The sequence below is a fragment of the Dactylosporangium sp. NPDC049525 genome (assembly GCF_040676755.1).
In the GTDB taxonomy this organism is placed as follows: Bacteria; Actinomycetota; Actinomycetes; order Mycobacteriales; family Micromonosporaceae; genus Dactylosporangium.
In genome coordinates, this window is the sequence record NZ_JBFAPO010000020.1 from 1 (window position 1) to 57,671 (window position 57,671).

41 protein-coding genes (1 of these 41 running past the window's edge) are annotated in these 57,671 nt (G+C 71.1%); 14 read left to right on the forward strand and 27 right to left on the reverse strand.

The features are described from left to right. From AB0K00_RS26865 to AB0K00_RS26910, 10 genes are all read right to left on the reverse strand, one after another. Positions 1–665 (reverse strand): hypothetical protein (locus tag AB0K00_RS26865; protein ID WP_363525074.1); only part of this gene is annotated, 665 nt, incomplete at its 3' end. Further along, a complete protein-coding gene (locus tag AB0K00_RS26870; protein WP_363525076.1) occupies positions 662–1,828 on the reverse strand; it encodes a DUF58 domain-containing protein in 1,167 nt (388 codons plus the stop codon). The genes AB0K00_RS26865 and AB0K00_RS26870, both read right to left, overlap by 4 nt. After that, the gene (locus tag AB0K00_RS26875) at positions 1,825–2,793 is read right to left on the reverse strand and encodes a MoxR family ATPase (protein WP_363525079.1); all 969 of its coding nucleotides are present in this window, start codon (positions 2,791–2,793) and stop codon (positions 1,825–1,827) included. The genes AB0K00_RS26870 and AB0K00_RS26875 overlap by 4 nt, the downstream gene beginning before the upstream one ends. A gap of 19 nt (positions 2,794–2,812) precedes the next feature. Beyond that, a complete protein-coding gene (locus AB0K00_RS26880; RefSeq protein WP_363525081.1) occupies positions 2,813–9,001 on the reverse strand; it encodes an Ig-like domain-containing protein in 6,189 nt (2,062 codons plus the stop codon). Continuing rightward, positions 8,998–10,509, reverse strand: a complete 1,512-nt coding sequence (locus tag AB0K00_RS26885) for a serine/threonine-protein kinase (RefSeq protein WP_363525084.1) — start codon at positions 10,507–10,509, stop codon at positions 8,998–9,000. The genes AB0K00_RS26880 and AB0K00_RS26885 overlap by 4 nt, the downstream gene beginning before the upstream one ends. Then, on the reverse strand, positions 10,506–12,155 hold the full coding sequence (locus AB0K00_RS26890; protein WP_363525087.1) for an FHA domain-containing protein: 1,650 nt from the start codon (positions 12,153–12,155) through the stop codon (positions 10,506–10,508). The genes AB0K00_RS26885 and AB0K00_RS26890 overlap by 4 nt, the downstream gene beginning before the upstream one ends. Then, positions 12,152–12,883 carry a protein phosphatase 2C domain-containing protein gene (locus AB0K00_RS26895; RefSeq protein WP_363525090.1) on the reverse strand — a complete coding sequence of 244 codons (732 nt, stop codon included), beginning with the start codon at positions 12,881–12,883 and terminating at the stop codon, positions 12,152–12,154. Before AB0K00_RS26895 ends, AB0K00_RS26890 begins: the two co-directional genes overlap by 4 nt. Beyond that, positions 12,883–13,527 (reverse strand): hypothetical protein, encoded by a 645-nt coding sequence (locus AB0K00_RS26900; RefSeq protein ID WP_363525093.1) that lies wholly within the window; start codon positions 13,525–13,527, stop codon positions 12,883–12,885. Before AB0K00_RS26900 ends, AB0K00_RS26895 begins: the two co-directional genes overlap by 1 nt. Before the next feature lie 9 nt (positions 13,528–13,536). Beyond that, entirely contained in the window at positions 13,537–14,379 is an 843-nt protein-coding gene (locus tag AB0K00_RS26905) for a hypothetical protein (protein WP_363525096.1), read from the reverse strand. A gap of 434 nt (positions 14,380–14,813) precedes the next feature. Further along, positions 14,814–15,731, reverse strand: a complete 918-nt coding sequence (locus AB0K00_RS26910) for a maleylpyruvate isomerase N-terminal domain-containing protein (protein ID WP_363525099.1) — start codon at positions 15,729–15,731, stop codon at positions 14,814–14,816. A gap of 161 nt (positions 15,732–15,892) precedes the next feature. Here AB0K00_RS26910 and AB0K00_RS26915 point away from each other — a divergent pair, with 161 nt between their 5' ends. Continuing rightward, a complete protein-coding gene (locus tag AB0K00_RS26915) occupies positions 15,893–16,780 on the forward strand; it encodes an aldo/keto reductase (RefSeq protein ID WP_363525102.1) in 888 nt (295 codons plus the stop codon). A gap of 55 nt (positions 16,781–16,835) precedes the next feature. Next, on the forward strand, positions 16,836–17,819 hold the full coding sequence (locus AB0K00_RS26920; protein ID WP_363525105.1) for an aldo/keto reductase: 984 nt from the start codon (positions 16,836–16,838) through the stop codon (positions 17,817–17,819). Between the two features lie 164 nt (positions 17,820–17,983). Here the strand turns inward: AB0K00_RS26920 and AB0K00_RS26925 are convergent, their stop codons facing one another. After that, entirely contained in the window at positions 17,984–22,675 is a 4,692-nt protein-coding gene (locus AB0K00_RS26925) for a hypothetical protein (RefSeq protein WP_363525108.1), read from the reverse strand. A 23-nt stretch (positions 22,676–22,698) separates the two neighbouring features. Then, positions 22,699–23,031, reverse strand: coding sequence for a trypco2 family protein (locus AB0K00_RS26930; RefSeq protein ID WP_363525111.1), 333 nt, complete (start codon positions 23,029–23,031; stop codon positions 22,699–22,701). A gap of 259 nt (positions 23,032–23,290) precedes the next feature. Between AB0K00_RS26930 and AB0K00_RS26935 the strand changes: the two genes are divergently transcribed. Both AB0K00_RS26935 and AB0K00_RS26940 read left to right on the forward strand, forming a co-directional pair. After that, complete coding sequence (locus AB0K00_RS26935) at positions 23,291–23,821, forward strand: GNAT family N-acetyltransferase (RefSeq protein WP_363525114.1); 531 nt, start codon at positions 23,291–23,293, stop codon at positions 23,819–23,821. 95 nt (positions 23,822–23,916) lie between these two features. Further along, positions 23,917–26,769 (forward strand): BTAD domain-containing putative transcriptional regulator, encoded by a 2,853-nt coding sequence (locus tag AB0K00_RS26940; RefSeq protein WP_363525117.1) that lies wholly within the window; start codon positions 23,917–23,919, stop codon positions 26,767–26,769. A 140-nt stretch (positions 26,770–26,909) separates the two neighbouring features. Here AB0K00_RS26940 and AB0K00_RS26945 read toward each other — a convergent pair whose 3' ends face one another. Beyond that, positions 26,910–27,575, reverse strand: a complete 666-nt coding sequence (locus AB0K00_RS26945; RefSeq protein ID WP_363525120.1) for a DUF4097 family beta strand repeat-containing protein — start codon at positions 27,573–27,575, stop codon at positions 26,910–26,912. Positions 27,576–27,711: 136 nt separating this feature from the next. Beyond that, positions 27,712–28,299, reverse strand: a complete 588-nt coding sequence (locus AB0K00_RS26950; protein ID WP_363525123.1) for an HD domain-containing protein — start codon at positions 28,297–28,299, stop codon at positions 27,712–27,714. A gap of 219 nt (positions 28,300–28,518) precedes the next feature. Between AB0K00_RS26950 and AB0K00_RS26955 the strand changes: the two genes are divergently transcribed. Next, entirely contained in the window at positions 28,519–29,892 is a 1,374-nt protein-coding gene (locus AB0K00_RS26955; RefSeq protein WP_363525126.1) for a cellulose binding domain-containing protein, read from the forward strand. 81 nt (positions 29,893–29,973) lie between these two features. Here AB0K00_RS26955 and AB0K00_RS26960 read toward each other — a convergent pair whose 3' ends face one another. Together AB0K00_RS26960 and AB0K00_RS26965 are read right to left on the reverse strand one after the other, a co-directional pair. Then, positions 29,974–32,733, reverse strand: a complete 2,760-nt coding sequence (locus tag AB0K00_RS26960) for a toll/interleukin-1 receptor domain-containing protein (protein WP_363525129.1) — start codon at positions 32,731–32,733, stop codon at positions 29,974–29,976. Further along, positions 32,730–35,165, reverse strand: coding sequence for a hypothetical protein (locus AB0K00_RS26965; protein WP_363525132.1), 2,436 nt, complete (start codon positions 35,163–35,165; stop codon positions 32,730–32,732). The genes AB0K00_RS26960 and AB0K00_RS26965 overlap by 4 nt, the downstream gene beginning before the upstream one ends. A 20-nt stretch (positions 35,166–35,185) precedes the next feature. On the opposite strand from AB0K00_RS26965, the gene AB0K00_RS26970 reads away from it, so the two are divergent. The 3 genes from AB0K00_RS26970 to AB0K00_RS26980 all read left to right on the forward strand — a co-directional run bounded on the left by AB0K00_RS26970 (position 35,186) and on the right by AB0K00_RS26980 (position 38,389). After that, complete coding sequence (locus AB0K00_RS26970; protein WP_363525135.1) at positions 35,186–35,770, forward strand: hypothetical protein; 585 nt, start codon at positions 35,186–35,188, stop codon at positions 35,768–35,770. A 170-nt stretch (positions 35,771–35,940) separates the two neighbouring features. Further along, on the forward strand, positions 35,941–36,348 hold the full coding sequence (locus tag AB0K00_RS26975) for a PPOX class F420-dependent oxidoreductase (RefSeq protein WP_363525138.1): 408 nt from the start codon (positions 35,941–35,943) through the stop codon (positions 36,346–36,348). Between the two features lie 106 nt (positions 36,349–36,454). Beyond that, complete coding sequence (locus tag AB0K00_RS26980; protein ID WP_363525141.1) at positions 36,455–38,389, forward strand: acyltransferase family protein; 1,935 nt, start codon at positions 36,455–36,457, stop codon at positions 38,387–38,389. A gap of 50 nt (positions 38,390–38,439) precedes the next feature. On the opposite strand, the gene AB0K00_RS26985 is transcribed toward AB0K00_RS26980, so the two are convergent. Next, positions 38,440–41,298 (reverse strand): hypothetical protein, encoded by a 2,859-nt coding sequence (locus tag AB0K00_RS26985; protein ID WP_363525143.1) that lies wholly within the window; start codon positions 41,296–41,298, stop codon positions 38,440–38,442. 324 nt (positions 41,299–41,622) lie between these two features. Here AB0K00_RS26985 and AB0K00_RS26990 point away from each other — a divergent pair, with 324 nt between their 5' ends. Next, positions 41,623–42,711 (forward strand): glycoside hydrolase family 19 protein, encoded by a 1,089-nt coding sequence (locus AB0K00_RS26990; protein WP_363525146.1) that lies wholly within the window; start codon positions 41,623–41,625, stop codon positions 42,709–42,711. An 89-nt stretch (positions 42,712–42,800) separates the two neighbouring features. Here AB0K00_RS26990 and AB0K00_RS26995 read toward each other — a convergent pair whose 3' ends face one another. The 6 genes from AB0K00_RS26995 to AB0K00_RS27020 all read right to left on the reverse strand — a co-directional run bounded on the left by AB0K00_RS26995 (position 42,801) and on the right by AB0K00_RS27020 (position 50,659). Continuing rightward, on the reverse strand, positions 42,801–43,025 hold the full coding sequence (locus tag AB0K00_RS26995) for a hypothetical protein (protein ID WP_363525149.1): 225 nt from the start codon (positions 43,023–43,025) through the stop codon (positions 42,801–42,803). Between the two features lie 30 nt (positions 43,026–43,055). Beyond that, positions 43,056–43,709: a class I SAM-dependent methyltransferase gene (locus AB0K00_RS27000; RefSeq protein WP_363525152.1), complete on the reverse strand. Its 654-nt coding sequence runs from the start codon at positions 43,707–43,709 to the stop codon at positions 43,056–43,058. A gap of 97 nt (positions 43,710–43,806) precedes the next feature. Further along, positions 43,807–44,694, reverse strand: coding sequence for a haloalkane dehalogenase (locus AB0K00_RS27005; RefSeq protein ID WP_363525155.1), 888 nt, complete (start codon positions 44,692–44,694; stop codon positions 43,807–43,809). A 172-nt stretch (positions 44,695–44,866) separates the two neighbouring features. Continuing rightward, positions 44,867–46,396 carry a S8 family serine peptidase gene (locus AB0K00_RS27010; RefSeq protein ID WP_363525157.1) on the reverse strand — a complete coding sequence of 510 codons (1,530 nt, stop codon included), beginning with the start codon at positions 46,394–46,396 and terminating at the stop codon, positions 44,867–44,869. A gap of 265 nt (positions 46,397–46,661) precedes the next feature. After that, positions 46,662–49,715, reverse strand: coding sequence for an RICIN domain-containing protein (locus AB0K00_RS27015; RefSeq protein WP_363525160.1), 3,054 nt, complete (start codon positions 49,713–49,715; stop codon positions 46,662–46,664). Positions 49,716–50,068: 353 nt separating this feature from the next. Further along, complete coding sequence (locus AB0K00_RS27020) at positions 50,069–50,659, reverse strand: HD domain-containing protein (RefSeq protein ID WP_363525163.1); 591 nt, start codon at positions 50,657–50,659, stop codon at positions 50,069–50,071. Positions 50,660–50,729: 70 nt separating this feature from the next. Here AB0K00_RS27020 and AB0K00_RS27025 point away from each other — a divergent pair, with 70 nt between their 5' ends. The 3 genes from AB0K00_RS27025 (at position 50,730) to AB0K00_RS27035 (ending at position 55,070) form a co-directional block, all read left to right on the forward strand. Next, positions 50,730–51,695 carry a helix-turn-helix domain-containing protein gene (locus AB0K00_RS27025; protein WP_363525166.1) on the forward strand — a complete coding sequence of 322 codons (966 nt, stop codon included), beginning with the start codon at positions 50,730–50,732 and terminating at the stop codon, positions 51,693–51,695. A gap of 179 nt (positions 51,696–51,874) precedes the next feature. Then, a complete protein-coding gene (locus tag AB0K00_RS27030) occupies positions 51,875–54,622 on the forward strand; it encodes a carbohydrate-binding protein (protein ID WP_363525169.1) in 2,748 nt (915 codons plus the stop codon). Positions 54,623–54,749: 127 nt separating this feature from the next. Continuing rightward, positions 54,750–55,070 carry a hypothetical protein gene (locus AB0K00_RS27035; RefSeq protein ID WP_363525172.1) on the forward strand — a complete coding sequence of 107 codons (321 nt, stop codon included), beginning with the start codon at positions 54,750–54,752 and terminating at the stop codon, positions 55,068–55,070. A gap of 25 nt (positions 55,071–55,095) precedes the next feature. Here AB0K00_RS27035 and AB0K00_RS27040 read toward each other — a convergent pair whose 3' ends face one another. Next, positions 55,096–55,686: a helix-turn-helix domain-containing protein gene (locus tag AB0K00_RS27040; protein WP_363525175.1), complete on the reverse strand. Its 591-nt coding sequence runs from the start codon at positions 55,684–55,686 to the stop codon at positions 55,096–55,098. Between the two features lie 46 nt (positions 55,687–55,732). Continuing rightward, the gene (locus AB0K00_RS27045) at positions 55,733–56,026 is read right to left on the reverse strand and encodes an antibiotic biosynthesis monooxygenase family protein (protein ID WP_363525178.1); all 294 of its coding nucleotides are present in this window, start codon (positions 56,024–56,026) and stop codon (positions 55,733–55,735) included. 105 nt (positions 56,027–56,131) lie between these two features. Between AB0K00_RS27045 and AB0K00_RS27050 the strand changes: the two genes are divergently transcribed. Further along, a complete protein-coding gene (locus AB0K00_RS27050; RefSeq protein ID WP_363525181.1) occupies positions 56,132–56,743 on the forward strand; it encodes an NAD(P)H-binding protein in 612 nt (203 codons plus the stop codon). Next, complete coding sequence (locus tag AB0K00_RS27055; RefSeq protein WP_363525184.1) at positions 56,740–57,264, forward strand: hypothetical protein; 525 nt, start codon at positions 56,740–56,742, stop codon at positions 57,262–57,264. Before AB0K00_RS27050 ends, AB0K00_RS27055 begins: the two co-directional genes overlap by 4 nt. Before the next feature lie 27 nt (positions 57,265–57,291). Here AB0K00_RS27055 and AB0K00_RS27060 read toward each other — a convergent pair whose 3' ends face one another. Together AB0K00_RS27060 and AB0K00_RS27065 are read right to left on the reverse strand one after the other, a co-directional pair. Continuing rightward, complete coding sequence (locus AB0K00_RS27060; protein WP_363525187.1) at positions 57,292–57,633, reverse strand: transcriptional regulator; 342 nt, start codon at positions 57,631–57,633, stop codon at positions 57,292–57,294. Next, positions 57,630–57,671, reverse strand: the 3' end of a protein-coding gene (locus AB0K00_RS27065) for a hypothetical protein (RefSeq protein WP_363525190.1). 471 nt of this gene lie beyond the right edge of the window; only the last 42 of its 513 coding nucleotides appear in the window; its start codon lies beyond the right edge, outside the window — the gene reads right to left on this strand; its stop codon occupies positions 57,630–57,632. The genes AB0K00_RS27060 and AB0K00_RS27065 overlap by 4 nt, the downstream gene beginning before the upstream one ends.

The window sequence follows — 57,671 nt, forward strand, 5'->3', positions numbered from 1 at the left end:
GCCCCGGCGAGCAGGCGACCGGCCCGGCCGCCACGGCGGGCGGCGCTGCCGCTGTTGCCAGCAGCGGCGCGGCCGGTGGTGCGGCCGAGCCGGACGGCGGTCCAGAGCAGGGCGAGGACGGCGAAGCCGACGCCGTCGGCGACCTGCGCGGCGGGTTCGTGGGTGCCGAGCAGGATGACCAGGGCGAGGGTGCCGGTGGGCACGGCGACCGGGGCGGCGGCCCGCAGCGCGGCGGTCCGGCCCGGCGCCGCCGTCACCCGCAGCGCCACCGCGGACGCGGCCGCCCCGCAGGCCAGGCCCAGGATCCACGGGACGACGACCAGCCGCGGTTCGGTGACCGGTGGCAGGGTGGTGAGCAGCTGCTTCCAGCCGTACACCGCCGACTCCGCCAGGGTCCGGACGGTCCCGGCCGACAACGGTGCCCCCGGCAGGACCAGTGGCACGCCACCGGCGAAGAACACCGCGACGACCGCGGCGGCGAGCACCAGCACCGGTTTGCGGACGGCGCTGACGGCATGGCTGAGCACCAGCCCGGCGCCGACGCCGGCCGCGCCGACGCCGAGGTAGGTCCAGCCGGCGAACGTGGTCGCGAACCCGAGCAGCGCCAGGGTGCTCAGGACCGCGACGAACGCGGCGTCGGTGAGATCGGTGCGGGTCGTTCTCATCGCATGAGCCCCGGCAGGTCGGCGAGCTCGGACAGGGTGACGACGGTGAGGGCGGCGTGCGCGGCGAGCCGCGGCCGGGCGCCCGGCTCGACCCGCACCGCCACGGCCGGCATCCCGGCGGGCAGTTGCGCGCAGGCGCGGCGCAGGTCGGCGAACGTGGGCCGGGACCCGGTGACGACGACGGCGTAGGTGGCCTCCGGCACCGCCCGGACCCCGCGGGCCACCAGCTGCGGCAGGCCGCCGGCCGGGCTCAGGACGGCGCGGGCGCAGGTGTCCAGGACCTTCTGCCGGTTGCGGCGGGAGGCGAGGTCGCTGCCGGTCCAGTGCGCCCCGGCCAGCAGGGTGACGTCCACGGCGTCGTCGACGGACCGGACCGCGACGGATGCGGCCGCGGACACCGCCGTCTCGAACTCGTCGGGGTCGCCGTACGCGGCCTCGCTGTCGTCGACGGCGACGAGCAGGCAGGTGCGGCGGGTGTCCTGGAACTGCCGGACCAGGAACGTGTTCGCCTTCGCCGAGGACCGCCAGTGGATGTACCGGCGGTCGTCGCCGGGCACGTACTCCCGCAACGTGTGGAAGGCGAGGTCGCTCATCGACACGTCGTTGGTGGTGCGGCCCTCCAGGTCGCGCAGCAGCCCCCGGCCGACGGGTTCGAGGCGGACCGTCGCCGGGTGCACGAACACCTCCTGCAGCCCGGCCCACTCGACCCGGCGCTGCAGCAGCCGCAGCGGGTCGCCGCGGACGCTGGTCGCGGGGCCGACCGGGATGACGCCGCGGCGCCGGGCGTGGAGCTCGAAGGCGTTGGCGTGGGTCGCGCCGGCGGCGAGCCCGGGCACGGCGAACGCCTCCACCGCGGTGCCGGTGCCGACCTCGAGGGTGAACGGCAGCAGCCGGCGCGGCGCGACGTTGGTGACGGTCACGGTCACCGGGGCGTGTTCGCCGGCGACGATGCGGCGGCGCTGCGGGGCGACGTCCACGGTGATCGCGGTCCGCCCGATCGTGAACAGCGCCGCGATCCCGAGCGCGAACAGGCCGGTGAGGCCGGCCGTGACGGCCTCGGCCCAGCCGGCGTACACCCCGGCGGCCAGCACCAGCACCGACCCAGCCAGCACCAGCCGGCCGAGCGGCGTCACGACCTGCACGACCCCGGTGGGCAGCTTCATGCGGCCCGCTCCAGCGGCGGCGCCACCTCGTAGAAGATCTCCCGCAGGACCTGGTCGACGGTGACCCCGTCGAACTGGGCCTCGGCGTTGACGAGGACCCGGTGCGACAGCAGCGGCTGGGCCAGCATCCGGATGTCGTCCGGGGTGACGTAGGTGCGGCCGTGCGCGATCGCCCACGTCTTCGCGCACCGCACGTAGGCGAGGCAGCCGCGGGCGGAGACGCCGAGCTTCACGTGCTTGTGCTGCCGGGACGCCTCGGCGATGCGGCTGACGTAGGCGAGGATCTCGTCGCGGACGTAGACGTGGTCGGCGAGGCGGCTCAACGGTTCCAGGACCCCGGCGGCGATGATGGGGCGCACGTCGGCGGCCCGGTCACGCACGGCCGCGTCGCGCAGCAGCGCCACCATCGCGTCGTGGTCGGGGTAGTCGAGGCCGGCCTTCATCAGGAACCGGTCGAGCTGCGCCTCCGGCAGCGGGTAGGTGCCGGCCTGCTCGACCGGGTTCTGGGTGGCGATGACCATGAACGGCTTGCCGACCGGGTAGCGGGTGCCGTCGACCGTCACGTGGCTCTCGTCCATGACCTCGAGCAGCGCCGACTGGGTCTTCGGCGAGGCCCGGTTGATCTCGTCGGCGAGGACGATCGAGTGGAAGATCGGGCCGGGCATGAACTCGAACCGGCGGGTGCTCTGGTCGTACACCTGGACCCCGGTGACGTCGGAGGGCAGCAGGTCCGGGGTGAACTGGATGCGGGAGCTGGTGCCCTTGACGGTGTTGGCGAGCGCCCGGGCCAGGGACGTCTTGCCGGTGCCCGGGTAGTCCTCCAGCAGCAGGTGCCCCTCGGACAGCAGGCAGGTGAACGCGAGCCGCACGACGTGGTCCTTGCCGAGGATCGCGGCGTTGACGTTCGCGACCAGCCGGTCGAAGGTCTCGCGGAACTTCGCGGCCTGCTCAGGGGTGACGTTCATGAGGGGGGTCCTTCCGTGATTACGCAGGCCATGTGAAGGTCCCGCTGACCCCGCCGCAGGTGACGGTGACCCATTCGCCGGGGTAGCCGTACCAGTTGCCGGAGTCCTTGGTCTGGTTCGCGGTCCAGGTGCCGCTGAAGAAGCCGCCGGGGCCGTGCTGGCTGTTGAAGGTGCAGGTGACGTTGCCGGGGAAGTTCGCGGTGGTGACCCGGATGTAGCCGCACGAGGTGCTGGAGCAGGTCCCGCCGGCGCAGGCCGCGCCGCCACCGCCGCCGCACCGCGCGCCCCGGGAGACGGTGACCGTCGCCGGGGCCGGGCCGGTCGTCTGCGTGTGCGACTGGGTCAGGGTCGTGCGACCGGCGTCGGTCACGGTGACGTTGATCGTGTCGGAGGCGTTGTAGCCGACGACGTCGCTGCCGGAGTAGCTCCAGTAGCCGGGGCCGGTGGTGTACGTGTCGGTCCGCACGCTCGTTCGGACCGTGACGGTCGCGGGCCGGCCGTTGGGGTCGACACTGACCACCCAGTTGGCGTTCGGCCCGCTCGCGAACGTGTTGATGGTCAGGTCCTTCATCGGCCCGTAGGTGGTGACGTTCGCCGCCACGGCGGTGTTGCACGGGCTGCCGGAGCCGGCCCCGCCGCTGCTGCCGTTGCAGGACTGCAGGTTCAGCGCGACGCTCTGCCCGTTCGGCAGGCCGTTGACGGTCTGCGTGGCGCCGCCCTGCCCGCCGGTCGGGTACGTCCACGTGCCGCAGCTGCCGCCGCTCCACGTGCACGTGACGGTGTTGGTGGCGCCGTGCGAGGCGGGCGCGTCGAACCGCAGCGTCGCCTGCCCGTCCGCGCCCGTCGGGGTCGCCGACGCGTTGGTGATGGCGTCGGGAGTCGACGCGGCCTCCATCTGGGTGCCGGGGCCGGCCGGCGACGCGTGCCCGACCGAGTTCTCCGCGGTCAGCGTGTACGTGTAGACGGTGCCGTCGTTGGCGAGCCCGTCGTCGGCGCAGGACCGGGCCGTCACCGCCGCGCAGACCACCTTGCCGCCGCCACCGGAGCGGTTGACGGTGTACGTGGTCGGACCGGGACCGTTGGGGCCGACCGCCGACCAGGACACGGTGACCGCCCGCGACGACTTGTCCGCGGAGTCCACCGAGGTGACCGCCGGCGCGGGCGGCGTGGCCGGGGCGCCCGCCGACTGACCGTCCACTGTGGCCGCCTCGCCGGGGCCCTTCGCGTTCACCGCGACGACGGTGAACGTGTAGACGGTGTCGTTGTCCAGCCCGGTGGCGGTGAGGGCGGTGCCGGGCGAGGACTGCCGGCCGCCGCCGGTCCAGGTGACGTCGTAGCGCTGCACCGGCGTGCCCTCGTTGGGCGGCGCGGTCCAGCTCAGCCGCAGCGTGTGGTCCTGCGGGTCGGCGGTGGCCAGGGCGGTGACCGCGCCCGGGACGGTGTTGGGCTGCGCGACCGCCGACGCGGCGCTGGGCTTGCTCCAGCCGACGAGGTTGCGGGCCCGCACCGTGAACGTGTAGTTCTGCCCGTTGGTGAGGCCGGTGATCAGGCACGGCGACGCCGCGCACGCCTGGGTGCCGCCGGACCAGGCGACCTCGTACTGCTCGATCGGCGCGCCGTTGTTCGCCGGAGCGCCCCACGACAGCGCCACCGACTTGCTCAGCACGGTCCGGTCGATGGCGGGGGTGCCGGGTGCGTCGGGCACGCCGAGGACGTGCAGCGTGATCTGCCCGGTGACGTGCCGGTCGGTGCGGGCCTTGTCGGCGACGTCGGTGACGGTCACCGCGAACGTCATGGTGCCGTGCGCGTCGCCGGCGGGGGTGAGCTGGACGGTCGCGCCGGTGCTGGCGACGGTGGCGTTCATCCCGCCGGTCTTGCTGACCGACACGACGCTGATCTGCGGGTCGCGCAGCTGCGAGCGCACGTAGCGGGTGAGGTCGACGGTGGTGGCCTCGCCGGCCTTGATGCCGTCGACGGTGACCGCGCTGATCGACGGCGGCGCCGCGGCGAGGACCTTCACGGACAGTTCGGCGGTGACGCCGTCGTGCCCGTTCACGCCGACGGTGACGACGCCGGTCGAGCCGGGCGGCGAACCGGCGGCGGCGGTGACCGTGCCGACGTGCTCGCCGGAGCCGGCCAGGGTGACGTTGCCGGCCGGCTGCTGCTTCCAGCCGAAGGTGTACGTGAGCGCGGGCAGCGTGCCGCGGTCCGGCGCCCACACGTGGCAGATCGCGGTGACGTCGAGGCTGAGCGGGGCGCCGCCCTCCACGACCGGCAGCGGGTCGTCGGGGCAGTGCAGGACCGGGGTCGGCGGGCCGACCTGGACCGGGACGGTGATGACGGCGAGCAGCCCGGCCGGGTCGGTGAGCGACGTGCCGTCGGTGACCTCGAAGGTGAGCGCGCCCGGGCCGCTGTAGCCGCCCTTCGCGGTCAGCACGATGGTGTGCTCGCCGTCGGCCTTCGCGGTCAGCGACGCGGCCGGGGACGCCCACAGCCGGTCGGTGGTGGTGAGCCGGACCGTCTTGCCGGCCGGGTCGGTGACGTAGCCGGGAAGCTCGACGCGGGTGGTGCCGTCCCGGTCGACGGTGATCGTCTTGCCTGGGGTGGCGTAGGGGGCGCCGGCGCCGGGGACCGGCACGTGGATGAGCCCGATCGCGGTCGCCCCGCCCGGGTCCTTCACTTCGTAGGCGACGGTGTGCGGCACGTCGGTGACGGGGACGGTGATCCGCCCGCCGGCCTGCGTCGCGGCCGGGTCGAACACCCGGGTGACGACGAGGTCGGCGGCGTCGCCGTCCGGGTCGACGCACTGCTTGGCGATGTCGACGGTGACGGTGCGGCCACCGGCCGGCACGGCCGGGTAGGCGTCGAACGCCACCGGCGGGATGTCGTAGTCCCGTTGCCCGCGCACGGTGAGCGTGGCGGCCGAGGGTTCACCGATGCCGTTGGTGATGGTGTACACCACGACGAGCGGCTTGCCGGTGAGCTCGGGCACGACCACGTCGATCGGGCCGTCCGGGCCGCTGAGGCTGACGCCCGGCGAACTGCCGTCGAGGGGTTCGATGCTGACGGTGTCGGCGTAGATGTCGTTGGCGAGCACGTCGACGTGCAGCTTCGCCCCGGGCGCGGCGGTGACCTCGTCGTCGACGGCGACCGGCGGCTGCGGCGCGCCCGGCGGGGCGACACCGACGCGGACCGTCGACTCGCCGACGCCGCCGAAGCGGTCGGTGACGCGGTAGGTGAACGTGTCGGTGCCGGCGCTGGTCGGGTACGCCTGGTATTCGAGGGAGGTGGCGTTGACGCTCAGGACCCGGCCGAGGGTCGGCGCGGAGCCGAGACCGACGAGGGTGACCGCGTCGCCGTCGGGGTCGGCGCCGGTGACCGGGATCGTGATGCGGACGGTCTGCCCGGCCACGGCCCGGCCCTCGACCGGCAGCGGCGCCGGCGGGCGGTTGGCGTTGGCGGCGCCCGGCAGCGGCAGCACCGTGGCCCGCAGCTGCCCGGTGGCCTGGTCGCCGGCGGTGTTGCGGACCACGTAGGCGACGCTCACCTGCAGCGGTGCGGTCACGGTCGGCGGCGGCACGTACCGGACGAGGTCGCCGGTCACGTAGGCGCGGCCGTTGACGTCCGGGTCGTTGCCCTTGGCCGAGGTGACGGTGAGCTGCCCGGCGCCGGGCGTGCCGGGGACGTCGGCGGCGAGGGACATCGGCGCGCCGCCGGGGTTGGTGTCGTTGTCGAGGACGGCGACGGTGGCCACGTCCCCGGCCCGGACGGTGACGGCGTCGTCCTTCGGGGCGGGCCTGATGTCGGGTGCCTCGGGCAGCCGGGTGACGCTGACCTCGCCGGTGACGGGTGCGGTGGTGCCGTCGGTGACGCTGTAGCGCACCAGTTGCGGCTGCGCGGACGTGGCCGCGTTCAGCGCGGCGATGCGCAGCCACCGCCCGTCGACGATGGCGACGCTGAGCTGCGCCTTGTCGTCCACAGTGGACGCGCGTTGCACCAGCAGCACCCCGCCGGACGCGGCGAAGTCGTTGGCGAGCACGTCGACGGTGGTGGCGAGCTGCCCGCGCAGGACGGCGTAGTCGGGCATGGCGACCGGTGGCGTCGGCGACGCCGGGACCGGCACGACGTCGACGCGGATCTGTCCCTTGGCGAACGGGGCGTTGCCGAAGGCGACCTTGTACTCCAGCAGGTACGGGCCGGGTTTCGCGGCGGTCAGCACGACCGTGCCGTTCTTGAGGTTCGTCACGACGGTGCTGTTGGCGGGGCTGGCCAGTTCACCGGCGAGGGCGAGCCGCGCGGCCGGGTTCGCCGGGTCGGAGCCGGGCAGGTCGTTGTCCAGCGGGCGGACCGTGATCGGCTGCCCGACCTGCCCGCGGGCCACGTCCGGCTGGGCGGTCGCGGCGACCGCGTTGGTGGCGGTGGCCGCCTGCACGGTCACGTCGGCGGCGCCGGCGACGGGCGGGGCGATGCCGTCGGACACCTGGTAGGTGAGGCGCTGCTGCCCGCCGTCGGCCGGTGCGGTGTAGTCGAGGAAGCCGTCGGGGGTGGTGGTGACGGTGCCGGCCTTGGCGGTGGCGCCGGTGAGGGCGACTGGGTCGCCGTCGAAGTCGCGCCAGTCGGTGAGGACCGGCAGCGACAGCTGCCCGCCGGCCGGCACGGTCCACGGCGGCGGTTTGAAGCCGGTCCGCAGCGCGGGTGCGGTGTTGTCGTTCGGGCCGCGCAGCTGCACGGTGACCGCGGCGTCGGCGGAGGCGGTGCCGTCGTCGACGGTGTAGCGGAAGTGCACCGCCGCGCCGGGCTTCACCTGCGTCGGCACGGTCAGCGCGACGGACTGCCCGTCGGCGGCGATGACCACCCGCACGTCCGGGTTGTCGGGCGTGGTCACGGCGGTCACGGACAGGATCTGACCGGACGGGTCGGAGTCGTTGTCCAGCACGTACAGCAGCGTGGTGCGGCCGGGCCGGGCGCCGAGGGTGTCGTCGACGGCCTTCGGCTTGCGGTCCGGCAGCGGGACGTCGTTCTCGTTCTTCTTGGTCTTGTCGTCGTCGACCTGGACCGGCGGCGGGCGCACCGACGACCAGTTGTCGACCCGGCGCTGGTCGGCGAGGTCCCACACGGCGCCGGTGCTCAGGTCGTTGAGGACGATCGCGCCGCGGTTGACCCGGAACACGGGCCGTTCGAGGACCTGCGCGTCCTTGAGGTTGCCCTTGGTGGCGGGCCCGCCGCCGCAGGCGCGGAAGTAGCCGCCGGTGGTGCCGGACCAGGCGGCGTGGACGCAGTCGTCGAGCCGGACCGGGGCGGCCGGGTCGCCGCCGGGCGCCGCGCCGAGCGTCGTGACGGCGCCGCTGGCGACGTCGACGGCGAGCAGCGCCTTCCCGGTCGCGACGACGACGGTGCCGGCCGCCGGGCCGGGACGCTGCAGGACGGTCTTGTCGTCGACGCCGGTCAGCTGGGCGGCTCCGCCGTCGATCGCGGTCAGCCGGCCGGAGACGGCGTCGAGCACGACGGCGCGGTCGCCGACGGCGGTCAGCAGGGGCCGGCCGATCGGGCCGAGCTGCTGATAGGTGGCCGCGGCGAACCCGCCGGCCGCCGGGGTGACGGTGGCGAGGCGGCCGTCGGCGGACAGCGCGTGGATGGTGCCGTCGACGCCGACGGCGAGGACCGCCTTCTCCCCGACCGTGGCGACGGGGGTGCCGGCCTGGTCGAGCTCGGTCAGCGACGACAGGCCGTGCGCGCCGTCGACGCGGACCGCCCACACCTTGCCGGACTGCGGGTCCAGGACGGCGAGGGTGCCGCCGGCCAGCCCGACCTGCTGGGCCGCGGCGACCGGGATGCCACGGTCGCCGACGGTGACGCCGCGTTGCACGTCGACGGGGATGAGCCGGCCGGTGCCCTTGTCCCAGGCGGCGACGGCCTTGCCGTCCTGCACGACGTCGAGGGCGTAGGCCTGCTGCGCGCCGCCGGGCGGGTACAGCGCGGCGTCGAGGGACCCGGCCGGTTTGTTGAGCCGGCCGAAGAGGCCGTCCTTGTCGCTGGTGACCCAGATACCGCCGTCGTTGAGCTCGACCCGGCGCACCGGGAACCCGGCGGCGAAGACGGCGGAGACGATGAGGATGAGCGCGCCGCCGCCGATGACAAGCACGGAGGCCAGCTCGGTCCAGCGGCGGCGAACCTGGCTGAGGATCGCCCTGGCGTCGGGGGTCCTCATCGGCCACATCCGGCCGGGGACCAGTCGACGGTGCCGTTGCCGCCGTCGGCGCGCACGACCCTGACCTGCACGCAGACCTCGGTCCCGGCGGGCGCCTCGACGTCGACGGTGGGGCTGTCGACCACACCGGTCTTCGCGCCGTCCTTGGTCTGCCAGGCGAACGTGTCGCTGTCGTACGGGGCCGAATAGGTCCAGGTGAACCGCAGGTGCGCCGGGTCGGTGCGTTCGGCGACGACCGTGGGGATGCCGGGCGGGACCAGGTCGCCGCCGGCGCCCGCGTCCTGCGCCGGTGCCGTCTCCTGTCCGGCCTGCCCGGTCCGCTCGGCCGGCGGGTCGTCTCCCCCGATGGCGGCGTAGACCACGGCGCCGGCGACCAGTACCAGCGCTGCGGCGGCAAGCATCCAGCGGCGGTTGCGGGGCGGTTCCTCCGGCTCGGTCGCCGCGACCGGGGTGGCCGGGGGCGCCGCGGTCCGGCGCTGGGTGCGGGTCTCCACGCCCGGCTCGGCGGGTTTCGGGCGCCGGATCCGGGTGCGGGTCAGCAGTGCCTCGTCGTTGTCGGTGACGGAGGCGTTCGCCGGTGCGGTCGCGGGCATGGCGGCGGGCGTGGTGGGCTGCTGGTGCCATGGATCGTCGGCGCGGACCGGGCCGCCGCACGCCGCCTCGATGCGTTGCAGCTCGCGGACCACGTCCAGGGCGGCCGCCGGCCGGGAACCGGGCGCGGGGGCGAGCATCCTCGCCAGGAACTGCTCCAGCTCGGGCGGGACGTCGGCGCGGCCGGTGCGCGGGGCACGGCCGGCGAGGATGCGGGCCTCCATCGCCTCCGGGGAGTTGTCGCCGGGCCGCGCCGGCGACACGGCGAACGGCATCCGGCCGGTCAGCAGGTTCCACAGGGTCGCGCCGAGGGAGTAGATGTCGGCGGTGGTGTCGGCCGGCTCGCCGCGCAGCACCTCCGGCGGCGCCCACGGCACCGACACGGCGATGCCGCCGTCCTCGTCGCCCGGATCCTCGTTCAGCACGCTGATGCCGAAGTCGGTGAGGCGCGGGTTGCGGTACTCGTCGGTGAGGATGTTCGCCGGTTTGATGTCCCGGTGGATGATGCCGAGGGCGTGCGCGGCCTGCAGCGCGTCGGCGATCTGCACCCCGATGCGCAGCACCCGCCGGACCGTGAACGGGCCGCGTTTCAGCAGCGTCCACAGGTCCTCGCCGGGGCAGTACGCCATCACGATGTAGGGCCGGTCGCCGTCCTCGGCGCTGAAGAAGACCGAGACGATGTTGCCGTGGTTGCTCAGCTTCGCCATCTTGTTGGCCTCGGCGACGACCCGCGCGGACGCGCCCCGCTCCGCGCCGCGCAGGGTCAGCACCTTCACCGCCACGTCGCGCTGCTCACGGACCTGGTGGTAGCGCAGGACCACGGAGTGCCCGCCGCCGGCGATGCGGCCGCGGAACTCGTACCCGGCGATGACCGGCGGCTGCACACCCACGCCGCTCAGCCCGCTCACGCCGCTCACCCGGTCACCTCGAAGCGGAACGAGACGTCCTCGGTGAGGCCGACGACCGCACCGGGGCGCAGCACCTGGCCGCCGCCGCGGGGCAGCTCGGCGGGCGCCTCACCGGGCTGCTCGACGAACGTGCCGTTGCGGGACTCGAGGTCGACGGCGATGACGTCCCAGCCGTCGAGCCGGACCTCCACGTGCCTGCGGGAGATGTCGTTGTACGGGCTGGACAGCTTCACGTAATGCGGCTCGTCGGCGCCGCTGCCGGAGGGGGTACCGGGTGCCCGGCCGAGCAGCACGTCGCGGTCGAGCAGGATGGTGTCGCCGGTCGACAGCCGCAGGATGCCCAGCGGCGGCCGGGTGACCCGCACCGGCGACTGCACCAGCAGCGGCTGCCCGCAGACCCGGCAGTCGCGGGCGGCCGGGTCGTTGAGGTGCCCGGCGGGGCAGCGTACGGCGCTGACGGTCGGCGCTTGCCCGGTGCCGCCGCGGCCGGCGCGCACCGTGGTGAAGATGAGCGCGTCGTCCTCCTCGGCGCCCGGAGCCACAACGGGCGGCATCGGCTGCACGTGCGGCGGCTGAACCTGCGGCGGCTGCGCGTGCAATGGCTGGATCTGCGGTGGCTGTGCGTGCGGTGGCTGGACCGGCAGCGGCTGGACCGGCAGCGGCGGTGTGTGGATCAGCGGTGGGGTGTGGATCAGGGGTGGGGTCTGGGTGAGCGACGCCGGGACGGCCGGGGGCGGCGGGGTGTGGGTCGGGCGGGCCGGCGGGGGCGTGACGAGCCAGTCGAGGTCGTCGAGGTCGATGACGTCGTCGGTGGTCGCGCCGCGGCCGGCCGGGCCGGTCTCGTTCGGCCGGACCGTGGTGAGGCCGATCGGCTCCGGCAGCGGCTCCTGGTGGACTCCCGGGTGCGGCTCGACGTGCGGCGCCGGGACGGGCGGCGGCTCGGCGAACTCCTCGGTCTGCACCGGGGCGGCCGTGGTGAGCCCCATCATGGCGAAGAAGCGGGTCGGATCCTCCTCCGGGCCGTCGGCGGGCTCGACGGGCACCTGGCTCGGTCGCTCAACGGGCACCTGGCTCGGTGGCTCGACCGGCGCCGCCAGCAGCTCGACCGGCGCCGCCAGCGGTTCGACCGGCGCCGCCAGCAGTTCGACCGGTGCCGGAGGCGGCAGCTCGGTGGGTTGCGGCCGGTGCTCGGCCAGCGGCGCCAGGCGGGTCGTCAGGTCGGCGGCCAGCACCACACCCGAGTCCAGCGGCAGCGGGTCTGCCGCGTCCGCGGAAGTGGCGACGCCGCCGCCGAGACGCACGGCGGCGACCGGCCGGTCGAACTCGACCTCGGCGGTGCCGGTGCCGGAATCCGGGCGCAGCGCGGTGACGTGGCCGTCGACGCCGACGATCTCGGCCCAGGCGGCGCCGCACACCACGGCCCGCACCCCGCCGGCGCGGTGGTGCGCCACGGCGAACGCCTGCGGCGCGCCCGCGGCCTTGAGCGCCAGGGTCAGCTCGGTGAGGTCGGCGCCGGCGCGGACCAGCGGCCAGCACTCCCGCACGACCGGGTCGCCGGGGGCCGCGTCGGCGAGCAGCCACAGGTCGGGGCCCGCCATCGCGAGCCAGCCGCCGGGCGTGTAGCCGGTGCCGATGACCGGATGCGCCGCCGTCACGCCCGCCGCCTCGGTGGTGTCGTGTGGACGTCCTCGTCCGGATCCGCGGGCGCGACGTGGTCGACCACGACGGCGGTCACATTGTCGCGGCCGCCGGCGCTGACGGCTCGGCGTACCAACGAATCCGCGGCGTCCTGAGCGCCGGTCTCGGCCCGCAGCACCGCGGCGATCTCCGTGTCGGCGAGCTCCCGGGGCAGCCCGTCGGAGCAGATCAGGAACCGCTCCCCCGGCGTCGGCGGGAACACCCACAGGTCGGCGTCCGGACCAGGATCCGTGCCCAGCGCCCGGGTCACCACGTGCTGGCGGACCGCATCGTTCAGCTCCGAATGGTCAACGGTGATCTGGGTGAGCGCGTCGTCGACGAACCGGTACACGCGGGAGTCGCCGACGTTGAACACCGCCCAGTGCTCCGTGCCGGCCACCCGCACCAGGCTCACCCCGGCCACCGTCGTGCCCATCCCGGTGCGCGCCGGGTCGGCGACGGCGGAGGCGAGGATGTCGCGGTTGGCGCGGGCGATCTCGGCGCGGACGTCCTGCGGCCCGCGGTCGGGGCGTTCCACCAGCCGGCGCAGCGCCGCGACGGCGAGGCCGCTGGCGACGTCACCGGCGGCGTGCCCGCCCATCCCGTCGGCAACCGCGTACACCCCGGCGCCGGCGAACGCACTGTCCTCGTTGCGGCTGCGCACCCGGCCGGTGTCGGAGGCCGCGCCGACCCGCGTCAGCACCATCAGACGCCGACCTTCTCGCCGAAGAGCTCCTCGAGCCGGGCGGCGATCGCGTCGCGGCTCGACGGCCGCCCCACGTCTGGGCTGTCGGCCGTGTCGGACAGCAGCCACGTTCCTTCCGCGTTGCGCGCCGCCGCGACGCCGACCTCGGGCCCGTCACCGGCGGTGGACCGGAACAGGACCGCGGCCTCGCCGTCGCCGGCGGTGCACAGGTCGAGGAACCGCACCAGCGGGCGGGCGAGCGGCTCGGCGGGGTCGACGGCCTCGACCCGGTAGAGCCCGAACGAGCCCGGGTAGACGGCGATGCGGGCCGCGGTGCCGCTGAACAGGTGCACCACGACGGGCCGGCCGTCGATCCAGCCGGCCGCCTCGGACACGGTGTGCCGCGTCGACAGCGCCGCGATCGCGGCGACGACCAGGTCTCCCGGCACCACGTCGCCGTTCACCTCGGTGCACAGCCCGCGGGCGAGCAGCGACGCCATCCCGGAGGCGACGACGATGTCGCTGCTCGCCTCGGATTGCAGGTTCAGCCGCTCGCGCACCGCATCGGCCGGCTGCGCGCCGGCCGACCGGAGCAGGAACTCGAGCTCCGCGAACGTGAACAACGTGCCTTCGGCCATGGCCGGGTCCGCTCCTTCGTCAGTCATGAGCCGGCGTTACCAGCCGAGCAGTTTCTTGGCGTTGTTGAACCCGCCCTCGGCGATGTCCACCACCGCCCCACCGACGTCGCCCACGGCACGGCCGACGTCCGCGACCGCGCTGACGACGTGGCCGCCGGCGTCGTACAGGTGATGACCCGCGTCGATCACGCCGTTGACGGCGGCGAGCTTCGCGTCATCGGGGACCAGCAGGTTCCAGCCGACGTCCGCGACGAAGATGCCGATCGCGGCCGGCGGGAACCCGATCGTCGCCAGCTCCAGCAGCGGAAACGCGACGTCGGCGACGACGTCGGCGGTGGCAACCTTGGTGCTGTCCCAGTTGCCGGTCCGGTTGCCGTGCTGAATGGCGTTGACGAGCGTGTACACGTCGATGGCACCGCCGACGACGTCGCCGACCCCACCGACCGCCTTGGCGACCTTGCCGAACTTCTTGGCGTCGAGCTGGCCGAGGACCGTGGCGATCCCGCCGATGACGACCGTGTTGAGGTCGCCGAGAACCTTGAGGAACCCGCCGTTCTGGTCGACCGGGCCGCTGAGCGTGCACGAGGGCGGGAACGACCCACCGCCGCCGCCCGTGCCGTCGGCGCCGCTGGCGATGCGCTGCTCCTGCGCGTTGCGGACCGCGACGACCGACGCGGCGCGGGTCGAGCCGGCCGCCTGCAGCAGCAGCCCGGACAGCCGGTGCTGCCACAGGTCGCGGAAGTGCTGACCGTCCTCGCCGTCCCACGCGGTCCGGGCGAACGCCGCGCTGACCTCACTGCGGATGCCCTCGAGGCGGTTGGCCGCCTCCTGCATGCGCAGGCCGAGCCGTTGCAGCTCGTCCGCATCAGCACCGGACATACCCGCCATGCAGTGCTCCCGTCCGACGTATCGACCAATTTGCCCCGCGATGCCGTTGCCCAGCGGAGCGTGAGCGCACAGGTACGCAGCGGCGGCCGGTCGGCGCGGTAGACGTTAGCGGCCGAATCGTCGATGTCACGGCCTCCGTGCGGACGTCAGCACCTTCGGCCGCGGCACGTCAGGCTGCCGGGGCGGCACCACCTGCCGCCTCGATGCCTGCGTCACATCGAACGTCTTTGCCGCACGGCAAACGCCTCGAAAGATCAACCCGATCGGCCGACCACCGGCGGTGTACGGCCCTCCACCGCGCTCATGATTGACTTTGCGCGGCCGCCACCTGAGAATCCGCGCCTGCGCGGGACCGGGACAGCCACCCGCCGGCCGGTGCGGTCAGCCTGGGCTGTGCGCCGCGACGCGCTTCACGCCAACACGCGTCAGGCAGTGTTGGTGACGGCCGTCAGCAGCCGCTTGAGCTGTGCGACCAGTTGATCGTCGCCGCTTGTGAGCACCTGGTCGTTGCCGGCCCGGTTGTAGAGCCAGTACAACAGTTCGGCCGGCTCGCCCTGAACACGTGCCCGGGTGGCCTGGTCGGGGACCTGCCCGGGATCGCACCGGGAGACGTCGGCGCCGTCAGGTCGCACAGTTATCCACCAGGCGGTGTCTCTGGCTGACACGGCCACCACGTTGCCGTCCCAATCGTTCAGGTGAGCGGCGAACTCCTCGGGAAACAGCCGGGTAAGTTCGCCGAGAAAACCCGTCAGCATCTCGTCGATCCCATCGATCGCCAGATCGCGGGGCATCGGCACGACCGGGCCGGCCACTGCCAGTTCAGCGTCCACGCGGTGGATGGCCGTCTCGTGTGTTGTTCGCCGGGTCCAGTAGTACACGGTCTCATGCGGCATCTGGCCCACATGCTCGTCGGGCGGGCGCCCGGCCAGGTCCTGCACCACCGCGGTGTAGCCGCGGTCGAGGGCCGCCAGTGCGTCTGGAGGCAACTCCACCCTCGGAACATCCTCGGGCATGTGCAGGCGCCGCACCACGACATTGAGATAGAAGTTCGCAACATGACGGACCAGTTCCTCGACCGTCCACTCAGGGCAAGTGGGGACCGGTGCAGTCAGATCACGTGCGGCCGCGGCGCGAAGTTGGGCGACTTCGGCGTCAAGGCAGTGCAGCAGCCTGGATCTATCCATACCGGCAGTAGACCAGACACCAACGCGGCGCGCGGCGACCTCCCCACAGCGCAGCCCGGCGACGCGCCGGTTGCCGTATGCGGGAATGCCGGCCTGCTCCGGGCCCACCCTCGCCCGGCGGGAGGTCGGCAACGCTCGGACGTCGCTGCGATTGTCCACATTCCCAGGCCAGGTGCCTCACCCGGCGGGAGGGGGTCCCTGCCGGTACCCCTTTGCCCGGTGTCTCCCGGCTGGACGTGGGTAGGTGTCAGCTGGAAGCACGACTGGGGTGCCCGCGAGGTCACGATCGCTGCTTCCCCGGAACTGAGAGGAAAACGCTCATGCTGACCATCCCGCAGTTGACGCTGAACAACGACGTCGCGATTCCCGCGATCGGGTTCGGTGTGTTCCAGACGCCGCCGGACGAGACCCGCGCCGCGGTCGACGCCGCGCTGGCGGCCGGCTACCGGCACATCGACACCGCCGCCGCGTACAGCAACGAGCGCGAGGTCGGTGAGGCGATCGCCAAGTCCGGCGTCGAGCGCTCCGAGGTCTTCATCGAGACGAAGATCTGGATCAGCGACTACGGCTACGACCAGACACTGCACGGCTTCGACAAGAGCGCCGGCAAGCTCGGCGTCGACCAGATCGACCTGCTGATCCTGCACCAGGCGCTGCCGTCGGAGTTCGCCAAGACCCTGGGCGCCTACCGCGCGCTGGAGACGCTCCTGGCCGACGGCAAGGTCCGCGCCATCGGGGTCAGCAACTTCATGGTCGAGCACCTGACCGCGCTGCTGGACAAGGCCACGGTCGTGCCGGCGGTGAACCAGCTCGAGGTGCACCCGTATTTCGCCCAGCGCGACGTGCAGGAGTACGGCGCCCAGCACGGTATCCTCGCCCAGGCGTGGTCGCCGATCGGCGGTGTCACGTTCTACCGCGACAGCGGGCACTCCAGCACCCTGCAGGACCCGGTGATCGGCAAGATCGCCGAGGCGCACGGCAAGTCACCCGCGCAGGTCATGCTGCGCTGGCACCTGCAGCAGGGCCGCTCGGCGATCCCCAAGTCGACGAAGCCGGCGCGCATCGCGGAGAATCTCGACGTGTTCGACTTCGAGCTGACCGGCGGGCAGCTCGCCGCGATCGACGGCCTCGACACCGGCAAGCGCGGCGGCCCCGAGCCGGACGCCATCACCCTCGCCAGCTTCGGCCGGCCGATCCCCGAGGCCTGATCTCGCTCTCCCGCGTCGCGGGCTTGCGTTCCTACGAAGTACACGGAGGGCGAACATGCGTACCACCAACTTCGGCGACCTCACGGTCTCCCGCATCGGCCTGGGCGCGATGGGGATGTCGCACGGCTACAGCGGCGCCGGCAGCGACGACGCGGAGTCGATCCGCACCATCCACCGGGCGATCGAGCTGGGTGTCACGCTGATCGACACCGCCGAGGTCTACGGACCGTATGTCAACGAGGAACTGGTCGGCAAAGCGCTGAAGGGGCGCCGCGATCAGGTCGTGCTGGCCACCAAGTTCGGCCTCATCTCCCACGACGGCCGCGTCCCGAGCGGCCTGGACAGCAGCCCCGGCAACATCCGCGCCGCCGTCGAGGGCTCGCTCAAGCGCCTCGGCACCGGCCACATCGACCTGTACTACCAGCACCGCGTCGACCCGAGCACCCCGATCGAGGACACCATGGGCGCCCTCGCGGAACTCGTGAAGGAGGGCAAGGTCCGCCACGTCGGGCTGTCCGAGGCCTGGATCGGCACCATCCGCCGCGCACACGCCGTGCACCCGGTCACCGCCCTGCAGTCGGAGTACTCCCTGTGGACGCGGGACCAGGAGCAGATCCTGCCGGTGCTGCGTGAGCTGGGCATCGGCCTGGTGGCGTACTCCCCGCTCGGCCGGGGCTTCCTCACCGGTGCCCTGCGCACCCCGGCCGACGTCGAACGCCTCGACGACAGCGACTTCCGCAAGCACCACCCGCGCTTCACCGGCGAGAACCTCCGGCACAACCTGCGCCTCGCCGACCAGGTGCGGGCCGTCGCCGATGAGGTCGGCGCCACCTCCGGCCAGGTCGCGCTGGCGTGGCTGCTGGCCCAGGGCGACGACGTCGTCCCGATCCCCGGCACCAAGCGGGTCAGCCGCGTGGAGGAGAACGCCGCCGCGGACGCCGTCACGCTCACGCCCGAGCAGGTCGCGACCCTGACCGCGCTGCCACCGGCCGAGGGCGGCCACCACACCGAAGAGCAGATGCAGGTGATCGAACGCTGAGCCGGCCCGGCCGGTCCCGTTCCACACCGGACCGGCCGGCCGCCAGAGGAGCACTTCCTTGCCGCTGAACGCTGCCTCACGGGCAACGCCGCCTTCCAGGGGCACCGCCTCATCGTCGTGGCTCACTCGACAGCGGCATCGAGTTCTGCCGAGCAGATACGCCATCATGCGCGCCTGCTCTCGCAAAGGTCATCGACAATTTCGGCCAGGAGTGACCGATCGAGTTGACCCATGACCCGCGCGCAGACAGACCAATCCGTGCTGAGCAGCAGGGTGGTGGCCACCAGTCGGCGTGCGAACGGTCGTCCGGATGCGGTTTTGCAGGCGCTCTCAGCAATCGCCAGCAGTGCCTGGACCTGTTCGGAGGAGGGCCAGAGATCCAGCGCAATGCGCTCCGCAGTCGTCGGAGCCGTGATGGCGACTGCCCGGGCCACGCCAGCCATCGCTCGTGTTCGGCGCACCCGGTCGACGATCAACCGGGCGATCTGCTCGGCTCGCCGCGGGTGTTCGACGGCCACCATCAGCGCAAGCCATTCGAGCAACTCATGCCGGGTCTGCAGATGCTCGATCTTCTCGGCTATCCACAACGCCGAGTCGATGTCCCCCGGTGCCACGTCGCGTGCCGCCTCCGCCAGAGCACGGGAGTGTTCGATCGGGCCGCGTGACGCTTGTGTGACGTCCTGCAGCCATTCCCTGACGGCAGCCGGATCGCGTTCTGGCCCGTTCGGTCGCGGCGGGGGTCCTGCATTTCTGCGCCGTTCGTCGGCATCGAACTGTTGGATGAGGGTCCGGAATTGCCGCTTTTCCTGTGAGTCGTCGATAACCTCGGCTGCGGAGCCAGCGAGCGCGCGCAGATGGTTGGACCATGGCCGGTCCTGGGACGCCGCCGCGGTGGCAAGCTCGGTCAGCAGACGTACCCGGAGTAGCGCATCACCAACGGCGAGCACTAGGCGTTCCGCGAGACTTCTGTCCCGATCGCCAATGCCGTGTAGCACCGCTACAAGAGCCTGCACGCGGGCCGTCGCATCCGAGATTTGCCCAGCCAATGTCCATGCCTGACTTGGATCATGCGCAACGAGTACGGTCGCGATGTTGCCAAATGCGCGGTCGCGCCCGTTCTGTGGTCCGATGTTGTCGGCAATCCGCAGCGCTTGCCCAAGATCGGTAGCCGCCACGACGCGGGCGACCTCCGCCGCCGCAAGCCCGCGCGTTACAGGGGATTCGATCTCCGACGCGAGTATTTGGAGCGCGGTGTCCGGCTCACGCTCGGCGAGTTTCGCCGCGACCAGAGCCATCGTCCGTTGCTTGACTACCGTGATGGGGATCGACGCCGCGACCTTGATAGCTCGATCTGGGCGAGTCTCGAGCAACGTGACGACGACGGCCATGAGAATATCCGACTTGACCGGCAAGTCGGTGACCGACGTCGCGGCACGAGCCGCCAGATCGGGCGCGGTCGCCACTAGGCGCTTGGCCACCGCCGCGAGCGTGTCGTTGCGGGGGTGCACGTCGGTGATGGCCATTGCCAGATCGACTGCGCGTTCCGGTGCGACCGCAGCGAGGGCTATAGCAACGGTTCCGATTGCACGTTCGCGCTGCTTGGCGTCCGCGATCGCGAGCGCGAGCTGCTCCGCTTGCACAGGGTCGTTCGCGGCGGTTCGTTCCATCGCGAGCGCCTCTGCCTTCGCGATTGCCGAGCGGACTTCGTGGCGACGGCGTGGATCTGTGATTGTCCACAGTAGTCGGCGAGCGCGCTCGGGGTCGTATTCGACGATCGCCTGAACGACGGTGACGAGCGATCGCTCCTCCTCGGAAACGTCGACCGCTCCGCGCGACGTTTCCTCCGCCATGTGCGCCAAGCGAATGCTGCGCTCCAAGTCGACCGGCGCTAGTGCCAACGCGACGCCCACAAGTGCCGCTGCCCGCGCGACGGGGTTCGTCGCCGCCAGGGCGATCTGTTCGGCGACATCCGGCGTGTCGGTTGCAATCATGATCGCAACCGACACGTCGACAGATTCAAAATTTCCACCGGACCGCATCATTTGCCGGGCATCCGAAGCATCAAGCGCGGCGGAAGGCGGCGCGAGCAACACCGAGACCCGGCTCCGCACCGCGGGGCTCCGGATCAAACGGCGCAATTTCTCGGCTTCGTCGATCGCCACTTTGGCCTCGCTCGGAGCCCGTCGCGCGAGCATCGACGCCAGTTGGGCCAGGCAAACGGCACGTTGCGACAGGTCGTTAATCGACCGTAGGAAAGTTAACGCCTCGCGGGGAGCATGCTCGGCGATCACCTCCGCAATCGTCAGCAGAGGCTCGCAGCTTCGGCCGGCATCAACGAGACCCAAGGCCAGATGCTTGGCCTCCTCAATACAAGTCTGCGCGTCCGCTGGTGCCAACTGCTGAAGCGCGGACCAAAGTCGCGCGAGTCCTGCCGCCCGCCGCCCGTCGTCCGCTATGGTGTAGATCATCGCCTGTGCTCTGCCAGCATCCCGAGGAGCAGTCGCAACTGCTACCGAGGTCATGGCCGAGTCGCGGTCGGCGGAGTAGGCGAGGTCAGCGAGGTATCGCTCCGCGCGCTCAGGATCGCGATCGGCGATGCTGTCTGCAATCGCTGCGTATGCACGTGAGCGGCGCGAAACGTCGGGTATCGCTGCGGCGATGCTCTCTGCATGGACAACATCTCGTGCTGCGATCGTGCGAGCGATGTCGATCGCACCGTTGGATCGCCACTCGGCATCTGCAATGCTGGCAACGATCTGCTCGGCCCTCACCGCATCGCCGCCTGCGACGACCGCGGCAAGCGCCGCGAGCGCTCGCCCCTGCTTGCCAAGGTCGGGACTGCTCCGGGCGAGCCCTTCGCCTCGGTGCGGCTTTCCTAGCAACGCCCACAACGCCGGCAGCCGATCCGGAATGTGAACATTGCGCCGTCTGATGACGAGTCGGCGTTGCGCGAGTCGGACCAGCGTTCGCAAATCCGGATCCGGTTGCTCCGCCGACCGACGGATCGCCGCTTCGATCTCACCGTATGCTGCGTGGTCGCCCCCAGTATGATCCAACATCCTGCTGTGACGCCGGTCGTCCTGTGCGAGAACGGTCAACCGGTCCGCGTCGTGTGCGGCGTCCAACATCTGCTGGTAGCCCGTAAGCAGGTACCTCGGCGTCGATTCGGGCCAGCCAGCGATCTGATATTGCTCGGCCCAGTGATGGATCCGCATGCGATGTTTTTCGATTTCGTTTGGGCCGAGTGACGTTTCCGCTTGCTGTTTAAGTGTCTCGTGGGCGAACATGTACACGCTCTGCTGGGCGGTCGACAGCGGATCGGCCCGGCCGCCGATCGTCCGCCCAAAGACACTGCCGAGGAGTGCGGCAATTGCATACCTAGGCCGTCCGGTCAAGTCTTCCAGATCCCCAAGCGCCAGACCACCACCGCTGGCGGCGATGAGGCCGACGATGTTGCGGTGCAATGGCTCCGGGATGCGGGCGAGAAGCTCGCCGAGCTCGAACTGAGCGCGCTCGGCGATCCTTGATGCGTGGCTCGATGGGTGCAGCATCCGATGGGTGCATCCTCGCAGCGGATGATCCAGGTCCAGGTCAGTAGGAAGGTCGGGATGCGGGCGGCCGGACACAATTACCCTGAGTCCGTCGCGGCAATCTCGCGGCAGCAGTGACGCGATGCTCGGCATACCGGAGCCGGGCCGGGCGCCGGTATCCTCGTCCAGGCCGTCGATCAGGAGAACCAGGCGAAGACTCCGGCGATGCAGTGCGGCTGTAGTCGCCCGCAGTAGACGACGGCGATGCGCGTCGAGAACCGACGGGCTGCCATGCGGCATCTCTTCGCCAGTCAGGGCCGAGAACTGGTCCAGCAGGGCAACGGTGAATGCTGTGCTGTCCGTCTGGCCGGCGAACCGCGCGGTGATGAAGAACGGAACGACGACGACACCCGCAGGCGGGTGCAGGGCGAATGTAGCCATGAGTGCGGTCTTGCCGGCCCAAGGCCGGCCTTCCCAGTACATATACGGCTCGTCGCCGGCACAGAACTCTGCCATCGCCTGCAGTTCAACTTCCCGGTCACGCAGCCCGTCCGGTGGAGCGATGTCTTGCAGCTGCTCTCGGTATGCCGACCAGGTCAACGCCAGATTCGGAATGTCGAGATGTCGGTACCGGCCGGCAATCATGGGCCAGGGGGCCCGGCCCAGATCGGCGATACCTCGGGACGTCAAGACGTCGAGGACGGCATCGAGCCGACACGCCGCCAGTCGGCCCAGACCCTCCCTCTTGTGATGACTCGTGACAACACCGACGAGTACTCCTTGACAGAACACAGGGCCACCCGACATGCCCTCCCAGGGCGACCGGTCGGGGTGATCCGGGTCTGGGGCGGGCGGCGGCACGATCAATTCGATTGCGCCGTCCCGCCGATTGGATCCGGCGGTGATCGTTGCCGGGACCTGCGCCATTACGCGATACTTCGGAGCGCCGTCACCATCGACTGGCTCAAAGCCGTCTTCGCGGCGGAGCTTCCATCTCGGAAATCCGGCCGCCATGCCATCGATAATGACGCCGACATCGCCGAATGTACCGATAGCGGGTTGCTCCACGTCGACAGACTCGTCGATCGAAATCGTCGCTAGGTCCCAATCTCCGAGGCGGTCCGCCCGTGTCCCGGTCACAGTCCACATCGTCGCCATCCCGGCGTCGAACGTACACGTGATCACTGCGGCGTCGGCCACGATGTGCCAGGCTGTAAGCACAGCGGTCCCTGTTAGCAGGTAGCCCGCGCCACACAGAGCGGCGCCGTGACGGTCGACCGCAATCACCTGCGCGACCCGTGACGGGATCCAGCCGTTGGACTGCACAACGATCAGCTCTCAGTGCCGGGTCAGCGCAAACCGCTGCCCGGCACCTCCTCGCCGTCGATCGGTCTGCCGGCCACGGTCGTTTTCACGCCGTGCTCGTCCATGGGTTGGAGGGTCAGCTTGATACGATGCGTATGTTGCGACGACCGCTTGCTCTCGGCGCTAGCATCGACGACCCACAGTTTTGCTTTGGCGCCATTGCCCCGCGAGCTGTCGACCACGACGGCGAACTCCAACTCGATCGGGCCGAGCTCGAACCGAAGTGTCTTATCTTCGCCCTGCCATTGCGCGTAATACAGGTCGCCACGGAGCTGCCGGATGACCTCTGCCACGCTGATGTCGTCGGCATCGCCCACTGATTTCCTCCGTTGATCGTTAGCCGTCGTCGCGCACATCATTGCGCAGCGGGCGGCCAAACAACAGCCGCCCATTGGATGTTTGGTCTCGTCATGCGGGTAAGCAACCGACACGGGTGCCGCGGCCGTTCGCAGATCTTGAACGGTTGGGTTGGTACGGGCTTCATGGTGGGACCGGGGCAGCGAGGAGGTCGGTAGCTGCCGCTAACCACCGGTGGCTCTCAAAAGTACGACACGGCGGCGTGGGTACGGTCGTGCCATGACCGACTGGGTGCGACTCGAACTGGACGTGGAGCAGTTCAACGACGCGGAGTTCGAGCCCTACCTGCAACGGGCCCGGACGGCGGGCACCGCGTTCACGACGATGGCGCAGCTCGGTGACACGGCGCCGCACCGGCGCGCGCTCTACGAGCTGAACAAGACGTGCTCGGCCGACATCCCGGACCGCGGGACCTTCTACACGTACGCCGAGTACCTCGCCCAGCGCATCGACGTGGCCACCTTCAACCCGAGCGGCGTCGTCCTCGCGACCCGCGACGACGCCTGGATCGGGATGTCCACGACCTCGTTGCACCCGGACAAGGGGTACGCGTTCGCGGAGATGACCGGCGTGCTCGCGCCGCACCGCGGGCAGGGCCTGTCCCTGGCGCTGAAGCTGCTCGCGATCCGTTTCGTCAGGGCATCGGGCTACCGGCGGCTGCTGACGTTCCACCACCCGCGCAACACGTCCGCGATCGCGATGAACCGGCGGCTCGGCTTCGTCGACCCGCCACCCGAACAGGTCGGTTGAGGGTCCGGGTTCGCCCGCGTCGTCTTGCCGACAGCGACCGGCGAACCGGTACTTCGACGTGGATGCGCGGCCGGGACCGGCCGACCCTCACCCGCATGGGCGACATCCTGTTCCGGCTGCTCGGGGACGTTACGGCCCGCGACCACGAGGGCGCGGCGGTCGACCTCGGCCACGATCGGCAGCGCTGCGTGCTGGCGGTCCTGCTGGTCGCGGCCGGCCGGGCGGTCCCGGCCGACACGCTGATGGAGCGGGCCTGGGGCGAGCGGCTGCCACGCCGGCCGAAGGACGCCCTGTACAGCTACATTTCCCGGCTGCGGCACGTGCTCGCCCCGACCGGCGCCACGCTGGAGCGGCAGCGGGCCGGGTACCTGATCCGGGTCGACCCGCTCGCTGTCGACCTGCACCGGTTCGACGACCTCGTCCGGCAGGCCCGCGCGGCCGCCGACGACCGGCAGGCGCTCGACCTGGTCGAGGAGGCGCTTGCGTTGTGCGCCGGTGAGCCGTTCGGTGCGCTCGACACGCCCTGGCTGAATGCGGTCCGCGACGAGCGGGACCGTTCCCGCCGCCGCGCCGAACGCGAGCGCGACGAGCTGGTGCTGCGGGTGGGTGGGCATGCCGTCGTCGTCGACCGGCTCGTGGCCAGGGCCGCGCAGGACCCGCTCGACGAGGCGCTCGCCGGGCAGGCGTTGGTGGCGTTGTACCGCTGCGGCCGGTCCGCGGAGGCACTCGCGCATTACGACCGGGTCCGGCGCCGGCTCGCCGAGGAGCTGGGCACCGAGCCCGGGGCCGCGCTGCGCTGCCTGTACGAACGCATCCTGCGCGCCGACCCGGAGCTGGCCGGGCCCGAACCGCCGGCGAACCAGCGGCCGGACCCGCAGCCGGAGCCGCGGCCGGCACCGCGCCAGCTGCCACCGCCGCCGGGGTCGTTCGTCGGGCGGGCCCGGCAGCTGGCCGAGCTCTCCGCCGCCCTGGCACCCGCCGCCGGCGCCGGCCCCGCCGTGGCGATCTCCGCCATCGGCGGGCCGGGTGGCGTCGGCAAGACGTGGCTGGCGCTGCGCTGGGCGCACGAGCACCAGCACCGCTACCCGGACGGTCAGCTCTACGTCAACCTGCGCGGCTTCGACCCGTCCGGCGAGCCGGTGGACCCCGCCGCCGCGATCCGCTCGTTGCTGGAGGGTCTGGGTGTGCCGGGGTACGCGTTGCCGGCCGACGCCGACAGCCGGGCGGCGCTGTATCGCAGCCTCGTCGCGGGTCGCCGGATGCTCGTCGTGCTGGACAACGCCCGTGACACCGCCCAGGTCGTGCCGCTGCTGCCCGGGGCGCCGGGCTGTGCCGTCCTGGTCACCAGCCGGCGGCGGCTCACCGGGCTGGTCGCCACCTACGGCGCGCGGCCCGTGCGGCTGGACGTGATGAGCGACGCGGAGGCGAGGGCCTTGCTGCGCGCCCGGCTGGGCGAGTCCCGGCTCGCCGCGGAGCCGGCGGCCCTCGACGCGCTGCTGCCGCACTGCGCGGGCCTGCCCCTGGCTCTGGGCATCGTGGCGGCGCGGATGGCGACCGGCACGCCCGGCGACCGGCCCGGCGGGCTCGCGGCGCTGGCCGCCGAGCTGCACGACCGGCGGGCCCGGCTGGACGCCCTCGACACCGGTGAGCTGACCCTGAGCCTGCGCGCGGTGATGGACAGCTCCGTCCGCGCGCTGTCCGGCCCGGCCGAGCGGGTGCTGTGCCGCCTGGGCCAGGCGCCCGGCCCCGACATCGGGATCGCCGCCCTGTCCGCCCTCGACGGCACGGCCCCGGAGGCGCTGCGCCCGGCGCTGCGTGAGCTGATCGACGCGAACCTGCTCACCGAGGACCCGCCGGGACGGTACCGGATGCACGACCTGGTCCGGTTGTACGCCGACGAGCGGGCCGCCGCCGGGGACGAGGCCGGGCGACACGCGGCCCTGGAACGGCTGCTCGATCACTACCTGCACACGGCGTACGCGGCGGACCGGCGGCTCCAGCCGCTGCGCCCTCCGATCGCCCTGGCGCCGGCCGTGGCGGACGCGCGGGTCGCGGCCCCGGTCGGCCGGCGCGCGGCGCTGGCCTGGTTCGCGGCCGAACGGCACACGCTGCCGGCCGCGGTGCGCCACGCCGCCGCGAACGGGTTCGACCGGCACACCTGGCAGCTGGCGTGGGCCCTGCTGTACCTGTTCGACCAGCGCGGCGACTGGCAGGACCAGGTCGATGTCCACCGGGTCGCGCTGTGCTCCGCGCGCCGGCTCGCCGACGACCGTGGTCAGGCCCACGCGCATCTGGGCGCCGCCCGCGGGTACACCTGGCTGGGCCGCTTCGACGAGGCGCGCGAACACCTGGGCCGCGCGCTCACCGCGTTCGAACGGCTGGACGACCGGATCGGCCAGGGAACCGCCCGGCGTGGCCTGGCCCGCGTCTCGGCCCGCCAGGGGCAGCCGCGCCGGGCCCTGGACGACGACCACCGGGCGCTGGAGCTGTTCGCGGCGGCCGGCCACGAGTACGGGCTGGCGCAGGTGCTCAACGCGATCGGCTGGCACCACGCACACCTCGGCGAACACGACCACGCGGCGGACTGGTGCCGGCGGGCGATCGCGATCCAGCAGCGCATCGGCGACCGGGTCGGCGAGGGCATGACCTGGGACAGCCTCGCCTACATCCGGCGCGGCGACCGGCGCCACCGCGACGCGGTCGACTGCTACCGCCGCTCCGCACAGCTGCTGCACGACGCCGCCGACGGGTACTACGAGGCGGTCGTGACCGAGCACCTCGGCGACGTGCACGCCGAACTCGGCGACGCGGAGGCGGCGCGGGCGGCGTGGCGGCACTCGGCCTGCCTGCTCACCGCGCTCGGCCACCCGCACGCCGCCGGCCTGCACACCAAGCTCGCGGTGCGGGGCGGCCCGCCGCTGCGCCGCCCGGTGGAGAGCAAGATCTAGGACCGACGCGGACACGCGCCGTGCCGTCACCCTGACCTGCGGCCGCCCGCCGTCACGGCGGCCTCGGCGTGGTCCCCCACCACGCCACGGTCGCCCTTCTGAGTCCGTCAGGGCGACCGTGGCGATCCGGGAGGTGCCGGTTACAGGCTGCGGGCGGCGATATCGCCGTAGGCGGTGGTCGCGTGGATGGTCAGCTCGGCGGTGCCGCCGGCGTTCTTGAGCGCGTTGTGGACCCGGCCGTAGCTGGTGCCGGCGTCCAGGGACGCGTCGACCCCGGCGGCGGCACCGACGGACACGTCACCGGCCTGGGTGTGCAGCACCACCGCACCACGGACCGCCTCAACGATGCGGATGTCACCCTTCGCGGTGCTGATCTGCGCCGGCCCGTTGAGCCGCCCGACGGAGACGTCACCGGCGAGGGTGGTCAGCCGGACCCCGGTGACGTCGTCGAGGTTGATGTCGCCGTGCGCGCCGTCGTAGGCGACGTCGCCGAGACGCCCGACGGCGCGGACGTCGGCGCTGGCCGCCTTCACCTCCACCCGCGAACCCGCCGGCAGGCCGACGGTCACCTGGATGGAGCCGGAGCTGCCGAGGATCTGATGCTTCGCGGTCGCCTCGATGCGCAGGACACCGTCGCCGTACACGACCGTGGTCTGCTCGGCGACCTTCACGTCACGGCTCTTGGCCGGGTCCGCGGGCAGCACCTCCACGGTGGTGTCGACGCGGTCGGCGGCGACGAACTGGACCCGACCCGCGGGGATGTCCAGGATCGCAGAGATCGGGGCGGGGGTGTCGAAGGTCTGCATGCTGCTCACTCCTTGGTCTGCTTCGGCGCCAAGCCGGTCCGGCTTGCCCACAGACCATCGCGAGCCGCTCTGACACCGGACTGACAGCGCGCTAACACCCCACCGCCAGCAGCGACCAATCCCTGTCAGGGAGCCTTCAGGAGTACGGGCCCGACGCTCCGGGTCCACGGCCGGCCGAAACGGTATCGAGGGGGTGCGCGGCGATCCGCGCGGCGAGATTCCTGGCGACCGAATCGGCCGCGGCGCTGCCGGGCTTGCGCCTCGCCTGGTCCTCGAAGCAGGCGAGGAACTGATCGCCGAACCCCAGCCGGGGATAGCGCTCGAGCGTCGCCGCCCTGGCTTCCGGCGGGAACTCGTCCTGCCACCGTCCCACGATCTCCCAGCTCGTCGCGACCTGCAGCAGGTGCGCCTCCGGGTCAACGTCCGCGGACACGTCATCGCGCATGTGCAGCATGATGATCTCCCCGACCCGTTCCACCCGGTCGGCCGGCCAGCCCGCCGCGAGGCCGAACACCCGGGCCACGTCTCCCCCGGCCTCCTCGAACGGCACCGTGTAGCTGTCGAACGACGGCGCCAGCGCGATGTCGTGCAGCAACGCCGACACGCAGAGCAGCTCCTCGTCGCAGCGGATCCCGTGCGCCTCGGCGTACATGGCCCCCCAGATGTAGCTGCGCACGGAATGGTTGAAGAACGCGGGCGGGAAATAGCGCTCGGCCACGGACATGGCGGCCGCGACCGCGGGCGTCTCCGGCAACATCAGGCCTACCTCTCACACGATCTCCATCTGGTCCACCTGCGCCAACCGTCCAGCAGACAAGCGGCGAACAGCCTCACCCGACGGGAGCGACCCGGCGCGTGGAAGTTTCGGCGGGGGGTACAGGTCAGCGCGGTGCCGGGGCTCGATCGTTGACGGGCGGGGGCGGGCGGCTCAACCGTTGCCGGTATGACGAAGAGGCTGGCCGTCCTGGGTGCGATCGGCGCGTGCGCCGCCCTGCTCGTGCTGTACCTGCAGCCCAGCGCCCAGGCGACGGTGCCGGAGCCCACCGCGCCGGTGACCGGCAATGCGACCTACTTCGACGCCCTCGGCTCGCCCTACGGCGGTTGCGGGATGCCTCAGGCGGAGCTGGAGACGCAGGACTTCGTCGCGCTCAACGTCTTCAACACCCCCGGCGACGGTACCTTCTACACCCGCCCCCTGCCGGCGTCGATGGCCGACAAGATGGGACTGTGGAACAACGGCCGCAACTGTGGACGCTGGGTCCAGGTCAAGATCGCGGACTACTGTTCGGGCACGAACGACGGCGCCCTCGGCCAGCCGTTCTGCCGCAACGGGTCGTGGGCGTCGGACGCGTACAACGGCGGCGTCCTGAACATGATCGTGGCGGACAGCTGCGGCGACGCGAACTCATGGTGCCGCGACGACCCGTACCATCTGGATCTGTCGAAGCCCTCGCTGAACCGGTTCGTGAAGAACGGGGCGCCGCTGAGCGACCTGTTCCCCAACCATTGGAACAACCGGCACGTGGACTGGTCGTTCATCCCCGCGCCCAGCTACTCCGGCGACATCCAGATCGGTTTCCTCAGCGGCGCGCAACGCTGGTGGCCGGCGATCGCCGCGTCCCGCCTGCCCAACGGCATCCACGGCGTCGAGTACTACGCCGACGGCGCCTGGAAGTCCGCACAGCTCAACGGCGACATGGGCCAATCCTACGTGATCGGCGGCACGACGTCGGGCGGCACCCAGTTCCGGATCCGGGTGCGGGACGCTTCGGACGCGCTGCTGTTCGGCGGCCGGGAGTACAGCTTCGCGCTGCCGGAGGCGTGCTCCGCGCAGTGCGGGGCGGCGTACACCAGGGCGACCTACACCACGGGAGGCGCGTCGTCCTCGGCCTCCCCCTCCCGCTCCGCCTCGGTCTCACCGTCGGCCTCGGTCTCGGTCTCACCGTCCGCCTCCCGGTCGCCGTCGGCGTCAGCGTCGGCGTCAGCGTCGGCGTCAGCGTCGGCCAGTGCGTCCGCAGGCGGTTGCACCGCGACCGTTGCCGTCACCGGGACGTGGGGCAGCGGCTACCAGGCCGAGGTGACGGTTCGCAACACCGGCGGCGCCGCGTCGACCGGCTGGACGGTGTCGTTCACCTTCGCCGGCACGCAGCGCATCGCCAGCTCCTGGAACGCCGTCGCGACGCAGACCGGCACCCGGGTAACCGCGGCGAACCAGCCGTACAACGCGGTCATCCCCGCCGCCGGCTCCACCAGCTGGGGCATGGTCGTCGACGGCCAGAACCAACCCCTGACAGCACTCACCTGCACGCTTCGCTGAAGCACGCGGAACCACGGCAATGTGCCCGGGTCGGTGCCAACCTGGGCGCGCACCAACGGCTGGCGGCGTCTCGGTCCGGCGTCATCGGCTTCCGATAGCGTCAGCGTCGATGATTCGCCCTGCCGCCGCTCGCAGCACCGCGGGATCGTCAGTGGCGCACACGTTACAGACGGTCCAGATCGCACCGTCGGGCGTCACGACGGTGCTCTGATCGATGGCTGTCGTGCCGAGTTCGTCGTTCGGTGCGTCGGATCGCACGCGCTCGCGGATCAGATGGAAGTTCGGCGAGGAATAGACGGCGTCAGTGGTCGCGGACCGCACCACGATGGTGCGGCCGCCCGGTGCGATCTGCACGTGAAGGCCGTCGTTGATCTCATGCTCGGCGAGCACGTGCAGGATCTGGCTCTCCACAAGGAACAGCGCGTGATCGGTCAGGACGACGGCCTGGCGGGTCTGCGGGTCAACGACGATGTCCCTGATGCCGCCCAGGCCGTCGTACGTGACGCGTGCCTCGCCGGTGGTCAGGTCGAGCACCTCGACGCTGCCATCGGATCGTCCGACGATGATGCGATCTTCGAGTGCTGCGACCGCCGTCGCGGTCGTGGCGGCACCACCACCTTGACGGATGACCTTCGTGCTCGGGAGTGCCTTGGCTTTGCCACCCGTCAGGTTCCACCGGTCGATGTGGTTGCCGGCCACCGAGACAAGCAGGCCGCCGGAGGGTGTGAGCGCGACCGGGCCGCCGGGGTGAAGCTCCGAGACGACGCCTCCGTCGGCGACGATGACGGTGCGATGATCGGCGTACGTCAGCGCGGCAGCGGATCCGGCAGGTGCGGTCAGCCATCGCGCTCCGTCCTTCCACGCAAGTGACGCCACTGGTCCCGTCAGTCGCGCAACGGCACCGGACCGCTCCCATCGAAGCAGGTCGACCGGTTGCTGCGCCGGCCGGTCGGTCGACGTGACCAGCAATCCACCCGCGACCACGCCGAGCGGATGCAGTCGTGCCTGTTCCGCATTGCCGGCCGCGGACCTGCCGGCCGACATGACGCGATCCAGCCGCTGCCGGAACACACTCCCTCCGGCCGTGCCGAGCACGATGCTCCAATTGCCGCGCTCGTCGCGCTCGAGGCTTGCGGCTGTGACCGTCCGCTGACGCTCCGATCCGGTGCCGGGCATCCACACGGACCCCGCGTCCGCGAGCGTCGCGACGCCCAGTGGATCGCCGAGAGCGTCGCGGGCGGGTCCGTACGCGGCAGTCCCGTCCGGCGACAGCCAGCTCCTGTTCGGCGGTCCCCTGACGCCATCCGCTGTGTACTCGCCGTCTGGTCCGCGGCGCGCGCCACCGGAGAAGTTCTCGGTGCAGAACCCGACGACCCGACCGGCATCGGCAACCACGAGGTCGATAACGGAATAGCCCCGGTAGGCAGCGTCCGGGTACGAGACCGAGTACCGCTGCTCGCAGGTATGCGCGTCATAGATGACGATGCGGCCGCCGAGGTCGCCGACGGCGATCACGTCGCCCTCAACCGTCAGGGCCATCGCCATCACCGCGGCGGGCTGCCGGATCTGGCAGCGATCTGCGATCCGGCCGTCGGCTGCTGGCCCTCGGACGGTCACCGTGCGGGCCACCGCGGTTGCGTATGTCGACAGGGTGCCGTCGAACGCGGCGAACGAGACGTCTGTGCTGAACTTCTCCTTCAGCCCTCCGGTCGACGTGGACCACCGGACGAGTTCGCGTTGCGTCGAGAGCGTCACGACGGATGCGCCGTCGGCGCTGATCCATCCAGCCGAAACCTTCGCACCTGGATGTGTCTTCGTCGTCTGTGACCGGTCCGAGTGGTCGACGGTGAGCACCGAGCCGTCAGCGGCGAGCGCGACCATCCCGCCGTTCGGGAGGAGACGCGTGGCGACGACCTCCGCGGGCAGCGTGTACGCCCAGAGGTCGTCGACGTGTGGCGTGGCGGCCAGAGTCTGCCGCAGCGCGCGTACCGACGCCTCAGTGGGCATGCGGTCATACGCCATCGCGGCAAGACGCAGCGGCTCCACGCTGTGGGACCAGGCGGGGGCACCATCTTCACGACCTCGAACACCGTCGATGCTCTGCGCTGCCAGTGTCTCCGACTGCCGGGTCCGCAGTTGCTGGTCGCGCTTTGCCTCACTGCCGCGCGTCGCCTGGTCGAGCGCAGCGAGGTGCTGCACCGTCACTGCGAGCAGGGCGGTCACGACCGCGACGGCGACGGCGGCGACGCTTCGAACGAGCCAGCGGCGACGCCGGAGGGCACGAACGAACCGCAGGACATCGTCCGGGACGGAGAGTCCCTCTTCGCGCAGGGCTGCGATCGTCTGGCCGGCCTCGTGGCTGCCCCGCTCGCCGCGGAAGAACGACGGGCCATCCGGGGTTGCTGCCGCTTCGAACAGGCGCGCCTGACGCCTGCCGAGCGGCAGCCGTCGCACGATGACGTCCCTGGCCGGCTCGAGGTCATCGTCCCGGGTCGCCTGGGCTGCCACCGGTTTGGGCCAGCCTTTCCAGTTCCACGCCGGCTCCCCGACGCAGACGACGAACTTGTGGTGGGCGGCGGCGGTGTCGTACTCCCATTTGCATGGCTCCGAGCCTTGATACGCATCCGATGTCATGGCGACGAACACGCCGGTGTTGCGGATCGCCGATTCGATCGATGGCTGCCATGGCGTGCCGGGAAGGAGGAAGTCGCGGTCGATCCACACGACGTAGCCGTCGTCCATGAGACGCGTCGCGAGCCGTTCCGCTCGGGTCTGTTCGTCCCGCCGATAGGAGATGAACACGTCGGAGTGGTGCCGGCCGGCACGGGCGAGTCCGGTCATCGCGGCACGCTGACATCGATGAAACCGGCAATCCGCGCCTCGACCGCCGGGCGGAGTTCCAGGTCGGGATCACAGGTGCGCTGCACCACGACGGCCTCATAGGTGGTAACGGTCGCCGACAGATCCGGCGCCACGAGCGGGGTCCCGACAGCCGGCACGCTGTATGGCTGGTAGAACGGGGCCTGGCACAAGAGCTCGCCATCCGCTGTCTGGTAGATCCGCGCGAAACTGAGGGTGCCGTTGCCGGCGGTTTTCGTCGGCCATGGCATGGCATCCACGTCACCGCCCACGGTCAGGACCCGCGTGCCGGTGACGTCCAGCGCCGCCGGAGCGCCGAAACTGTCGCTCGCCGGCACCTCGTGGCCGGACCGCAGATCCAGGAGCCTGATTCGTGCCTTCTCACCGACGGTGGTGCCACCGATCACTGCCGTCCGGCCGTCGTTCGAGACCAGCCGCAACTCGACGTGCGATTCCGCCTCCCCGTGACCGATGGGAAAGACCCGTGCCGATCGGCGCCCGACGTCGAACACGACCGCCGAATCCGTCGCCCCCGTCGATTGCCCGACCAGCATCACCGCTGTCATTCCGTCAGCGGCAAACACCGCCGTCGGCCCGCCGGCCCCGCTCCCACCCGCAGCCGCCCGGACGACCACGGTCCAGCTCTCCGCCCGCACAAGCAGCAGCGCGACGCCCGACGAATCCAACGCCACCGCGGTGGTCCCAGTTGGGCTGACCACGACCGACGCCGCGACACTGACCGGGCGTTCGCCCGGTGCCGATCCATCGTCCTGGGCGAGCGGAATCGCAGCAATGATGTCTCGCAGATCAGCAGTCCAATCAACGACCCCGCGGCAGTCGACGCCAGCAAAACGCAGATCCCAGTCCCGGCCGAGGTTTTCTTCCTGCACGGTGCGTCGACACCACGCGGTGCCGTCTGTCGGCACCGTTCCAGGGACCGCCACCGTCACCCGCCCCCGCGGCGACATCATCACCAGATGACCGTCCAGCTGTCCGACCCGGTCATCGGGCGACGGCGTACCGGTGACCTCGAGGTCCAGGACCGTGGAGCGGGCCATGACGGCTGCCGCATCCACGACGTCGACGTCACCGTCGGATGTCGCGACGGCCAGCACGTCGGCGGCCGGGCTCCACGCCCCGCCGATGGCAACGCCGGCCGTCGGCGGAAGCCACATCGAGCAGGATCCGTTCTGCTTGCTGTGGCACGCCACGGTCAACAGCTGCGTCCCGCCTTGATCGACTTCGGCGTGGATCCTCCCGCTGGCGCTGCGATGGGGATCGGCGGTGTCACGGACGTCCGGGCCTTGCCCCTCCTCGACCGGTAGCCCGGTCTCCACCGTCCGCTCCGCAGCGTCGTGCGGCTTGAACACGAGCAGCACCAGGCCCGCCCGCTCGACGAAACGCACCTCGTCTATCGCACCGGATCCGGAAGTCCAGCTGCCGATGTGCTTGCGCCTCGCCACATCAAGCAGCCACAACGTGCCTGGCTTGAGCCCGACCGCCAGGAACCGGCCGGTGCGCGACCACGCCAATGTCGACGGGCGGGCACCGAGCCGGAATGTAGTGTCCGGCATCGGCACCGACAGCACCTGACGCGTCGCCTCACGGATATCGCGCGTCGAGGCGCTGTCGAGGCCTCGCAACGCCGCACGCAGCGAGCCGAGTTGGTCGCCGGCGCGCATCGCCGATCGCGCTTCGACCGCGGCGGCGGAGGCGAGCCGCTCCCGCTCGGCCAAGGCCGCCTGATCGGCGGCCGCATTGCGGTCACGCTGCCAGAGAACGATCACCACGGCGGTCACGAGCACCGCAAGGCCGGCCACCACCACGGCGGCGGCTCTGGCCCGGCGCACCAGGTGCAGGTGCCGCCATCCTGCACTGAGGTAGGCCTGCACCAGCTCCTCGTCACCGCTCGTCACCGCCGACGGCAACGACTGCCAGAGCGTGTCCATACGCCGGAGCACTGTCGCGTCCAGCAGGTCGCGGCGCCGTCGCCCGCCGCCGTTCCATCCGTTGACGCTCGCCATCAGCGAGCCGAAGGACGCGGCTGCGGCCGGGTCCATCCTGATCGTGTGGAGCAGCTGGTCTCGCAGCTCGTCGTCGGGCAGCGTGTGTCCGGCGATGTGGTGCAGTTGCTGCAGCTCCGATGGAAGGTTCTGGACCGCGGGGTGCACAGCCACGGGGATGACGAGCCCGTCCGCCGACAGGCGTTGTTCCAGGCGGGCCACGAGCGACGCGTCCTTGACCGTTTCGCTGGAGACGGCGACCACGACGATCGGCTGGTCACCGGATGCTGATGGCCCCTCCGGAAGGTCCAGGAGGCGGACGAGGCGCGCGACCGCCATGGCGTCAGCGGCCGCGCCGACGACCGTGACGGGCAGCTCGTCGGCATGCCCTTCTTCCGAGCGCCGGGCCACCGAGCCTCCAATATCTGATCATGACGATGCCGGGAGAACCACAGTTTGCGAGAGCCCTCACGGCGGCCGAATCGACCATTCGGCCGTTTCTTTTGATCGCCGGTTGCACAACTATGACCAGCGTGGATGCCTCCAGACGCTTCCGGCGCGGTCGCCGCGACCCGATGCCGCTGCTCCTTCGAGTGGTGGCCGGGACGCTCCTGACGCTGGCCTTGGCGGCATGTGATGACCATCAGACGCCCGCGCCGGCCAACCCGTCGACGGGCGCAGGGAACGCGGTGCGCCCTACCGCGACGTCCACCGCAGACATCGATCGCGCCCTGCAGACGTTCCTCCAGGCGTGGAAGGAGGGCGACCGTCCCACCATGCTCCGCTACGCGTCAGCGGACACGATCGACAATTTCCGCAACAAGTATCCACTGAAATCGACCGAACAATTCGAGTTGGGCAGTGGTTGTGCGGTAGGGCCCACGTTGGAGGGGACGTGTGAGTTCCTGGTAGTAGATCCCGAGTTTCCGCCCGCGCTGATCTTCAAGTTCCTGTACCGGGCCACCAGCCGAGGTGTGGTCATTGACGCGATCCTCTTCGAGGGCGACGCGGGCTGACGTTTGGGATTCTCGCGGCCGGCCGTCATCAGGACGGTGACCCGCAGGCCAGCGCGGCGCGCCAAGCGGGCAGCGGCCGGTGCCACCGACGGACGGGTGGTGCATCCGGTCCTCGGTGTGCGGATTGCGTCGATTCGCATCGACTGGGCCGGCGTGGGTACGACGCGATCATGACTCACGCTCACCCCACGGCGACCGTCGCGCTCGGCGCGCAGCGGTTCGTCTCGCTCACCACGTTCAAGAAGGACGGCTCCGCGGTCGCCACGCCGGTGTGGGTCGCACAAAGCGGCGACGTCCTCGTCGTCACCACTCCCGCCGAGAGCTACAAGGTCAAGCGGCTGCGCCGCGATCCGCGGGTGCTGCTCGTGCCGTGCGGTCGCACCGGCAAGGTCGCCGAGGGTGAGCGGCCGGTCGAGGGCACGGCGGAGATCGTCACCGACCCCGCCGAGGTGGACCGGATGACGAGGCTCGTGCGGCGCAAGTACGGCCTGGAGTACCGCGTGACGATGCTCGTCGAACGGGTTGTCGCCCGTGGGCGCAGGCCGCGGGTGATCCTGCGGATCGCGCTGTCCGAGTAGACCGCCGTCCTCCTCGAACACGCCAAAGGCCACGCTGCCCGACGGGGCGATCCGGTTCATACCGGTGCGAGGTTTGCCCCCGGTACCGGCGGGAAGCGGCCCGCACGTGTCGTTGCGTCGCGTACCTCCGCTGGACGGGTTACGCGCCGTCGCATTGTGCGGGGTCCTGCTCGCGCACGGGATGCCGGCCTGGCTGCCCGGTGGGTTCCTGGGCGTCGACCTGTTCTTCGTGCTGTCCGGCTTCCTGATCACGGCGTTGCTGTTGCGCGAGGCCGAGCAGACCGGCGGGGTGTCGCTGCGCGGGTTCTGGGCGCGGCGGGTGCGGCGGCTGCTGCCCGCCCTCATCCTGCTGGTCGTCGCCGTTGTCCTCGCCGGTCCGTACCTGTTGCCGGAGCAGGACCCGGGCGCGTTGCGCACGGACGCGGTCGCGGCGCTCACCTACTGGGCGAACTGGCGGATGATCCTGCGCGGCGGGGACTATTTCACCGAGACGGCCGCGGCCTCGCCGCTGCAGCACACCTGGTCCCTCGCCATCGAGGAGCAGTTCTACCTGCTGTGGCCGGTGCTGATCCTGCTCGCGCTGCGGGCACGGCGGCCCCGGCGGATGATCGCCGTGGCGTGCGCCGCCGGGTTCGCCGCTTCCACCGTCGCCGCGGCCGTGCTGTATGACCCGCTGCGGCCCGGGCGGGTGTACTTCGGCAGCGACACCCGGGCGGCGGCGCTGCTCGCCGGGTGCGCGCTCGCGGCCGCGCTGCCGGTCGTGGCCCGCTACCCGGTGGCGCGGCGGGCCGCTGCGGTCGGCGGCACGGTGCTCCTTGGTGCGTTCGCGGTCCTCGCCGGCGGCGGCGACGCCTGGCTGTATCACGGTGGGTTCGCGCTGGTCGCCATAGCCGCCGCGGCCGTGCTGGGCGAGCTCGCGACCGTGCCCGGTTCGCCGGCGGCGCGGCTGCTCGGCGCCGCCCCGCTCGCCTGGATGGGGCGGATCTCCTACGGCGCGTACCTGTGGCACTGGCCGCTCTTCGCGGTCCTGGACGCCGAACGTACCGGGCTGACCGGGCCGCGGTTGTTCGCTGTGCGGGTCGCCACGACGCTTGCCGTCGCCGCGGTCAGCTTCTTCGCCGTCGAGGAGCCGCTGCGCTCACTCGGTCCACTGGCCCGGCGGACCCGCTGGGTGGCCGCGTCGACCGCGGTGGCGGCAGCGGCGGCCGTCGTCGCGATCGTCGTCGCCGGGTCCGGCCGGAGCGCCGCGCCACCGGCCCTCACGGCGGTGCCGGTGGCGCTGCCGTCGGCCGGCCCGGGGCTGTCAGCGGCACCGAGCGCGACGCCTCCGCCGGTGTCCCGTCCCGGCCGGCGGCCCGGTCCGCCACGGGTCATGGTCATCGGCGACTCCGTGTCCTGGACCCTCGGCGCGTACTGGCCGGCCGGTGCGGACGCGCAATTCGGCTTCGCCCTCAGCAACGAGGGCGTGCAGGGCTGCGGCATCGCGGTGCTGCCGGAGCTCCGGTACGGCGGTGCACCGCACACCAACTACCCCTACTGCGCCACGTGGGAGTCGCGGTGGGGCAGCTCCACCGCGGCACAGGATCCCGATGTCGTGGTTGTGCTGCTGGACCGCTGGGAGCTGATGGACCGAAAGCTCGACGGCCAGTGGACCCACGTCGGCGAACCGGCCTATGACGCCTACCTCAGCGCTCAGCTGCGGCGGGCCGTCGAGCTCACCGCCGGCCGGGGCGCCCGGGTCGTGCTGCTGACCGCGCCGTACACCCGCAGGCAGGAACGACCGGACGGCGGTCTGTGGCCCGAGGACACCCCGGCCCGCGCCGACGCGTGGAACCAGCTGCTCGCCGAGGCTGCGGCCGGGCACCCGAGCCGTCCGGTGGTGCTGGACCTCAACCGGGTGCTGTGCCCGGACGGCGCCTTCACGTGGCAGGTCGGCGGGGTGAGGGTCCGCAGCGACGGGCTGCACCTCACCCCGGACGGCGTACGGCGGGTGGTGGCGCCGTGGCTGGCCCCGCAGCTGCTGCGGCTGGCCACCACCTGAGCGCGTGCGGTGCCGGCCCGGCGTGCCGGCGCCCGATGAATTCGGCATCGTCATGGCGTGAGGTAGCAGGACTTGGCCACGCCGAACAATGGGTCGCCGCCGAATGCCGACGGGGTGCATGCGGTGCTGCCGGTGAAGGTTCGGTACACGAACACCCCGCGGGCGCCGAATGCCACGGTCTGGGTCCCGGCAAAGGTGCACGTGCCGGCTTCGGCGGCGCAGGTCGTACCGTAGCCGGGCGGGCTGCCCACTCTCGTGTAGCAGGCCTTCGCCTCGCCGCTCACGGGGTCGCCGAACGTCGCGTTGGTGCAGGACACGTTGCCGGTCGCGGTCGTGTACCGGAAGGCGCCGTACGCACCGTAGGCGACCCGCTGGCCGCTGAGCGCCGCGCACGTCGCACCCTCGGTGGCACATTGTGTCCAGCCGCTGCCGGGTGCGCCGGCCGGTGGCAGGTAACAGTTCTTGACGGCATTGGGCAGCGGATCACCGAACTGGCCGTTGGTGCACGGGGTGCTCGCCGAGCGGACCTGGTAGTTGAACGCGCCGTTGGCGCCGTACGCGACGTTGCGTCCGAAGCCGGTGAAGGCGCACGTACCGTTCTCCGCGGCGCATGCCGTGTAGCCGCTCGGCCCGCCCAGTGGGGCGACGTAGCAGGACTTCACCAGGTTCGGCGCCGGGTCGCCGAAGAACGCCGCGCTCGTGCACGCCGTGCTGGACGTCGCCGTCCGGTACGTGTAGGAACCGGCGCCGTAGGCCACCATCCGGGTCCCGCTGAACGTACACTGGCCGCCCTCGTTCGCGCATCGGGTGTACCCGTCCGGAAGTTCCGTGGGGCCGAGTGCCGGCGGCGGCGGGGGCGGCGGGTTGCCCAGGCCGGTCGCGGCGATGTCGTATGCGCCCGGCGCGACACCGGTGAGGTAGATGTACTTGTCGTCCTGGGTGGCGCCGCCGATGCCGGGACGTGGGGTGAACACTCCCCCGCTCCACACGGTCGCGCCGTTGACGGTCACGGTGACGCCGGCGCCGCCGAACTTCGGCACTCCGATGCGCCCGGTCGTGCCGCCGGGGCTGGTCAGCCGCGCGGTGTAGGTTCCCGCCGACGGGTTGCGCGACCATGACGCGTTGACCGCGCCCTGCGGCATGGTGATGCGGCCTTCGACGCTCGTCAGGTCACCCGGATGCGGCACGAACCGGTACTGTCCACTTTGGACTTCCGGGGCGATGCCGAGCACGCTGAACGTCAACGCGGACGTCGGCCCGGTGGACCAGCCGTGTGCCAGGCTCATGAACGAACCGCCGTAGGCGAGCCCGCCGTCGGTGGTGATGCCTTCCCAGAACGTGCTCTTCGTGCCGATCGGGCTGTTGAGCATGTGTCCCCAGGTGCGCCGGATCTGCGCCAGGCCGGTGTAGTCGTCGCCGGCGACGAAGTGCGCGTGGACCTCCATGGAGCCGGCGAACGGGTGGACGCCGCCCCACTCCGGGGTCACCGCGCCGAAGGCGTTCCAGCGGGTGGCGAGCTGTGCGGAGATGCTGGCGGACTTCGCGGCCGTGTCGGTCAGGCCGTACCAGACCGCGAGCGAGTTGCCGTCCTGCGGGTACAGGCCGCTCGTCGGGTTGTCGCGGTACATCCCCACGTTCGCGTCCCACAGCCGGCTGTTGGCCGCCGACTTGATGGCCGCGGCCCGGGCGGAGTAGGTCGACGCCAGCGCGGTGTCACCCTCCACTGTGGCCAGGTTCGCGCCGCCGACCAGCGCGGCGTACAGCAGGGCGTTGGCCTGGATGTTCTCGCCGCCCTGCCCGCTGCGCGCCCAGTCCTGGGTCCGGGTCACGTTGAGCAGGTTGTTCCCGTCGATCTTGTTGCTGATGAACGTCATGCCCAGCTTGTACCGGCTCCACACCGAGTCCAGCCACGCCCGGTCCGTGGAGTACGTGTAGTACATCGATGTCCCGAGCAGGGTCCACGTGTGGTACGTGTCGGAGCCGGTCAGGTTGAACGGCGGGCCGGACCACGGGATCTCGCCCGATGCGGCCTGGGCGTTGAACATCGTGCTCAGCGCGTTCCTGGTGGACACGAGGTCGTTCGTCGAGGCGTACTGCGTGGGGACCGCGACGCCAAGGTCGCCCGGCCACACGGTGCGGTCCCGTTTCGCACCGTCGACCAGGACGGTCGAGCCCACCGACACGGTCGCGCCGTTGTCCCATTCGGAGGACGGCGGCGGCCAGGCCCGGCCCTGGTTCGAGGCGATCGTGTTCAGCTGCACGGTGTAGGCGCCCGCGTACCAGATCCGGTTGAGCAGGTCGTCGTTGGAGTAGAAGTAGTTCGCGTAGGCGCTCGGGTCCGGCATCCCCGGCGCGGCGGTGAAGTTCAGCGACACCCCGCGCAGGTCGACCCAGCCCCCGGTACTGAGGAACACGGTGAGGTAGCGGAATCCGCCCCGCAGCCGCGCCGCCGGCATGGTGTAGGAACCACCCGCCGGGGCGGCGCCGTAGATGGCCCCGTCCGCGTTGCCGCCGCTGCTGGCGTCGCTGCTGGTGCCCACGTACAGCGATGACTCGCTGAACGCCAGGCCGACCCGCTGGTTCGCGTCGCTCGTCGAGCCGAACGACAACGTCACCAGTCCACCCACCTCCTTGCCGAAGTCGAGCGACAGGGCGGACCCTGCGCCGCTGATACGGGTCGCGGCGCCGGTCAGGACGTTCTGGGGATTCGCCACGGTGCCGGTGGTGCGGAAGACGGCCGTCGGGGCGACCGTGCGTGAGGTGGGTGCGTAGTTCAGCGCGGCCAGGGCGCCCGCCGGCGGGGCAGCCATCGTCGGGGACACCGGCAACTGGCCCACACCGCCGGCGACGCAGGCCAGCACCACCAGCCTCCACAGTCGCGTCCGCAACGCCTGCGTTGTCGTGCTCATGTCGCCTCCAGCTGGCGCCGGTAGAACCCGAACACCCACACGCGTACCAGGGGCTTCTGGCGGAGAAGCCCCTTGACGGGTCGGCGGCGGGATGCAATTTGAACGTTTCAATGTCTGGTTTCTTAACTGTAGAGGACCGATGAGACGACGGTCAATGGGATGCCGCGACCCTCGCCGAAGGCCGGCCCGTGGTGTGGGCGGGGCGCTGGCTTCTTAAGAAACAGTCAAGACTCTTCCCTAATCAGCAAACTTTGTTTACAAAGGAAGAGATGGACGAACGTCCATCTCACGCCGCTCAACGAACAGTCGAGGGTGGACCGCCCCATGTCCAAGAAGCGAATCCTGACACTCGTCGCGGCGGTGGGAGTCACCGTCGCCGCCGTCGCCGCCGCGCTCCTGCCGATGACCGCCTCCGAGGCCGCCGCCGCGTGCACGGCGCCGTACAACAACAGCTCGGTGTACACCGGCGGCATGCAGGTCTCCTACGGCAGCCACAACTGGACCGCCAAGTGGTGGACGCAGTACGAGGCGCCCAGCACCGGGGGCTCCGGCGTCTGGGCCGACAACGGCGGCTGCGACGGCGGCGGTGGTGGCGGCGGCGGCGGGACCACCTGCAACTACCCCAACTGGGTCGCCGGGCAGTACTACAACGTCGGCGCGATCGTGCGCTACACGAACGGGCTGTACTACCAGGCCACGCATGAGAACCCCGGCTACGACCCGACGATCAGCACGTGGTTCTGGTCGCCGTACTCCTGCTCGGGTGGCGGCACCACTCCTCCGGGTGGCGGCGGATCGGGCTTCGTCGTCAGCGAGGCACAGTTCAACCAGATGTTTCCGGGCCGGAACTCGTTCTACACCTACGCCGGGCTCACCGACGCGATGAAGAAGTACCCCGCCTTCGCGACGACCGGCAGCGACACGATCAAACGGCAGGAGGCGGCGGCGTTCCTCGCCAACGTCGGGCACGAGACCGGCGGGCTGGTGTACATCAACGAGATCAACACCGCCAACTGGCCGCATTACTGCGACTACAGCCAGCCCTACGGCTGCCCGGCCGGACAGTCCGCGTACCACGGTCGCGGCCCGATCCAGCTCAGCTGGAACTTCAACTACAAGGCGGCCGGCGACGCGCTCGGCGTCGACCTGTTGAACAACCCGGACCTCGTCGCGACCAACTCGTCGATCTCCTGGCAGACCGGCCTCTGGTACTGGATGACGGGCACCGGCAACGCCGGCACCACCTCGCACAACGCGATGGTGAACAGTCAGGGCTTCGGCGTCACCATCCGGGCGATCAACAGCATCGAGTGCAACGGGGGCAACCCAGGGCAGGTGCAGAGCCGCGTCAACCTCTACAACCAGTTCGTCGGGCTGCTGGGCGTTCCCGCCGGCGGCAACCTGACCTGCTGACCTGATCAAGCGAACCGCTGCGGGCGAGCACGCGACGCCCCGACCGTCCCCCCGACGGCCGGGGCGTCCCGCCGCGCAAAGCCCGGGCCCTACCCGATGTACCCCGTCCCAGGATCGACCTGTGCCAGGAAGGTGCGGATCGCTCCCTCATGATCGGCCATGGTTGTCGCCCGGTCGGCGGAGGACGCCGAGCTGAAGCCGTAGCCGGGGTTCGGGCCTGAGATCCAGGTGTAGTCGAACTGGCCGGGACGATCCGCTCGCGCGGCAACGTCGAACACCTCGCCGTCGACCTCGACCCGAACGGACGATTCCATGCGGTCAGGCTAGTACGACCGGAGGCCGGCTCAGGTGGTGAAACGCAGCAGCCAGTAGTGCTCCAGCTCCGTCACCTCAGCGCCCTCGCCGAACGGACGTACCGAGGCCAGCAGTTCATCGGCGGTCGGAAAGTTCTTGACCACCTCGTACGTGCGGCCGTCATGCAGGATTCGGCGCTGGAACGTGTTCCCATGCTCGTCCACATCGACGATCGGGCCGCTGCTGCCCTCGACATACCGGTTGTCGATGATCACCACAGCGGAGCCCTTCTCCAGCCGTCGGCACAGACCATCAAGAAACGTGCTGGTCTGCCCGCGCAACAGATGCGACCACCAGAATCCCACCAACGCCCCGGTGAACACCCCCGGCACCCGGTCAAGACCAAACGCATCCCCGTGCGCGAACCTCACGTTGGCCCGTGGGTAGTCCCGCGCTGCCGCCACCGCCAGGGGCGCGCTGTTCACATCCGTGGCGTACACACTGGCCGCTGCAGCCGCCACAAACTGGGTCCAGTACCCAGTGCCGGCGGCCACCTCCAACACGTCACACCCGGCCAGCAGGGCCGGCACGAGTTCCCGGAGTCGCTGCAGGTCGCTCTGCCGCTCGGGAACCTCATAGACCCTGTCGTAGTACGACGCGCGTTGCTGGTAGTAGTCGGCCATGTCGGTGCTCGCCTGCGTCACTCGCCCATCATGCCCGGCGCCGGGCACCCGCAGGGAAGCATCAGATCTCCGGGACCCGCAAGCTGTACGCTGTCGTGGACGAGCTGTATGACTCCCGTCAGCCCGATGTTGCCATCCATTTGGCGATGGCCTGGCCGATCTCGTCCGGCGAGTCTTCCTGGACGAAGTGGATCCCCGGGACCGTCACCTCGGTCTGCGCCGGCCATCCGCGGACGGTGTCGAGCAACCAGTCGCTGGCCAGGATCGCGCCGGGCTCGGCCTTCACGAACAGCTTGGGCACATCGCTGGTCGCCAGCCAGTCCGCGTAGGCGTCCGCGATCGCGGTCACGTCGGCGGGCTCACCCTCGATGGGGATCTCCCGGGGCCATGTCAGTGTCGGCCGTCGCCCCTCGCCGGGCTCGGCGAACGGCCGCCGGTACTGCGCCATCTCCTCGGCGGAAAGGTTGCGCAGGACGGCTTGCGGCAGCACCTGCTCGACGAAGACGTTGTCCCGCAGGACCATCTCCTCGCCGGCCTCGGAGCGCAGCGCCCGCAGGAGCGAGCGCATTCCCATCGTGTCCCAGTGGTCCCAGGCCTGCGACCGCACGATCGCCTCCATGTACGCGATGCCCTGCACGGCCTCGCGGTGGCGGTTGGCCCAGTCGAAGCCGAGCGCCGAGCCCCAGTCGTGCAGGACGAGGGTGACCCGCTCGCGCACCTCCAGCGCCTCGAGCAGGGCGTCGAGGTAGCGGCGGTGCTCGACGAAGCGATACGAGCCGGGGCCGGCGTCCGGCAGCTTGCCGGAGTCGCCCATGCCGACCAGGTCGGGAGCGATGCAGCGGCCCCGCGATTGCAGGTGCGGCAGCACGTTGCGCCAGAGGTACGACGAGGTGGGATTGCCGTGCAGCAGCACGATGGGGTCGCCCTCGCCGACCTCCACGTACGCCATCTCGACGCCGAGAACCTGCCGGCGCTGCTTCTGGTACGGAAACGCCGCAGAGACCATGTCCTCTCCCCCTTGGAGTAGCCGAACATCGTCGCTGCCCGCGTCGTTGACCTTTACGCCTCACCGGCGAAGATCAACACGTCGCCAGGGCGATGACCAGTTGCGCTGGCGAAGCCGGCGGGTCGCGGTAGCCGCCCGAGGGGTGGTACCGCGACCCGCCGGCATGTGGCAGCTACCGCCACTGCGCGGTGGACCATTCGTCGCTGGACCAGGTGCGGCCGGACCAGGCGCCGGCCGACCAGGTGCGGCCGGACCAGGTGCGACCGGACCAGGCCGGGTCGGTCCAGGTGGTGTTGCTGCTCCAGGCGCTGGCCGTCCACGTCGTGCCGGCCCAGGTCTTCGACGCCCACGAGGTGCCGGACCAGTCGTCGCCGGCGATGCGGAAGCCCATCCAGGTGCCGCCGGACCACGAGGTCTGCGCCGCGGACTTCGGCGCCCACTGTGCTGAGGCGACCGGCCCCCACACGGTACGTTCGCCGGTCAGCGGAATGTTGTCGAGCACGACATGGCTGGTGCCGCGGGCCGCCTCGAGGCTTCCGGTGCCGCTCGAGGTGCTCCAGGTCGGCTTCTGGACGGTGGTGGCCAGGCGCGCGAGCGCCCCGTTGACGTTGAGCTCCAGCAGGCCCATCGTGCCGGCCTTGCCGGTGGGCAGGAACGTGCCGCCCTTGATCAGCCAGTCCTTGACCTGTTCGGGGGACGCGGTGGGTTTGGCCTGGAAGACCAGGGCGGCGGCGGCCGAGACGACCGCGGTGGCCTGCGAGGTGCCGCTGCCCTTGAACAGGGTGGTGCCGACCCGGGCCGTCGGATACGTGTTGTCGATGTTGGAGCCGGGATCGCGCAGCGACGCGATCGACGTGCCGGGGGCCAGCACGTCGACCTGGTTGCCGCCGTTGGACAGGTTCGTGAACGTGGCCAGGGTGTCGTCGGCGGTGGCAACCGTTCCGTTGGTGGCCGTCGCGCCGACGGCGAGGAGCCACTCGTCGGTGGCCGGGTTGGTGAGCTTGCCGGCGGTGTTGCCGTCGTTGCCGGCCGCGGCAACGACCAGGATGCCGGCCTGCCAAGCCTTCTCGGCCGCGAACTGCAGCGGGTCGGTCCAGTTCGGCGGGTTCCCGCCGGAGCCGTACGACAGGTTGATCACTCTGATCGGGTTCGCGGGATCGTCATTGCGGTGCTTCACCACCCAGTCGATCGCGGCGATCATCTGCGACACGTCGACGGCGCCGCTCGACGTCCCGATCTTGACCGAGGTCAGCTTGGCGCCCGGGGCGACACCCTTCGCGCCGGAGTCCTTGTCGTCGCCGACGATGATGCCGGCCAGATGGGTGCCGTGACCGAAGGTGTCCAGGTAGCGCAGACTCGGCGCCTGCGACTCGAACGACAGGTCCGGGCCGTTGACGACGCTCGTTGCCGGCAGGCCCGGCACCGGCGCGACGCCGGTGTCGATGAGCGCGATCCCGACCCCCTTGCCGGTCAGCGCCTTGGCGGCACCGCTGTCGGCGCCGATGATGGTGCGTACCGCGGCCAGCGACGTCTCCGGCGACCCGCTGGTGGTGGTGCTGGCCCACGCGCTGCTCAGCCCCGGATGGTGCGGGCCGGTCGGCTGCGACGCCACCGAGACGGCCAGCACCGCCGGCAGCGCCAAGGCGACCGCAGCCCCTGCGGTGCGGCGGCGCCGGCTCGGGTCCATCCGTGTACGGCTCACCGTGTTCTCCTCTGTTGCGATCCACGCCAGGTGTTCCGGCTCCAACGATCGCTGCCGGCTTCCGGGATGTCACCGGCGTTCGCAGAGGTCGGACCGACCGCCGGACACGGTGCGCCCGGTCGCCGTACGCCGGTTCGGCCGATCTGCGCGGAATCCCTTCAGCGGCGCACGGCGCTGCCGATAGACCCGGGTTGGGGTGACGCGGGCACGACCGAGGCCGGCAGGCCGGTCCTCGTTCGTGCCCGTACGATCACCGTTGGGGTGGTTACGCCGGTACGAGCTGCCACTGCTGGTTCGTCCCGTTGTTCCCCGTCCATTGCACGACACTGGCACCGTCGTTGGTGGCCTGGCCGTAGACGTCGGCGACCAGTCCGCTGGCCACGCTGACGATCGTGAAGTAGCCGTCTGCGGTCGAACGCAGGTTCCACTGCTGGTTGATGCCGCTGTTGGCGGACCACTGCTGCAGCTGCAGGCCCTCCGTGGTGCTGCCGCCGTTGACGTCGAGCACCTTGCCGGTCGGCACGTACCGCAGGGTGTAGGCGCCGCCGGCGGCGGTGAGGACGGTCCACGCGCCGGCGCCGGTCTGCTGCACCACGCCGGCACCGTCGGCACCGGAGTTGCCGGCCACGGCGAGGGGCTTGCCGCTGTTGCGGTTGACGATGCGGTAGTTCGCGCCGGCCACCACCCCTGTGGTGATCTCGAACCGGTCGATGGTGGCCCAGTTGTGGCTCGCCCCCGCACGTTGAGTGCCGGTGACGCGTACCCGGACCGTGTGCGTTGCGGACGTCAACCGGGGGCTGGTCCACACGCTGACGTCTCCCGCGCGGGTCGCGGAGTACTCGTCGACGAGGGTTTCCGCGCCGCCGTCCACCGACACCGCGACAATGCCATGGCCGGCGTCGGTGACCGCGTGCAGCGTCACGCCGGTGCCGGAGAACGACAGCGTGGCGGTGCTGCCGGCCACGTCCGAGTACGTGTTGGTGCCGGAGTACGGACCCGACTCGCCGCTCGCCCGTGACCAGGTGCCGGTGTAGGTGATCCGCGGATCGGCGTCGTCCACGTTCGAGCCGGTGTTCGATCCGGTCCCGCCGAGGGTGAAGTACTCGACGGTGTCGGTGAACACGGTGGCGCCGTTCTTGGTGGTGGACAAGGTCAGGTACACGCGGCTGCCGGTTCCCGGCGTGGTGAACGAGACCGGTTGGGTGACCCGGGATCCGAGCGGGATGGTGAGCGTGCTGCTGCCCGACGCGACCACCGTGCCGTCCGGCTGGTTGAGCCGTGCGGTCCAGACGAGGCCGACGGAGGGGTTCGTGAAGTCGTCGTTGAACACGGTGATGTTCCGGGTCACCGGGGCGTTGTAGCCGTAGTTGTCCACGGCCTGCGGCAGCGGGAACGTGCCGTTGGCGTCGGAGATCCCGGACGCCGACCAGTACGGCAGGTCGATCGCGGCGATCGGGTGGAACCCGGCCTGGATGCGCTGGAGCTGCGGGTTGCTCCACGGGTCGGGCAGGTTGTCCGCGCCGTAGATCGGGCGGCCGCCCTCCTCGGGGACGAAGTCGGTGGTGCGCACGCCGGGCACGAACCCGGCCCAGCCGGACAGCAGCGTGTAGGGGCGCAGGTCGCTGGCGTCCTTGCCGCGCTTGGCCGCCGTGAGGGTGGCGAACCACTCGAAGCCCTGCTTGGTGTTGCACTTGGGCCAGATGTACTCAGTCTCCCCGTCGGGCCGGCCGGGGGTGGACGTCACCTGATCGTTGTAGGCGCCGAGACCGCCGTTGTAGTGCGGGAACACGGCGAAGTTGGACTGCTGCATGTTCGGGTACTGCGTCGGTGACATGCCGTCGACAATGATCGGCCGGGTGCCGTCGTTGCCGTGCATCGCCGCGTACAGATCCTGCTCGAACTGCTGGGAGTCGGGGCCACCGCAACAGCCGGGCTCGTTGCTCTGGCTCCAGCGGATGACCGCGGGGTGGTTGCGGTCGCGCAGGGTCAGCGCCCGGGCGTGGTTGACCATGTTGTCGTGCCCGGCGACGAAGTCCTGCAGGTTGCTGGAGCCGCGGATCGCGGTCTCGTCGATGAGCATCAGGCCCATCTCGTCGGCGACGTCGAGCATGTACGGGCTGGCCGGCTCCTGATGGATGCGGACCACGTTGTAGTTGAGCCGCTGGTAGTTGTCCACCGCCTGCGGCCAGCCGCCGTTGCCCGCCGACGGCGGCAGGAACCCGGGCAGCGTGTCGAAGGCGTCGCCGACGCCGCCGTTGTTGATCCGGTCGTAGTCCGCGCCCTGCAGGTTGTCGCCGCGGACGTTCACCCGCACGCCGTTGAGGGAGTAGTACTCACCGTTCTGTGTGCTCTCCCGGAACCCGAACCGGTACAGGGCGTCGCTGGTGCGCCCGTCGTCGGTTGTGGCGTGCACGGCCAGGCGGTGCAACTGGGCGCGGTACCCCTGCCGGTACGGCACGTTCGGCCACCAGTACGACGCGGTGCCGAGGTTCCAGGCGACCGGGCCGACGGTGACCTTCGCCGTCGAGCGCGCCGCGACGGACACGGTCCGGGTCGGCAGCCCCGGGTAGGCGAACGATCCGCCGCCGTCCGAGGACAGCGCACCCGTCAACGTCACCGAGCGGGCACTGGCCGAGGTGTTGGTCACCGACACGTCGTAGGAGAGGCTCTGGTTCGCCACGGACGTGCGGACGAAGGTGTCGCTGACGTACACCGCCGGGTAGACGCGTAGGAACGCGGAGCGGTAGATGCCCTGCGGCACCGCCTCCGACCACTCGGCGGCGTCCGGCACCAGGTACTTGCCGTTCGCCGGGTTCTTCAACGCGTTGCGGCCCTTCACGTCCACCGAGATGGTGTGCGTCGTGCCGGGTGCGGCGAACGCGGAGATGTCGAAGTTCGACGGGGTGAACGCGGTCGTCTGCGTCGCCACCACCCGCCCGTCCACCGACAGCGTCGCCTGGTGGTTCACCGCGCCGAACTCGATCCACGTCGACTGCGGCTGCCCCGAGTTCGGCACCGTGATGCTCCGCGAGTACACCGCCTGCGCCACGTCGGTGAAACCCTGCTTGTACCAGCCACCGCCCGGCACTGCGATCGACGTGGCGGCCCGGCCCTGCGGCGTGAAGGACCACTGGCCGGCGAGGTCCACCGAGGCGATCGCCGCGTTCCCGGCGGTGAAGCCGTCCACAATAGGCACCGCCGCGGTGGCGGCGTGCTGCGTTCCAAGGACCACGACGGCGGCTCCGGCGGTGAGCGTGGCGACGACGGCTGATCGGCTGGCGGCGCGCCAGCGGCTCGCCGGAGGACGGTGTTGCTGCATTGGGCGGCAGACGTCGCGAAGCAGGTGCGGCGACGGAGGAGCCATGGTGGACACTCCCGGGGATCGACGGGTCACGGGCGAATCGGTCCGCTCGTGGGGCGGGACGCGCCAGCCGGCTGCCGATTCACGGCGGGCGCATCCCGGGTACACAGGAACTGGATGACGGGGCCGGCCGCGGGATCGCGAAGAGGGTGTTCGGATCGTCCGGTCAGCCGGTGCATACACGGCCGCCGTGCCGCGTGATCGTGAACAACCCGTGCCGGCCACTGACCGATCCGGAGTTGCCTGCGTCGATGTTAGCGCTCTCAAAGGCTACGTCAAGCGTCCCGCGTGAGAATCCTCAGCGGGGGTGCCTACGCGGTCTCGGCCCGTCGTTGGCGCAGCAGTTCGGCCGCGATCGAGTAGGGCGGTGCCGCCGCGTCGGAGCGGGCGGCGTGCTCGACGATCGCGTCCCGGATGAACGTGGCACCGGCGGGCCGGGGGTACGCGGCGTAGACCTGCCGCAGCCGCTCGGCGTCGATGCCGGCGCCGCGGCCGGCGTCCATGAAGACTCCTCTGTGCGTCAGAGACGTCAGCAGCCCCCGGCGGTCGGCGATGCCCACGACCGAGTGCAGGGCGATCGCCTCCCAGACCCGGTCGACGTCCGTGGCCGAGACGCCGTGCCCGGTCAGCACCGACGCGGCCAGGTCCGCGCCCTCCACCTCGAAGCGGGCCTTGCTCGTCCCCAGCGGGCCCAGGGCCAGGTCGTGCAGCACGCAGGCGGCGAACAGCAGGTCCTCGTCGTAGGCCGCGTCGCGCACGGAGCCTTCCTGCTCGGCGACCAGGCGGGCGAACAGGAAGCTGCGGATGCTGTGGTCGGCGATCTCGGTGCTGACCGACTGCCGCACCAGCGCGAGGCTCGCGTCGGCCAACGGCCCGGTGGGCAGGGCGAGTGTGTCGTTCATGCCCAAACCGTAGGAGCGGGCCGGACCGCCGAACAGTGGCCCGAGTGCCATCCGCCGCTATGATCGGGCCATGACGACGGTGGCGGGCCGGCATCGGGTCGCGGTCCTTGTCCTGCCCGGCGTGCCGGCGCTGGAGTTCGGGATCGCGACGCAGACCTTCGGCGCGGACCCGCACTACGACGTGGTGATCTGCGCGGACGGCGGGCCCGGGCTCGTGCCGAGCGCCGGTTTCACCGTCACCGCCACCGCCGGCCTGGACGCGCTGATCGGCGCCGACACCGTGATCGTCCCGGGCTACCACGACATTGACGCTCCGCCGTCGGCCGAGGTCCTGGACGCGCTGCGCACGGCGCACGGCGCGGGCGCCCGAATGGTCTCCATCTGCGTCGGAGTGTTCGCCCTCGCCGCTGCCGGCCTGCTCGACGGGCGCCCCGCGACCACGCACTGGCAGTACGCCGAGCAGCTCCGCCGGCGGCACCCGAAGGTCGAGGTCGTCCTGAACCGGATGTATGTCGACGACGGCGACATCCTCAGCTCCGCCGGCGTGACCGCGGGGCTCGACCTCTGCCTGCACCTGATCCGCCGCGACCAGGGCCCCGCCGCGGCCAACACCCGCGCCCGCGCCCTCGTCGCCCCGCCGCGGCGCACCGGTGGGCAGGCGCAGTTCATCGAACGGCTCCGCCCCGAGGCCACCGGAGACGACCTCGCCCCGCTGCGCAGCTGGATGCTCGACAACCTCGCCGACGAGCTCACCATCGACGCGATCGCCACGCACGCCCACATGTCCCGGCGGACCCTCATCCGCCGGTTCCGCCAGGAGACCGGCACCTCACCGATGGCCTGGCTCGCCGACGCACGGATCGACCGGGCCCGCGAGCTGCTGGAGACGACCACCATGCCGGTGGAGCACATCGGTCGCCTCACCGGACTGGGCGCGCCTTCCTCCGTGCGGGCCGCGTTCCACCGGCGTATCGGCACCTCACCCCAGGAATACCGGGCGCTCTTCCGACACAGCGCCACGACCACGCACCCCTGACGGCGCCTCCGACCCCGTCCGACCCCGCCCGCCCGCCGGAGCGAGCCGCGGGCGCGACGGTTGCGCAGGAACTTGCGGGCTCGCTGCATGAAGTAGCTCTTGACTCGTCAGCTTGGAGCGTGTTGTCTGCAAATACTTGCGTACGCCGCTACGTCCGCAGGTTTCAGGAGGGACTCCCCATGGCACGATCCTCGATGCGTGCGCTGCGCCGGGCGGTGGGGCCGCTGGCCGTTGCCGGCCTGGTCGCCGCGATGCTCACCACCGCCACGTCCGCGCCGGCCGCCACCGGCACAGCGGGGGCGACGACGCCGTTCACCAGCTACGAGGCCGAATCCGGGACACCGGGCGGCGGCGCGACGACGCTGTCACTGACGGCGGCACCGACGACGCAGTACTCCAGCCCGGCCCTGGAAGCGTCCGGGCACGCATACGTGCACCTGGCCGCCACCGGCCAGCGGGTGCAGTGGACGAACACCACCGGCCACCCGATCAGCGCGATCGTGGTGCGCGCGAGCATCCCCGACGCGCCGGGCGGCGGCGGGATCACCGCCTCACTGAACCTGTACGTCGACGGCGCCTACCGCCAGGCGCTGAGCCTGACCTCGAAGCAGTCGTGGGTGTACGAGGGCAACAACCACTACAACGACAGCGCCGACCAGAACCCGGCCGACGGCAACCCGCGGGTGTTCTTCGACGAGGCCCGCGCCTTCGTCACCGGCACGCCGATCGCGGCCGGGGCGACGTTCGCGCTGCAGCGTGACGCGGCCAACACCGCCGCCTACTACGACATCGACGTCGTCGACGTGGAGAACCCGCCCGGGCCGCTCGCCCAGCCGGCCGGCTCCATCTCCATCACGTCCTGCGGCGCGGCCGACAACCCGGCCGTGGACAGCACCGGACCGATCCAGACCTGCATCAACCAGGCCCAGACGCAGGGCCGCACCCTGTGGATCCCCGCCGGGACGTTCTACCTCAAGGGCACCAGCGGGCTGCACGCCACCGGAATCACCATCGCGGCGGCCGGCGTCTGGTACAGCACCATCTACCGGGCGGTGCCGCTGCCGAACCCGACTCCCCTCGGCGCCGTCTTCGACCTGACGTCGTGCACGGTGAAGAACTTCCACATCGACTCCAACGCCACCAGCCGGGCCACCGTAGACGGTGCCGGCGGGGCGATGGACACCACCGGCACCAACTGGGTCGCCGACGACATCTGGACCCAGCACACGCTGTCGGGCTTCTGGGCCTCCGGCACCGGCGGCACCGTGCGCAACAGCCGGCTGACCACCATCTGGGCCGACGGCATCAACCTCAACAACGTGTCGCTGAACAACTCGGTCGGCAACAACCTGAGCGCGACGAACAACTTCGTGCGCGGCACCGGCGACGACGGCATGGCCATCAACTCGGTCAACTACAACACCGACGGCAACGGCAACCGGACGTACTACACCGCGATGGCGAACATCTCCTTCACCCACAACACGGTCGTCGCGCCGTGGGGTGGCAAGGGCATCGGCATCTACGGCGGCAGCGGGCACGACGTGGAGTTCAACGCGATCAGCGACACCGCCCGGTACATCGGGCTCGGCGCCGGCCGCTTCGGCGTCAACGGCAGCGACCTGCTCGGCGCCACGGTGTCGAACAACGTGGTGGCCCGTTCCGGCGGCAACGGCTACAGCCAGGGCCAGCCGGCGCTGCACGTCGGCAACGGCGGCGACGGGCAGAACGTCGGCGTCGTCGACCGGGTGACCGTGTCCGGCAACACCGTCGTCAACTCGCTCTACGACGGCGTCGGGTTCTCCACGTCGACGAACACGACGCTGCAGAACAACACCGTCACCTCGCCGGGGCGCAACGGCATCGTCGTCGCTCCCCCGTTCTACCCGGCGCCGTCCGGCTCGGCGGCCATCACCGGCAACACGGTCACCGGCCTGAAGTCCGGAACCAGCGCGTACCTCAACAACTCCGCCGGTTTCGCGGCGACCCTGAGCGGCAACAGCTGGCAGGGCGGAACCGGCCCGGTCGAGGCCCCGTTCGGCGGCACCGCGGCCGCGATCCCGGGCACGGTGCAGGCCGAGAACTACGACACCGGCGGCCCGGGCCTGGCGTACAGCGTCAGCTCGGTCAACGGCTCCGGCAACGGCTACCGCGCCGACGGCGTCGACCTGGAGTCCACATCGGACACCGGCGGCGGCTACAACCTCGGCTGGACCAGCGGCGGGCAGTGGTTCCGGTACACGGTGAACGTCGCCACCGCCGGGCAGTACACGCTCTCGGCCCGCGTCGCCGCGCCGAGCGCCGTCACCGGCGCCCTGCACCTGGCCAACGCGTCCGGCGCCAACCTCACCGGCCCGGTGACCATCCCGGCGACCGGCGGCTGGCAGACCTGGGCCACGGCCACCGCGACGCTTACGCTCCCGGCCGGGCAGCAGGTGCTGACCCTCGTGCAGGACACCGGCGGCTGGAACCTCAACAGCCTCCAGTTCACCCAGGGCGGCGGCACGCCGACGCCGCAGAACCTGGCCGCCGGGCGGCCCACCACGGAGTCGTCGCACACGCAGGCGTACAGCTCCGCGAACCTGACCGACGGCAACCAGGGCACCTACTGGGAGAGCGCGAACAACGCGTTCCCGCAGTGGGTGCAGGTCGACCTCGGCTCGGCCCGCTCGGTGACGAAGGTCGTGCTGCAGCTGCCGCCGGCCTGGGGCGCCCGCAACCAGACCCTGACGCTGCAGGCGTCCGGCGACGGTGCGTCGTTCACGACGGTGGTGGCGTCGAACGCCTACCCGTTCTCCCCGTCGGCGAACAACACCGTGACGCTCACGTTCCCCGCGGCGACGCAGCGGTTCTGGCGGGTGACGGTCACGGCGAACACCGGCTGGCCGGCCGGGCAGCTCTCCGAGTTCCAGGTCTGGAACCTGTGACCCGGCGGGCCGGCCGCTAACCGGTCAGGACGGACAGATCGAGGCTGCGCCACGTCGGGTCAGGCCGACGCTCAGCGGACCACGCTGCTGGGCGCCGACCTGACCGACGTGGCGTTATGGTCGAGGGGTGTCCAACCTGACGCGGATCCTGATCTACCTGCTCGCCGTGGTGATCGTCGCTGCGCTCGCGCTCAAGATCCGGCGGATGTCGAAGGTGCAGGGCTACCGGTTCGGGCGCGACGTCATCGTGCGGTGCCGTGATGGGCACCTGTTCATGACGACGTGGATCCCGGCGGTGTCGTTCAAGGCGATCCGGCTCGGCCTGCTGCGCTTCCAGTACTGCCCCGTGGGCGGTCACTTCACCGCCGTGCGGCTGATGCGCGACGAGGACCTCACGCTCGCCGAGCGCCGGGAGGCCGGCCGCCACCACGACAACGGCGTCCCGTAGCCGGCACCGGCGGCGTCGCGAGCGTTCAGGCAGGGCGGGGGCGGAGTCCGTCGCAGGCGATTTCGATCATGCGGAGTTGCGCGGCGCCGCCGTCGTCGTCACGGGCGATGCAGCCGGCGATGAGGGCCTTGATGTCCGCGGTGTCGACGTCGCCGCGGACCGCTCCGGCCTGCTGCGCCCGGCTGAGCAGGCCCGTCATGGCGGCGCCGAAGTCGCGGATGGCTGTCGACGCCGCGGTCTGGAGATCGAAGCCGGCACCGGTGAGGGCGTCACCGACGGCGTGATCGGCCGCGCCCTGCCGCACCAGGAACGCGAAGAAGGTGAAGAAGGCCGTTGCCGGGGCCTCCCGGGCGGCGATGTCCTCGGCGCTGCGGACGAGGTGTTCGATCCGGTGCAGTGCGACCGCCCGGAAGAGCGCCTCCTTGGTGGGAAAGTGCCGGGTGACGGTGCCGGTGCTCACGCCGGCCCGGCGGGCGATCTCGCGGATCGAAACCGCGGCACCGTGCGCGGCGAAGGCGGCAAAGGCCTCTTCCAGGACCCGCGCCTGATTGCGCCGGCCGTCGGCGCGCTGGGGCCTGGCCTTCGCGGGGCTGGTGGTCTGGTCCGGTGATGGCATCGCTGCGATCGTAGGCCGTTGCGTGCCGACCGCAGCGATGACCCACTCAGCCTTGGAGTGGCATGGAGCCGCTGATCTCGTACCGGATGACCTCCACGCTGCGCACGTCCGGCATCGGCGGCGCGGTCTGCGCGGTGCCGGCCAGGTGTGCGTTGAGGTGGGCCTCGGACTCCCAGCGCTCGTAGATGTTGACCCTGCTGGGCTCGATCGGGTCGGCCGCCACCACGTAGTCCAGGCATCCCGGGGCGGTTCGAGCCTGGCGGAGCGACGGGGTGAGGCTCTCCAGGAGTGCCTCGCGGTGGTCGGGGTCGACGTGGCCGGTTCCGGCGACGATCAGCATGACGGGCCTCCTGGGGTTGACGTCCGGGGCTACCGGAGGCACTGTAGCAGCTAACCGGCACACGTGTACCGGATAAGTCCATCGTCGATATGTCGGGGAGTTTCCTTGCGCTTGGCCATTTTCGGCGGGACCGGCCGCGCCGGCCGTGTCGTTGTCGAGCACGCCCTGCAACACGGCCACGAGGTCAACGCGCTCACCCGCGACCCGGCTCGGATCCCTGCGCACGCACGGCTCCGCGTCGTCGGCGGCGACGTGCGCGACCCCGCGGCGGTGGCCACGACCCTCCACGGCGCCGACGCGGTCATCAGCACGTTGGGCAGGCAACGCCGAGGCCCCGACGTGTGCACCGAGGGCATCCGTACGGTGCTGTCCACCGCGGCCGGCGACGGCCCCCGCCGCCTGGTCATCCTGAGCAACTACGGCGTCGCCGACAGCCGCCACCGCAGCGCCTATGTCGCCATATCGTGGCTGCTCGAGCGGGCCGTGCTCCGAGACAAGGAACAGATGGAAGCCCTCGTCCGAGACAGCGACACCTCGTGGACCGTGGTCCGCGCACCGGTCCTCACCAACGGACCCCGCACCGGCAGCTACCGCACCGGAACCGACCTGCGGCTTTCCTTCACCGCCAAGGTGTCCCGCGCCGACCTCGCGGAGTTCATGCTCACCGAACTCCGCGAGAACGCCTACCCGCACCAGGCCGTCGTCATCACCTCGTGAACGCTGCCGCCGCCATCTCTCCGAGCATGGTTTGGCGACAGGAAATCGTTTCCGGCAGGCGAACGGGCAGCCCTATGCTGCATGGTCGAACACCATCGCCGCCACGCTCTGACATCGAGGAGTTGCCGATGCCGCACGTGACGCTCTACGCGCTCGAAGAAGAGCTCACCGGGCGTGAACCCGGCCTCATCGGGGAACTGACCGACGCCGTCGTGTCCGTGTATGGCGAGTGGGCCCGACGTTCGGTGGACGTCAGGCTGATCGGCATTCCCGCCGGACGATGGGCCCGCGGCGGGGCGACGGTGACCACGGCCGCGCCCTCGATCACCTTCGGCATGCGCGAGGAAGTGTTCGCACGTGACGACGCGGCCAGCATCGTGGCGCAACTCGTCGCCGCGTTCACCGACGCCGTCACCGCCGTGTTCGGCGCCGAATGTCGCGACGACGTCCTCGTCGAACTCGTCGGCCAACCCACGTCACGGTCCGGGCTCGGCGGAAAGGTCATCAGCGCCGGCGACTAGCGCTCCCATCCGGATCTGAAGCACGGTTCATTGTGGTTCGGGCTTCGTCGCGCCGCGCCCGGAGCCGGCTGCCCGCCCCTGCTGCACAATGCGTTCGAGTCCGGCGATGTGGTGTTCCAGGGCCTGCCTGCCGGATCCGGTCAGCTGCAGCCAGGTGCGCGGGCGGCGGCCGACGTAACCCTTGTTCACTTCGACGTACTGGCGCTTCTCCAGCGTCGTCACCTGCTTGGACAGCGCCGAATCGGTGATTCCCGCCGCGTCGCGCACGACGCCGAACTCGGCCCACTCGCAGGCGCTGAGGATGGCGACGATCGAAAGCCGGGTCGGGTCGACGAGCAGCGGATCGATGTGCAGCCGATTGCCGCTCATCGGTGTTTGGCCTTCGCCGCGAGCCACCGGCGGTACGC

What these genes read in the sequence shown, in the direction of transcription:
- AB0K00_RS26870 (WP_363525076.1), bottom strand. Translation starts at nt 1,828, where the DNA reads ATGAAGCTGCCCACCGGGGTCGTGCAGGTCGTGACGCCGCTCGGCCGG.
- AB0K00_RS26875 (WP_363525079.1), bottom strand. Translation starts at nt 2,793, where the DNA reads ATGAACGTCACCCCTGAGCAGGCCGCGAAGTTCCGCGAGACCTTCGAC.
- AB0K00_RS26880 (WP_363525081.1), bottom strand. Translation starts at nt 9,001, where the DNA reads ATGAGGACCCCCGACGCCAGGGCGATCCTCAGCCAGGTTCGCCGCCGC.
- AB0K00_RS26895 (WP_363525090.1), bottom strand. Translation starts at nt 12,883, where the DNA reads ATGGTGCTGACGCGGGTCGGCGCGGCCTCCGACACCGGCCGGGTGCGC.
- AB0K00_RS26900 (WP_363525093.1), bottom strand. Translation starts at nt 13,527, where the DNA reads ATGACTGACGAAGGAGCGGACCCGGCCATGGCCGAAGGCACGTTGTTC.
- AB0K00_RS26905 (WP_363525096.1), bottom strand. Translation starts at nt 14,379, where the DNA reads ATGTCCGGTGCTGATGCGGACGAGCTGCAACGGCTCGGCCTGCGCATG.
- AB0K00_RS26915 (WP_363525102.1), top strand. Translation starts at nt 15,893, where the DNA reads ATGCTGACCATCCCGCAGTTGACGCTGAACAACGACGTCGCGATTCCC.
- AB0K00_RS26920 (WP_363525105.1), top strand. Translation starts at nt 16,836, where the DNA reads ATGCGTACCACCAACTTCGGCGACCTCACGGTCTCCCGCATCGGCCTG.
- AB0K00_RS26935 (WP_363525114.1), top strand. Translation starts at nt 23,291, where the DNA reads ATGACCGACTGGGTGCGACTCGAACTGGACGTGGAGCAGTTCAACGAC.
- AB0K00_RS26940 (WP_363525117.1), top strand. Translation starts at nt 23,917, where the DNA reads ATGGGCGACATCCTGTTCCGGCTGCTCGGGGACGTTACGGCCCGCGAC.
- AB0K00_RS26945 (WP_363525120.1), bottom strand. Translation starts at nt 27,575, where the DNA reads ATGCAGACCTTCGACACCCCCGCCCCGATCTCTGCGATCCTGGACATC.
- AB0K00_RS26950 (WP_363525123.1), bottom strand. Translation starts at nt 28,299, where the DNA reads ATGTCCGTGGCCGAGCGCTATTTCCCGCCCGCGTTCTTCAACCATTCC.
- AB0K00_RS26955 (WP_363525126.1), top strand. Translation starts at nt 28,519, where the DNA reads ATGACGAAGAGGCTGGCCGTCCTGGGTGCGATCGGCGCGTGCGCCGCC.
- AB0K00_RS26960 (WP_363525129.1), bottom strand. Translation starts at nt 32,733, where the DNA reads ATGACCGGACTCGCCCGTGCCGGCCGGCACCACTCCGACGTGTTCATC.
- AB0K00_RS26970 (WP_363525135.1), top strand. Translation starts at nt 35,186, where the DNA reads ATGACGATGCCGGGAGAACCACAGTTTGCGAGAGCCCTCACGGCGGCC.
- AB0K00_RS26975 (WP_363525138.1), top strand. Translation starts at nt 35,941, where the DNA reads ATGACTCACGCTCACCCCACGGCGACCGTCGCGCTCGGCGCGCAGCGG.
- AB0K00_RS26985 (WP_363525143.1), bottom strand. Translation starts at nt 41,298, where the DNA reads ATGAGCACGACAACGCAGGCGTTGCGGACGCGACTGTGGAGGCTGGTG.
- AB0K00_RS26990 (WP_363525146.1), top strand. Translation starts at nt 41,623, where the DNA reads ATGTCCAAGAAGCGAATCCTGACACTCGTCGCGGCGGTGGGAGTCACC.
- AB0K00_RS26995 (WP_363525149.1), bottom strand. Translation starts at nt 43,025, where the DNA reads ATGGAATCGTCCGTTCGGGTCGAGGTCGACGGCGAGGTGTTCGACGTT.
- AB0K00_RS27005 (WP_363525155.1), bottom strand. Translation starts at nt 44,694, where the DNA reads ATGGTCTCTGCGGCGTTTCCGTACCAGAAGCAGCGCCGGCAGGTTCTC.
- AB0K00_RS27015 (WP_363525160.1), bottom strand. Translation starts at nt 49,715, where the DNA reads ATGCAGCAACACCGTCCTCCGGCGAGCCGCTGGCGCGCCGCCAGCCGA.
- AB0K00_RS27020 (WP_363525163.1), bottom strand. Translation starts at nt 50,659, where the DNA reads ATGAACGACACACTCGCCCTGCCCACCGGGCCGTTGGCCGACGCGAGC.
- AB0K00_RS27025 (WP_363525166.1), top strand. Translation starts at nt 50,730, where the DNA reads ATGACGACGGTGGCGGGCCGGCATCGGGTCGCGGTCCTTGTCCTGCCC.
- AB0K00_RS27030 (WP_363525169.1), top strand. Translation starts at nt 51,875, where the DNA reads ATGGCACGATCCTCGATGCGTGCGCTGCGCCGGGCGGTGGGGCCGCTG.
- AB0K00_RS27040 (WP_363525175.1), bottom strand. Translation starts at nt 55,686, where the DNA reads ATGCCATCACCGGACCAGACCACCAGCCCCGCGAAGGCCAGGCCCCAG.
- AB0K00_RS27045 (WP_363525178.1), bottom strand. Translation starts at nt 56,026, where the DNA reads ATGCTGATCGTCGCCGGAACCGGCCACGTCGACCCCGACCACCGCGAG.
- AB0K00_RS27060 (WP_363525187.1), bottom strand. Translation starts at nt 57,633, where the DNA reads ATGAGCGGCAATCGGCTGCACATCGATCCGCTGCTCGTCGACCCGACC.